The following is a 57,671-nucleotide window of genomic DNA, read 5'->3' on the forward strand; positions in this document are numbered from 1 at the left end:
AAGTATTTCAGGCATTGTAACGATGAACATGCACGCCCTTAACAACGAAGGCAGCGAAGGCAACACCATGATGACACGTATGGTTGAAATTGTGGATGCAACAGGCAAGAATCATACGGTAAACGCCGTCTCAGGCGACATGTTCAAGCATATTCAGGCAGAACATTTGTTTATGGAGGCAAAATTAATGCTAACCTTCCTTTATGCGAAGGCTGCGTAACATTTTCAATGCAAATAGGATTTATTGTGATGAAACATTTACGGAAAGATGTCATAACTTTAAATCAAGATACGGGCGCGAAGAAGGATAGCGAAGGATCCTTTTCTCTGAGGCAATCAAGACGTGCATCATTGACGATGCAGAAGGTATCTTAATTACCAGTGAAATAGGCGGAAAAAAACGGTCTATTTCCCGCAAGTCAGCCATTGAGTTTGGCTGGGTTGTGGGATGTCCTGATAACACACGGACAGAATCATACTTCCACGCCAAATATGTGCCTGAAGGCCGTGGAAAAGGCTCCGGCGCCGGAGAAAATCTTGGGCAGAATATCTTTCATCGCCCCGCATCTTCCGGCCAATATGCAGTAGTTGCAAATATAGACCTATACAAAGTTGGCCGGAATGATATTACCCTTGCTTATGTGGATGGTATTGATAGGCAGGCCAGGATAAAAGCCCTTTTGAAGAGTGTGCTCAATACCTTTATCAAACCAACCGGCGCGCACCGCAATACGCAACACCCGCATATCCTTGATTTCACTGGCATTATAGCCACATCTACAAGCACGTTGCCTGCCCCCGTTCTTAGCGGACTGAATTCAAATTATCGAGACGAGATAAAAAAGATTGCCGGTAATCTGAATAGGACCACAACCGGCGACCCGATAGCAGTTACACCATTTGACGGGCTTGGTGCATTTAGCGGGGTAATGGCAGATATAATATGCAAGGTTCAACCTTATGGAGGCTAACATGGTTGAGGAAAAATTAATTGACCGGGGAATAGGGAAATGGCTCATTCTAAGCTATTTACCGGTGAGCCTTTTTTCCCTTCGAATGACCCATGCTACAAGCAAGGGCGGAAAGACCCTTTTGATTCCAACTCCCTATGCTTTTAAGATGACCTTGATTGATGCTTGCTTTAGGGGCTTTGATGAAAATAATGCCGAAATCAAGGCACGGCAGGTATTTGATCTTATTAAAGGCTGCGAAATAAGATTTAGCCCACCGGCAGGTTGTATCGTGCAGAATACCTTTATAAAAATTCGTCAGGAAGAAAGGGATGCCCCGAAAGGCTTCTATGTTCCCACCATTGCTTATCGTGAGTTTTGCTTTTATACCGATGCTGAACTGAAAGTGGCGATAGGGATTAATGGTCTTTCAGGAGATGCAGTATCTTTGATAAGAAGGGTAGGTAGTCACATTAATTGCATAGGAAAGAGAGGCTCTTTCTGGCAATATATTAAGGATTCGATTTGCAAAGGTAATCTTCCCGAAGGATACACACTTCCACAGCCGGAGGAGCGATTGTTGACCGGTAAGTTTCAATGGGTTCAATACCTGGATGATTTTGGGGAAGTATTGTGTAAGGCCAAAGATGGTTTTGATCGTATAAGTACTTATGGCTCAGGGACAGTTAAGCTTGGTGAACATCGAATATTGGTAAAAACAGTTATTCCTTATAGTTTTGTCCAGAGCAGCAAACATTTCACACAATATAAGAAAATTGTTTGAGGGGTATTACAAATGAATTGGTACGTCTCACCGATGAGGAGGATTAAATGACAACGAACCAACGAATCTTCTCTATACAAAAGTTGAAGACGAGGGGTTTAGCCACGAATGGACACTAAGAAAAACGAATTTCACAAAACAGGGATGGACAGTATGAACATGATTAAAATATCCTGCTTATCCCGTGAATCCTGTCAAAAATAATTTTGAGACACTGAAATAGGAAGAAATATTGAACGAAGTATATTATGGTAGTACAATGTATATACATAATTTTACGTTAAGAAAATTCGAGGTTGCTATACAGTCACTAAGTCATCAGTATTTTCTTTGATGCCTGGTGTCTTAGTGGCATTAAAAATTTACAAAATGCTACATTTCAGGAGGTAATATGCTTAAAAATCTGGTCCCACACGGTAACAGCGCAGCATTAATTATTGATAAACCCATACTGGAAATCCTCAAGGTTGATATGAATACACCACTTGAAATCACCACTGACGGGAAAAATCTTATTATTTCTCCGGTTCATGACAAGGATAGAGATAAAAAGTTTAGAGCGGCTTTAGTGAAAATAAATAAAAAACACGAAAAAACACTTAAGAAGCTGGCTGAATGATGAAAGATATCCTTTTTCTGACCCTTGCCGAAGTCATTGATATACATAGCAATCAGATGAGATTGTATGGAGGATTGCCGGGGATAAGGGATATAAACCTCTTATCTTCAGCTATTGCAATGCCCCACGCATCTTTTCATGGTGAGTACTTGCATAACGATATTTGTGAAATGGCAGTGGCTTATGCATTTCACATCAGTAAAAACCATCCTTTTGTTGACGGTAATAAGCGAACCGCTCTGGTATCTGCGCTGGTTTTTCCCGAACTTAATGGAATCAGCATTTCAGATTCTCAGGGGAAACTCTACGATGCTATGCTGGACCTTTCAACGGGAAAGCTTAACAAAAGTGAGTTTGCCAGTATATTGAGAAAATTGAAAGAATGAATGGATATAAATAATGAACACTACAGAACAAACATCTATCCGCTTCACCGGCACCCAGATTAACTATTACTTCCTCTGCAGGAAGAAGCTCTGGTATTTTACCAAAAATATTGAAATGGAGCACAACAGCGATGCGGTCTACCTCGGTAAGCTGATCCACGAGACATCGTACGAACGGGAGAATAAGGAGATCGAGATTGACGGCACTATCAAGATTGATTTCATCGGGAAAGACAGGGTCATTCACGAGGTAAAGAAGTCGGACAAGGTGGAAGAGCCGCATATCTGGCAGTTGAAGTATTACCTCTGGTATCTGAAACAGAAGGGCGTAGAAGGCATTACGGGTAAAATTAATTATCCAAAGCTCAGAAAGACCCTGGACGTGTTTTTGGAACCGGGAGATGATGAGAAGATTCATGCAATAGTAAGCGAAATCAAAGTGCTTGTAGAAGCCGAATTACCTCCGCCGATACAAAGGATGAAGATGTGCAAGAATTGTAGTTATGGGGATATGTGCTGGGTGTAATAAAGAACAATCTACGCCGATTAAGCCGTTCAAACTGTTTAAACCGATATGGTTTTTCTGCTTGAACGGTTGAAACTGTTTGAACGGCTTAAACTATTTTTAAAACTATGAAACAGAACTATTACATCTTTAACAACGGCCGTTTGAAACGACAGGAAAATACCATCTTCTTTGAAAAGGAAGACGGTTCTAAGGCCGTAATACCCATTGAGAACACAGAAGCCCTCTATGCTTTCGGTGAGATTGACTTCAATACGAAACTCTTTAATTATCTTGCGCAGAAAGGCATACCGGTGCATGTATTCAACTACTATGGTTATTATTCCGGCAGCTATTATCCGCGGGAATACTTAAACTCCGGGCAACTCCTGGTGAAGCAGGTGAACCACTATACGAGCCGTCAGAAGAGAATTGTCCTGGCAAGGGCGTTTATCGAAGCAGCGAGTTTCAATATCCTGAAGAACCTGAGATATTATGGCAACAGGGGAAAAGGAGTGGATGAATATATCAGTACGATTGAAGGCTTCAGGTCACAGATCGAAAAAACAGAGGTCGTGGAGGAGTTGATGGGAATAGAAGGAAACATCCGAAATACGTATTACAAGGCGTGGCCCACCATTATTGACCAGGAGATAGCATTTGAACGCAGGGTAAAGCAGCCTCCGGACAATATGATTAATGCCTTGATCTCGTATCTAAACTCGATGGTCTATACGACATGTCTGGGTGAAATATACCATACGCAGTTAAATCCCCTGATCTCTTATCTCCATGAACCGGGTGAACGGAGGTTTTCCCTGAGTCTCGACATGGCGGAGGTTTTTAAGCCTATTTTCAGCGACAGAACCATATTTACCATACTTAACAGACATCAGATTACGGAGAAGGATTTTATGACAGATGTTAATTGCTGTTACCTTAATGAGAAGGGAAGAAAGACCGTTGTTAAAGAATATGATGAGAAACTGAAGACAATTATCAGCCATAAGAAACTTGAGAGGCAGGTCTCTTACCGGTATCTTATAAGACTGGAATGTTATAAATTGGTTAAACACCTGATTGGTGAGCAAGGGTATGAGGGATTTAAGATCTGGTGGTGAATTTTCATAACCGTTCGAACGGTTTAAGCGGTTTAAGCGGTTTAAGCGGTTTAAGCGGTTTAAGTGGTTTAAGCGGTTTAAGTGGTTTAAGCGGTTTAAACGGTTTAAACGGTTTAAGCGGTTTAAACGGCTTTAACCGGCTTGAACGGTTTCATCTGTTTGAACGGAGAGATTAACAATGTACGTTGTTGTTGTGTACGATGTGGACCAGAAACGATGCACGAAGATGCTAAAGCTTTGCAGGGGTTACCTCCATCATATACAAAATTCTGTGTTTGAGGGAGAAATTACCGAAGCCAGACTGGAAGAATTGAAGATAAAGGCAAAGAAGATCATGAACGAGGAGGATAAGGACTCACTCATTGTATTCAAATCAAGAAATGAAAAATGGCTGGATAAAGAGATTGTTGGATTTGACAAAAGACCGGTTGATAATATATTATGACTATTAGGTTTGCTTTGACTGTTGGAATACAATGATACGACAAAAGTATTTCATTGTTTGGATAAGTAAGTGTTTCGTGATGGCTAAATATTATAAAAAAACCTGTCGACCTTAGGGTAAATACCTGTTCGTACGTCTCTGCAGGTCTATTTAGATACATTGAAATGAAGGTTATCCCGTCATGAGATGACAGTTTAAGTACTACATGTCGACCTGCCGGGTTTTTTACATAATGAGAGGTAGACGAGCAAAATGGCCATTTTTCATACGAAAAAAAGTCATAAGTCTCTGTATTATTTGTACCCACAAAACTGGTCTCATTGCACCTATAAGGAATTGAAACACGATCCGTGATAAATGCCCTACACCCGATTCTCGAATGTCTCATTGCACCTATAAGGAATTGAAACTCAGTTCGGAACGCTGCAAGTTTAGTTGTCCACGTTGTCTCATTGCACCTATAAGGAATTGAAACTCTTTTCGTTTCCGCTCAAACCAAGCCGCCCCACGTCTCATTGCACCTATAAGGAATTGAAACCGGGAGTAGGGTTATATCTATTCATCGCAGATGGCGGTCTCATTGCACCTATAAGGAATTGAAACCCAGTAGACAAAGGCAAATTACTTGTTATATCCTCGTCTCATTGCACCTATAAGGAATTGAAACAAATCCTATTCCTGCCTGTATTGCTATCGCAGCCGCGTCTCATTGCACCTATAAGGAATTGAAACTTGTTATAAAGTGTTATATCAGTGTTATTGTTTTGTCTCATTGCACCTATAAGGAATTGAAACGTTAAAAAAATCAGAATGGCGCAGGTTCTAAAACGCGTCTCATTGCACCTATAAGGAATTGAAACCGAATTAAGCCGAGTGTAACTTCACGGACTGCATCCCGTCTCATTGCACCTATAAGGAATTGAAACTTGAATGGCTGGGGCTGGTAATTACATCGCGATGTGTCTCATTGCACCTATAAGGAATTGAAACTACTTCAAGAAGGTTAAAACTATGAATATTCCACGTGTCTCATTGCACCTATAAGGAATTGAAACTAGCCAACTTCTGTCGCATTCTGTTCTAATTCAACGTCTCATTGCACCTATAAGGAATTGAAACTTATTCCCTGCCTTGACAGTCCTCTTGTTATCATGTCTCATTGCACCTATAAGGAATTGAAACTAGGTAAAAACTTGTGTGTTGTCCACAGCCAAACAGTCTCATTGCACCTATAAGGAATTGAAACCCGCCAAAGCCGAAGCAGAACGGCAGAAATTGCTCGAGTCTCATTGCACCTATAAGGAATTGAAACCGTTTTTGGGCGGTTTACGAACATTAAGGAGGCGAAGTCTCATTGCACCTATAAGGAATTGAAACTGAATATGCGCGGATAAGGGAGACATTAGAACGCGTCTCATTGCACCTATAAGGAATTGAAACATTATGAGACTATTGCGGATGCAAAAAAACAGACGACGTCTCATTGCACCTATAAGGAATTGAAACTTGTGTTATCGTTTCGGCCTGCTTACGCGCAATAGTGGTCTCATTGCACCTATAAGGAATTGAAACTGTGTTATAACATTGATATAACACTGTTACAAAGTGGTCTCATTGCACCTATAAGGAATTGAAACTTGCCTCCCTACTGCATACGCACTATACCTGCTTGGTCTCATTGCACCTATAAGGAATTGAAACACTTTTCTAGTATAGTTGTGCCATCTGTACGCATGCGTCTCATTGCACCTATAAGGAATTGAAACTTTTACCTCACAGAAGCTGTAAAAATTTCTTCGAGTCTCATTGCACCTATAAGGAATTGAAACAAAATACACTAATCTTTTTTTTTTGTCAATGTGAATAGTCTCATTGCACCTATAAGGAATTGAAACAAAAAACTACCCATACCGCCATACGTTTTGGGCGCAGTCTCATTGCACCTATAAGGAATTGAAACGATTTTGTGTTCAAAATACTTCCACCTTTGTTCAGGTCTCATTGCACCTATAAGGAATTGAAACCAATAAAGCGAGGCGATATAGATCAGATGTCGTTCGTCTCATTGCACCTATAAGGAATTGAAACATATATATCTCCTGTAATGCCGGTAATTGATTGCGTGTCTCATTGCACCTATAAGGAATTGAAACAACAGATGCCCTTCGCTTGTTGTCGGCGTTCCGGTAGTCTCATTGCACCTATAAGGAATTGAAACAGCTATGGAGTATCAGTAAAGCCTGATGATCTGCGGCGTCTCATTGCACCTATAAGGAATTGAAACCTGTGATAGTAAACAGCCTTACCGTCTTTTGCGGCGTCTCATTGCACCTATAAGGAATTGAAACAAATTTTAGGAGGTAAAATAAAATGTTGGAATTAGGGGTCTCATTGCACCTATAAGGAATTGAAACTTGTCTGGTGGCGGTGATGCTGCTAGTTATACTGATGTCTCATTGCACCTATAAGGAATTGAAACGGTCTATAAGTAAAAATAGCCCCCGTATTACCGGTCTCATTGCACCTATAAGGAATTGAAACCCCTTTTAATTTCATCCATACTTACGAAATGTTCATCGTCTCATTGCACCTATAAGGAATTGAAACGTACTTGCTACAGGCAATTTAATAAAATCTGTTTCAAGTCTCATTGCACCTATAAGGAATTGAAACGAAATCCATACGCACGGGGGAATTCCAGTAATAAGTCGTCTCATTGCACCTATAAGGAATTGAAACTAGTTATGCTCAATACACTGTTCCCCGCCTTCGTCGTCTCATTGCACCTATAAGGAATTGAAACGTCGGTATCAACGCCCTTGACATGGGGACAATTTCGACGTCTCATTGCACCTATAAGGAATTGAAACGATCAAAAAGTTGATGTGTCGGTCGCGCTTAAACTCCGTCTCATTGCACCTATAAGGAATTGAAACGAAAAATAAGCCGGCTTAGAGCCTGAGTCTCTTTGCGTCTCATTGCACCTATAAGGAATTGAAACTTTAAAAACCATTCTAAATCTTGTTTCCCAGAAATGTCTCATTGCACCTATAAGGAATTGAAACCACAACACATTGTGTTCTAGGCACTGCCGCAATGAAAGTGTCTCATTGCACCTATAAGGAATTGAAACCACATACACGGGATTCAAAGTGTTCGTGATACGAGCCGCAATCGTCTCATTGCACCTATAAGGAATTGAAACTAACATCAATACAGTAATCTAAACGAGAAATATTCCCGTCTCATTATTGAAACATGGATGTCAAGAATAAGGGAAAAAACTAATGTCGCGTCTCATTGAACCAGTTGTTTAAGATGTCTATTTTCTCAACTTGACGGTGCCGCTATGTCTATAAACGTAATAATGGCAACGGCTGTAGTGCGCCAGAGTTCCTGTCCTGTGTTTTAATAATACCATTTATAGCCGTTGCCAACATTTTTTCCCCCTTTTTGTTGAAGGGTATGGTGCGGTAAAATGCAAAATTGTGTATTATGCATATGGTATTGTTTTATTTTCGTTTCAAACCAAAAGTTCATCACAAACAAAGCGAAACTGAATTATCAAAAGAGGCAAAAACGAGAATGCCTTGAAAAGCCTGAATGCGCTGTTAGAATAAAGATGTTTCGTAAGTATTTAAAAAATCTTAAGACACATTAAAAACCTTGAAAATAAATACGCACTATTTACAAATAATTGCCAAAATCCTTACTGAAAAGCTGAGGCGCTGGAAGAATTATTTACCGGTAATAAACCTCATATTGCTTGTCAGCTTTTTAGGCATGGTTGGCATAAGTGTGCTTTTGGTATATAAACCTCCTGAGGATACGATAAAAAGGAGTGATTTTATTGAAAAGGCTCCCGACAATAAAAAACAACTGACGTTTCTCGACAAGGATAAAAAAACGATTGATGATTATGAAACGCTATTGTCGAATAATCCATTTTCTCAGGACCGCAGTGATTGGAGGCCCTCAGAAAAAAAAATCAAAACCGCAACCGCAAAGAGAGATCCCTTGCCTAAAAAAGAAGAACCCATACCGAAAGTTGAAGAACAAAAACCAAAAGGCAACCCAAAACCGATTAAGCTGTTTGGTATTTTAATACTCGGTGATGTGAAAAAGGCACTGATACTCAATCCTGATCGTGAAAAAAATAAAAGTGCTTATATTTTTATAGAAGAAGGGGAGTCGATTGTTGACTACAAGGTAAAGAATATTGAGAAAGACAGGATTAAGCTCGATTGGTATGGACAGGAGCATGTTGTTGTCATGAGGGCAAACATTAGAAAATAAATAAAAATTTAGTTTTTTGAAAAATTCCAATAATAGAGATGCTTGCTGCATAGTGTAGGGGCGAAGCATTTGTTATAAATTGTCATAAATGCGTTCATACCTAAACTGGCAAATGTTTCGCCCCTACTTTTTAAAAAAACTAAATTGTTATGAAAATAAATAGTGATGAGTACATTCAGATATAAATTATTAACCAGCTCCAGCAATATAGTAGAAGGCGAAAAAGAGGCCGAAAACAAAACAAGCTTAATAAGCGACCTCCGTAAGTCAGGGCATATTATTTTAAATATACATCAGATAAACAAGGGAAAAAAATTTGAATTATTTTTTAAACGGGTAAGTAAAAAGGCTGTTTTACCGTTTACGCAGGAATTGGCAACGCTGCTTGAAGGCGGCATTCCAATTGATAAAAGCCTGTCTATTTTGTTGTCGGGACAGGGAAAAAATGCAATGAAGAGTGTTATTGAAGATTTGTTGAATGGGATTAAGTCGGGAAAGTCATTCACAGAGGCGCTCAAAAATCATGAAAAATTATTTTCCAGTATTTACATCAGCATGGTGCGTGCGGGAGAAGAAGGGGGCGTCTTGCCGCAGGTTTTGAAAAGATTGGGTGATTTTCAGGAAAAATTGCAGAAAACAAAAGGTGAAATTATCTCGGCAATGATTTACCCTTTGTTGTTAAGCAGTACAGGTCTCTTGTCGATTGGGGCTCTCATTGTTTATGTTATCCCTAAATTTTCTCAAATCTTCGAAGGGATGGGCATTTCACTGCCATTCTCAACAATGGTACTTATGGGAATGAGCCAATATGGTATAAAATATGGCTGGATTTTTATTGCGGTGATTATGGCGTTATTTTTCATATATAAAAGGGCGATGAAGGATAATACTACTGCTGCCAAAATAGATCAGAAAAAATTGAAATTGCCTCTCATGGGAAATCTGTTATGGAAAATGCAGATATCCAGGTTCGCGAGAACGATGGGTACATTGTTAGAAAACGGTGTTCCGTTGCTGAAGTCTTTAGATATTGTCAAAGATGTTTTGTCAAATAAGCATCTTTCTGAGATACTCGTCGGTGTTAAGACAAATGTAAAAGAAGGCGCAGGTATTACCGTTTCACTTGCGGAGAGAGGTTTTCTGCCGGAAATTGCAATCCATTTGCTCAAGGTAGGTGAAGAAACAGGGAAACTGGACCGGATGCTTCTTAAGGTTGCGGACAATTTTGATGCGGATGTAGAAGGCCGGATGAAACGTCTCGTGACGATGGTGGAGCCTGTGCTTATATTGCTCATGGGGGCAGTCATTGGTGTTATTGTTATCTCTATGCTTACCGCAATTCTTAGTGTAAATGATATGAAGTTCTAAGGTACCTTCTCAATAAGTTGCGGTAAACAACTCCCTTGCTCCCTTTATTAATGTGGAATACTGTACTTCCCGGTCCACAATCTGTAATCTGCAATCTGCCGACTGCCAAGTGCTACGGTATAATAAAAAATTCCAAGTCTCTTAACCCTCTCTGTGAATGGTTATAATGAAAGAATGCTTCCTGTCGATAATAATCCCCGCTTATAATGAAGAGGATAGAATCTTACCTACCCTGGAAAGTGTTTGTGCCTTCCTTTCTAAACAGGAGTATCATTCTGAACTTATTGTGGTGGATGATGGTTCTGTTGATAATACCATAAAAAAGATAAACGAATTTTCACATGCAAACAAGAGTGGCATAATCCTTTTGAAAAATAAGAAAAACAAGGGTAAAGGTTATTCTGTAAAAAGGGGTATGCTGGCGGCAAATGGCGAGTATGTTTTTTTTACCGATGCCGATCTCTCTACGCCAATAGAAGAGATTGATAAATGTTTGCCCTATCTTAAAACAGAAGGCTATGATGTGATTATCGGGTCGAGAAGCATTTTTGGAGCGGATATAATAATACATCAGCCATGGTACAGGGAAAAGATGGGCAAAATCTTTAATTGTATTATCCGGTGGCTATTAATGGGGGGGGTGGTAGATACGCAATGCGGATTTAAGGGGTTTAAAAGAGACGCAGTGAGAAAGGTCTTTGAAAAGTGCAGAATAACCGGGTTTGCATTTGATGTTGAGGCGCTCTATCTTTCCAACAAATTTCATTTTAAGATGAAAGAAATACCGATCAAATGGCGGAATTCCACGCTAAGCAAGGTAAGTCCTGTAAGGCATTCATTGCAAATGCTTAAGGATATTATAGTGATAAAAATAAATGATTTGAAAGGCTATTACGGCTAGTCTGCAACACTTTGTATTTTTGAAAAGGTAGAGGCGAAGCATTTGCCCGTTTGGGCGTGAACGCCTTTATGACAATTTACGGCAAATGCTTCGTCCCTACCTTGCGATTATTGAAATTTTTTAAAAATACAAAGTGTTACGCTAATCCGGTTTTTTGTGAAAGAATATATCGCCTGGAATCAACGTTTCTTGCCCGCCAGGCGGTTTCCATAATAACGCCATAATGGCCCCGCCTCCAATATCAAAATATTGAATCCTGATAGCATGATACCCTTCTTCGAGGAACGTCGTTCCCGAAATATACCGCACTGCATGCGGCTCTCCATTATCTACCACAAGGTTTTCATCAAGGTAGACAAAAGACCCGTCGTCTGACCTTGTGGCAAATTGATAAACCCCGCTTTTTTGAATATGCAGATAGCCTTCCCATGCTATTCCAAAAGGAGACCGGTAGGGTTTTTTGGTCTCATCATTATACGTGAAAGAAATAGAGTCTTTTTCAATGGACGAGGAAAAAGGTTTTCCAATGCATTCAATGTTATAGTAGTACAGAGCCTTTAATCCCGGATCAAGCTCCTCTGCGGAGACGTTCAAAGGCAATCGCGTAGATGTTTCTCTCCCGGTTTCATGAGCAAAGGCACTATCATACAATCCTTGTTGTATGTAGGCGGTGATCCATACGCCCGGACGTAAAACAAACCGTTCGTTTTTGTAATTTCCCTTTAGTTTTCCCTTTAAATCACTCTCTCCCTTTTTATCCGCTAAAATAACGGGTGCGTTGGGATTATCTATCACTTTTCCCCAGAAATTTGCGTGTTTGTACTCCCTGAGATACCAGGGTAGCGGCCAGTAATCCTTTGAAACGATGTTTATCTCCATGTCCTTCCCGCATATGCCTGAAAGCGTTTCTAACCGGTCTATTAAATTATAAACATCTCTTTTTGTCTGAACATACACAAGCTCGTATCGCTCATCATCATAATTTACAAAGTTTAGCATGATAGATTGATAGCAGAAGAAACAAAAAACACCGGTGTATAGCGCGAAGAAAATTGCGTAATGCCATTTGCGTGTGATAATTTTAAATAATCCATTTATAAAAATGCCGGATAAGATTGCAATCGGAAGGGTAAGATTTATGATCAACCAGGGAGTTTTGTATGGTATGCATGAGTAAATGACATAGATAAGTACCGCCCATACGGAGGTAAAAATGGCGAATCTGTTTCTGTATCTGAATGAATAGTACATCCCGGCAATTCCCATAACCAGCATGGGAAGCTCAAATTTATAGAGTAATTTAAAATAATAAAAGAAGGGTTTTGCATGGCCGCCTGCCGAATGAGTGCCGGTTTTTGTCCATATCTTTAACGTAGTCAAAATGCCTTTTACGCCGTCGTAGTAAGTGAAAAACGATGAATAAAATAAAAAATTAATGAACAGAAACAGGCCGATGCAGATACAGATTACGCGCCATTTTTGTCTGCAGGTATTCGCAAAAACACTAAAAATATGTTTTATACATTTGATTCTCGTACCTCGGTGAAAAAGCAATACTTCATAACCATATGCGCAGACTAATGATATGATAAATACGGTAAATGTGATTATGTAGGTTTCTTTTATGGTAATGATAAAAGCGATGCTTGATGCGGCGAAATAGATATATCTGGATTTTCTTGTTTCCGAATAGAGAAAGAATGAGACGACAGTTGTCAGTGTAAAAAATATAAAATATGTTTCGTGGATAGTATCTCTCGAGAAAAAAGAATTAGAGGGAGAGATGGCAATGAGTAACCCGGCAGTGAGCAGGCCAATGTTCCCCATTCTTTTTCGTAAAGGATAAAGTGAGGCCACAACCATAATCCCAAATAAAACTGGCATAAGCCGGAACGAGAAATCTGTTTGGCCTAATACATAAAAAGGGATCAGCCCAATGTAGTAGAGGAAAGGGCCATGATAGTTTGCTGGGTCGTAACGATATTGATTCCTCTCAAACAGATTCCGCAGGAAAAAACTATTCACTCCTTCGTCGGAATGTAGCGGACGAATATCCAAATCCCAAAAACGGAAGAGCGATGCGATAACGACAGGCACAAAAAAAGCAATGAGTAATGGTATGGTTTGTTTTTTCATGGATGTTTTATAGTAATTTAAAGAAACGATCTACCAAATTATAGCTGATAGCTGATTGCTGATAGCTGATAGCTGATAGCTGATTGCTGATAGCTGATTGCTGCCATGAGCTATGAGCCATGAGCCATGAGCCATGAGCCATGAACCATGAGATAAGGGAGAGCATGACATGACCAGAGCCAGAACCATGAGCCATAAGCAGAGCAAAGCCAGAATGAGATGAACCATGAGCCATGAACCATGAGCCATAAGCCATGAGCCATGAGCCATGAGCCATTAGCTAATTTATAAACAATTGTTACATTTCGTTCGCTTCGGATGATTCATTTTCATGAACTGAAAATCTTTCTACAGGTATTTTTACCACACTGCCGTCAGAATTCTTCCACAACAGTCTGAACACCGCTCCGCCTTTTTCATCGAAATACTTAATCTTAATTTTGTGTTTGCCTTTTTCGAGAAAAACAGAGCCGGATTTTTCCCGTACCATATGGGAACCGCCGTTGTCAATTATCAATGCATCGTTAATGTAAAGCCATGAGCCGTCATCTGAGAATAACACGAATGTATAAGTATCAGCAGTATCGATATCAATAAACCCTTCCCAGATAATACCAAATGGGCTGTTAAAAACCTTTACACTATTATTCGGCCAATCAAATTCAATTTCAGTGTCAATATCTTCGTAAATGGGTTCGCCGTGCCACTCTATAGTATCATAGTATTTAACTGACAGCCCATTTTGCCGGTTTTTTAGGGTGTTCAAAGGCTTTTGGGGAAGTAAAGCCCGTGCGGGGATAACGGATTCCCTCCCCCTGGAGAGAGGTTTCCATGTAAGTTTTAAAACCGCCCCGCCTCCTTTATCAAAATATTTTATGACCATTTTGTGGACGCCTTTTTTCAGTGTAATAGTTTCGGATTTTGATTGCACCCTATGGACGCCACCATTGTCAATAAGGAGATTTTCATTTATATAAAGCCATGAACCGTCGTCCGATGCCAATGTAAAGGTATATTGACCGGTATTTTTAATGATAATGTATCCTTCGTATACAATGCTAAAGGGGCTTGGCACAAATTTATCATCATCATTTGCCCAGTTGAAATTGATATCAGCAGTAATTTCTTCAAAAACAGGGGCGCCTCTCCAATCTTCGTTGTCATAATATCGCACCGACAAACCGTTTTTTTTGGCTGCTATATCAGAAGTAAGATCAGGGGTGATTTTCTTGTTAAGATCAAACACCTGATAGCTTCGTGTACTGATAATACAGGTATAATTCTTTTTGAAAAAATCCTTGTTTGCATATTTTCTTTTTTCATGATGACCAATAATCGCATAATCGGTTTTGTATTTGTTAATAAGTGAAATGGCATTGGGTTTTCCCCTCAACATTGCATTAATATCGACTTCCCGTTCCCTGCCACCGCTGTGTCCATGACTCCAAACATGGCCCGGAAACCCCATAAGGGACTTTCGTCCAGTTAAAAATACCGGGTGGTTATGCACCGTTGCGTTGAGAAAAATTGCGTCGGCAGGAGTTTCATTGACAATCTGTTTGGCAAGTTCTATTTCTTCCGTGCTGAATTCCTTCCAGCCATTTATAGGGGCTATGGCAAATTTAAAAACATCGATAAAACCGGCGGCAATGAGGGAAAACGCGGAAAGGAAAAAAACGGTTCTTGAAAGGATCTTCAAACGTTTGTTTTCATAGAGATACGTCAATGCTAGCGCCGCCAAAGGGGTAACACCAAGGTACCAGTAAATAAGCATTTTTATATTGTCCCATGCCCACGGGGCAAATAGGAGGATGTTTGGTATTAAAAAAAGTATCAGAAATGTGAGCGGAAAATATTTTAAACGGCTTAAAGCAGTAGTGTTTTGTTTTAAAAAGAAGAGGACGCCCCCGCCGATTACAAAAAACCAGAATAGGCTCGTGTTTTTGATCCAGAACCACAGGAAATTTTCATCCCCCGCCATCCATCCGAATTGAAATTTAAAGAAACGTTCACTGTCGACATGACTGGAAAAATACCATACCTGCGGAAGTGAGAGTATAAAAGCCGGAAAAAGAATAAAAACCATTTTCGCCAGTCCCAGTAAATTATTCCTAATGGTATTGTTACCATCAACATGGCAAGAAAACTATGGGTGTGGAAAAACGGCAATGCCCCGGCAACGACACCTGCAAATAAGAACTCCTTCCATTGCTTCTTTTGTATACCGGTGTAGAGGAATAAAAAAATGAGCATAGTAAATGGAAATCCGAAAAGGAAAGACCGCTGGGGTACATTGAGACAGGTCAACGGGGTAATCCAGTGATAATTTAATGGGGGGATTTTTGTGTAATTTTGCGGTAAATTAGAGAGAAATTCCCATAGGCTGCCAGAGGTGTTCGCAAGGTCCTGAAAGAAATAGTAGAAACCAAATCCGCCGGATAAAAAGAAAATAAAAGTGGAAAGGGTTGCGGCGAGTCTTTTTTTCGTTATGCGATATGTAAAATAGTAAAGAATGCCGTAAAAGGAAATGGTTAATAGAAAACCTGGTATGAATAGTATATTTCTGAAATTTAGGCCTGATTTTAGGAAAATAGCCGATAAGAAATCAGACAAAATGGGGTAGGTTAGTTTTTTGCCTGCAAAAACCGGATCGAGAGGCGGAACGTTATCCCCCCACGCAAAGGAGGTAATGTACGCAAGGTGTAAAGGCAGGTCGCCGTAATTATTAGATAAACCTACATATATGCCGGTTTCTTTCCATATAATGGTGCGGTAAAACAGACGGCAGAAGATCACGGTAAAAAAGGCAAAAACGGCAATATGTGCAAAATATGACGTTTTATTCAGTAGAAAATCTTTTTTAATGTCCGTTGCTTCATAGAGTATTTTTAGTTTTATATCGCTACGGTTTATTATGAAAAATAAGATGCAAAATAACAATGATAGTGCTATGGAAAAATAGATACATATAAATTGCAGCTTCCAGATTAAAGAGAATAGATAGACGAGCCATGTTTGCAAACCTAACCCTATGGCAATTCCATATGCGCCCCTTTCAAAAAGGGAATATTTTGCTGCCAGAAAGTAGGTAACCAGAAAACCCGTTATGACGGAGACAATTATAAAGATAACGGCAAGTATCATAAGGTCGTGTAGTGAAGAATGATAATTACTTAATTTACTATTCAATCAAAAGTAGAAACAGGTTAACATACAATAGAAATTCAGATTAAGCAATAAATTTTTAAAGGGGAGAACTACGGTGTTTTCCGGAAAGAGGCATTGCCGCAAAAGACGCTAACAAGTTAAGCATAAGCTGGCATAGCCGGAACCAAACAAGCAGGAAATAAAAAATACGAAATACGAAACAAATTCGAATAACAAAGCATAAAATCCAAAACAAATCCAAAACATCCCTCTGCGTGCGATCACGCACAGGCAGGCAACAATATGAAACATGAAATATGAAACATGAAACGCGAGATACGAAAGATGCACTTGTTTAGAATTTCAAATCATTTTGTCATTAGAATTTGTTTCGGATTTCGGATTTCGTGCTTCGGATTTTACCATTAATTATTTTGCCAAAAAATGCAAAAAAATTGTAACTATATCAGCGTAAACGATACACGGCTCGTTCCCAAACTCCAGTTTGGGAATGCATTTGTTCGAGAAACTCCGGTTTCTCGCCTGTTTGCTGATAGATAGGGAATAAAATCACAGAGTTAAGACAGTTTGTAATTTGTCAAGTCTGATCCTCTCTGGAAACAAAGTTTCCAGTGCAATTGCATTCCCAATTTTTTGTAAGTGTTCATGGAGTTGGGGCAAAACAACCCTGACAGGGTTTGAAACCCTGTCAGGGTTAACACTACTGTACGTTTTATTAAAACATGGCGGAAGTCACAAAAAATCGGGAATGCACCCGTTTGGGAACGAGTTGCGCTCTGATCTCCGGTAGTTTAATAAATTACGCTGAATAGTTACAAAAAATTACTGATAATGTACTATTGAGCCAATCGATTATGTCGCAGGAGTTTAATCCGCATTTCCCGCCACATTTACTGACTTAAAATAAAATGGTGGTACTTTTGTAGACCCATGCCATTCCGCCCTATCACCAATCGCAACGATATTGTTAAATAAATCAAATACGTTCCCTGCAATCATGCAATCCTTTACCCTGCCAATAATTTCTCCGTTTTCGATAAGGTATCCGAGATCTATGTTTACGGAAAATTCACCTGCCAGCACATTGCTTTGTCCTCCGCCAAGCACCTGGTCAACCAGAATGCCACATTTAATATCTTTCACCATTGAGTCAAACGGCATATCACCCGTTTCAACGATGATGTTGGAGTATCCAGGAGACGGTTGGGAAGAAAACCCCCGGTTGCCATTTCCGGTTGATTGCGTTTTCATAATGCCTGCGGTCTGCAGATCGAAAATATAGTTTATCAGCACACCCTTTTCAAATAATGGCGTGCGACGCGCAGGCACCCCTTCGGAGTCCACAGGATAGCTCATATCAGCAAAATCGATAGTTGCGTCATCATAAATACTTACTCTCGCGTCTATTATCTTCTCTCCCAGCCTGTTGGTGAGGGGCGAAGCGCCTTTTTGCAATAATTTCCCATTACATCCTGCTTCAAATGTGGAAAGAAAGATGTCCATGGCTTTTGCCGTAACAACAACAGGGTAGTCACCTGTTTTTAATTTCACTTCCTTCTTTGCTAGTTTTAAATCGTTGAGCGCTTTATCAACGTGTTTATTGAGATCTGTTGCAAGTCTCTTTGAACTCTCCCCTTCGCCGATTGAAAGCAGGCTTTGTCCTTTAATATGTAAGATTTCTATGCCAATGCCCAACGAGGTGGATTCAATGGTAATGTCCAGGCCTTTTGAATTGAGAAGACGCTGTTTTCCGTGTCCTTTCCCTATTCCTGCACTGCACTCATAGCTTGAATCTACTGCCAAAGCCCTTTCAATAGCCTCTTTGCCTATGCGCACACATTTTTCAATGGGAAAGTCAATAACATCCCTGTCAAAAACTGTCACCTGCGGATAATTATTTTGCGGGGGAAAATCAAACATGGCAATTTGTCCGAATTCAGCGCTCTCCAACGCATTTGCTACAAGTTTTTCAGGCTTTCTGAAATCGGTGGTGCAGGAAAACCCAATCCTTCCATCCTTTATTACCCGAAGGCCTACACCCCGGACGGATTTAGTATTAATGTATTTTAGTTTATTATTTTCGAAGCTTACCGAACGTGTTTCCCCTTCTTCATAAATAACTTCAACGTGTGCAGTATGCTTTAGCGCCTGTTCCAGAATCTTCTCTTCAATTTTGTCCATTTGAATAAAACCCCCCCGTTATTTTAAATTAATTGTTTGTGCATCTTACCGTATTGCATACAAATTTTTACCTGAAAATGAAAGAAGCAATCCTGACACGGTTTCGAATTTCGAAGGGAGCATTCCTGATTTTTTGTAACAGTTTAGATTTTTGGAAAAACAAAAATGCTCGTTCCCAAGCTTCGGCTTGGGAACGAGCGGTTTTTTTCATAGGACTAAAGTATTACAATTCTTTGTAAAAAAACAAAATGTGTGAAGATATACAAAAAATCGTGAATGCACCCGTTTCGAACCCCGTCAGGTTTAATATACTCAGTTTGCAAAGACTATGTTGATTCATATGAAAATACTTTGTTTGCATACTACATAATTAAGGTCAGTTCAGTCAAGTGCATAGGTAATTAAAATTATTCACATGAGCAATAATTTGAGAATTGAATATTGAACATTTGACCCTGTCAGCGGAACTTGTAAAAGAGTATTCTGTTTTTTTCAAAAAAATAAAATGTTTCAAAAAATCATCATGTTATTTTGTTTCGGATTTCACCATTAAATACTTTATCAAAAAATAAAAAAACTACTGATTTATAAAATGCTATGTCCTCGTTATCAGGCTTGATACAGGCAACCGGCAATCTGAAATACCTCGAAAGGGCTGTTTTAACAGCGTTTTTTATGGTTGACAAAAATTTACATGCTGGTTAGCATAAAAATACCGATCGACGAAACGTACCTATTTATCTTTTTATCGTATTAAAAATCTCCAGAGGAGGAATATCTATAAATTATGAAAATGAATACGAATACAAGTACAAAAAAGAACCACCAGGATTTCGGCAAAAATCCTCAATCTATCCGGCGAACCGATAATTACAAGGCTGAATACGTTCACAGTTTTGTGGAGAAATGGGACGAGTTGATCGACTGGGATGCCCGTGCCTCCAGTGAAGGAGAATTTTTTATTGAAGAACTCCGCCGCCGCGGCGCCCGTAAAATCCTCGACGTTGCGACCGGCACAGGCTTTCATTCTATCCGTCTGCTCAAAGCCGGTTTTGAAGTGGTCAGTGCTGATGGAAGCCCTGAAATGCTTGCCAAAGCCTTTGCTACCGGGCGTGAACACGGCTTTATTCTCCGCACGGTGCAGGCGGACTGGCGCTGGCTTAATCGGGATGTTCACGGCAAATTTGACGCCGTGATTTGCCTGGGAAATTCCTTTACCCATCTATTCAATGAACATGACCGGCGCAAAGCCCTCGCGGAATTTTACGCCGTCCTTCGCCATGATGGCATTCTTGTTCTCGACCAGCGGAATTATGACATTATTCTTGACGAAGGCTTCAAATCCAAACACACTTACTATTACTGCGGAGAAAACGTCAGAGCTGAACCCGAATATGTTGATGAAGGCCTGGCACGGTTTCGCTATGAATTCACCGACGGTTCCAATTTTCACCTGAATATGTTTCCCCTCCGAAAAGATTATACACGCAGACTCATGTTCGAAGTTGGTTTCCAGACAATTCGCACCGTCGGTGATTTCGAGGAAACTTACCATCAGGCAGATCCCGATTTCTTTATTCATCTCGCTGAGAAACGTTACGAAAATGAACCAGAGAAAATTGCCTTATGACTTATTCCCGGCCCGAAACAACCACCAGGGATTATTATAACGATCAAAGCGCAGACCGTTTTTATTACTCCGTATGGGGAGGTGAAGACATCCACATAGGGATCTATCGGTATCCTTCCGAGTCTATATTCGCGGCCAGCAGGCGCACAGTCGAAACCATGTGTGCCTTCCTTCCGCGGCTGAACGCCTCTACCCGGGTACTCGATATCGGTGCAGGTTACGGCGGCTCCGCACGGTATCTTGCCATGCAGTTCCAATGTGAGGTCACTTGCCTCAACCTCAGCGATGTCCAGAATCAAAAAAACCGCCAACAAACCGAAGAAGCCGGATTGGATTCACTCATCGAAGTTGTTGACGGCAGTTTTGAAAATATCCCGTTTTCCCCGAATAGCTTTGAGGTTGTCTGGTCACAGGATGCCATCCTTCACAGCGACGACCGCAAAAAAGTGCTGGAGGAAGTTCATCGTGTCCTCAAACCAGGCGGGGTCTTCATCTTCACAGACCCCATGCAAAGTGACGAATGCCCTAAGGAAGCTCTTGCCCCAGTGCTGGCGCGAATTCACCTCGAATCGCTTGGCTCGCCCGGTGTTTATCGCCAAATAGCCGCTCAACTTGGTTGGATTGAGCTAAAATTCGAAGATTTGTCTTCCCAACTCCCCATTCATTATAGACGTGTTTTAGAGGAAATTACCGGACGGGAAACAGAAATCGTCCGGCAGTGCACACCGGAATATATTGAGAGAATGAAAACAGGATTGGGTCACTGGATTAAGAACGGCGAGAAGGGGTATCTCAAATGGGGCATTTTCCTTTTTCAAAAACCGGATGTTTTCCAGGATAGTTTTGTAGGCTCCAGACCGGTTCAATGATAGGGGGGGCGCATTTTCGCCATCTCATGAAGCATCATACGCCGGTTTTTTATGTTTCTGTCGTTCTAACTGCACTGCTGGTATTCTGGGGTTATTTTGCCCATGAGCACCTGGCCGATACTGCCCAAAGTACTCTCACCCTTACCATCAACAATTTTGGCTGGTTTTATCTCTTATCCACCGCTGGGTTTGTCGGCTTTTGCCTCTATCTCATCTTCAGCCCTTATGCCTATATTAAACTCGGCAAACAGGATGATCCGCCTGAATATTCCTTTTCATCCTGGCTTGCGATGCTCTTCTCCGCCGGCATGGGTATCGGCCTCGTTTTCTTCGGCGTGGCTGAACCGATGAATCATTTCGCACACCCGCCTCACGGGCTGGCGGAACCACATTCGCCAGAAGCCGCCCGGATGGCGCTGCGCTATTCCTTCTTTCATTGGTGCCTCCATCCCTGGGCTATTTATGCGGTCATTGGCCTCTCCATGGCTTACGCCCAATTCCGGAGAGGAGAATCCGGATTGATCAGTACGGTCTTTCGCCCTCTTATCGGACGGAAAGTGGACGGTCCCATCGGCCAACTTATTGATATACTCGCCGTCCTTGCTACCGTTTGTGGAGTGGCTACTTCTCTTGGTCTAGGTACCCTACAAATAAACGGTGGTTTGCATCATATTTTTGGCGTTCCCAACACGGTTCCTATCCAAATGCTGATCATAGTTATTGTTACGGTTTTATATCTCATCTCGGCCAGCACAGGACTCAACAAAGGCATTCTCTATCTCAGCAACATTAATCTGCTTATCGCCGGACTCCTCCTCGCATTCGTCCTGGTTTGCGGTCCCACCGTGTTCATCCTGGATTCTTTTACCACCGTTCTCGGCAGCTATTTACACGAGTTCGTGAAGATGTCGTTCCGTCTCACTCCCTTCAGACAGGGTGATGAATGGGTTGGGTCGTGGACACTGTTTTACTGGTCATGGTGGATTGCATGGGCGCCCTTCGTCGGTACCTTTATCGCCCGCATCTCCAAAGGCCGGACTGTTCGCGAATTTGTGATAGGCGTTCTCTTCGTTCCGTCCGTTATCGGCGCCCTCTGGTTTGCCGCATTTGGAGGATCAGCCCTATATTTTGATCTTTTTCAGGATGGCAGTATTGCCGATGCCGTACAATCCGACATGACCTCTGCACTTTTCATTACCCTGGAGCAATTTCCCCTGGGCATCGTACTCGGCACCCTCGCTGCACTCCTTATCGTTACCTTTTTTGTTACTTCTGCCGACTCTGCCACATTCGTACTGGGCATGCTTACTACCAACGGCAGTGCAAACCCTCCCACTTCGACCAAGGTGATTTGGGGTATTCTCCTGTCTTCCATCGCGGCGGTACTGCTTTTCAGCGGCGGCCTGGCCGGATTACAAACAGCCTCCATCGTCACTGCCCTTCCCTTCGCAGTTATTATGGTTTTCATGTGCCTTGCCTTGTTTACCGCTCTTAGGAAGGACTGCCAAGTCACTCATCCGCGCACCCCTGAGTCTGAACCAAAAAACATTCTATGTCCGGTAGATTACTCCATATATTCAGAAAAGGCATTAAATTATGCAATAGAGATTGCCGGCAAATATGGATCAAAACTCTATTTGATACACGTACTTGATGCGCGTGTCCATGGTGTCAATGAGCCGGTGCTTTACCGCTTCAATATCGGGGATGAAAGTGCTATCAAAGAATTAAAGGAGAGACTGCTCAGATGCGTACAAGAAGACATCCGGAGCAAGATGCCCGTTGAGAGTATCATCGTACAGGGGGTTCCATTTGTTGAAATAGTTAAGGCGGCAAGGGAGTATGCTATCGACCTGATTGTAATGGGCACGCACGGCAGAACGGGTATATCCCATGCAATTATGGGCAGTGTTGCAGAAACGGTTGTACGCAAGGCGCACTGTCCGGTATTTACCGTTAGACAGGCGGAATATGATTCCGGTTAAATAAATCCAGATACAAGACAGTCGGCAATCGGCAATCCAATGTCATTAAGTTAAGGATATTTGATTAAAAGCAACCCCCTTTATCCTCTTTTTTAAAGGGGGACTTTTTGCTGCCGGCTGCTTAATTTAATGACATTGGTCTGCAATCTACAGTCGGTATATTGCCGATTGTAGATTGTAGATTGCAGACTGTAGAAGGTAGAAATTATGTAACACTTTAGTTCTATGAAAAAAAAACGCTCGTTCCCAAGCTCCGGCTTGGGAACGGGATTGTTTGAGAAGCTCCAGCTTCGAATGAAAAAGAGAATGGGCACATGTCAGCTTATACTTTTCAGTATATTATCAAGATATTTGGCGTCCTATTTTGAGCCGAATAATGCTTGCTGAGTGGAAGCGAGAGCTTCCAATACCATTGCGTTCCCAAGCCGGACAGACTGGGTCAAATGGACAATTTATCCTATTTTACGACAGGCATTCTCCACTTTAATGGGAAAAACAGCACTAAATAGGGTCGAAAACAGGCATAATGCGAGGAGTTGCCCCCACTTTTGAGGCAACAAAGTTCATTTGACCCAGTCTGCGGAGCTTGGGAACGAGCGTTTTTGTTTTTTCAAAAAACTAAAGTGTTACGAAATTATTATAAAAACCTAAACTTTTTGAGAAGTTATGAAGGAGGGCAAAAATGCTGAAAGATATGATTATAAAAAACAGAAGTTACCGGAGATTTTATCAGGAATTTCTGATAGAGAGGGAAGTATTGGAAACCCTTGTAGATTACGCACGACTTTCTGCATCTGCCGGCAACATGCAGCCGTTGAAATATATGCTTTCCTGTGACGTACAAAAGAATGCCTTAATATTCCCGCATCTTGCCTGGGCGGGTTACCTGCAGGACTGGCCCGGGCCTGTGGAAGGGGAGAGGCCTTCTGCATATATAGTAATGCTTGGGGATACCACTATCAGCAAAAACTTTTGGTGCGACCATGGCGTTGCGGCGCAGAGTATTCTCCTTGGGGCAACGGAAAATGGGCTTGGTGGATGTATTATTGGATCAATACAGAAAGAAGGATTGCGAAACGTATTGAACATTCCCGGTGAGTATGAAATCCTTCTTGTATTGGCGCTGGGAAAACCGAAGGAGAAGGTGCTTATTGAGCCGGTGGGCAGCGACGGGGACATAAAATACTGGAGGGACAAGGAAATGATACACCATGTACCGAAGCGGGCGTTAGTGGAAATTATTATTCCTTAGACAGGGCTTGTAACTTTTCAATCGGCAGTCCACAATCTACAGTCGGCAGTCCTCAATCTGCAATTTGATGACTGTAGACTGCCGACCGTGTCATATTCTCCATTAATAAGAAAGCAGGGGGCATTAACTTATCTGGAAGTAACAATGGCTTCAACCCTGTTTCCTCCATCGTTTTTCGCTTTGTAGAAGGCCTTATTTGCGAGCGTCACCAAAGGTTCCACTTCGGATGCGTGTTCCGGAAATGAGGAGATGCCGATGCTGATAGTAATGTTTACCTGATTGCCTGAAGCCGGATCATGAAAACCGGTATATTCTACGCGTTGTCTGATTCCGTCTGCTTTCACCAGCGCCCTTGTGGCAAAGGTTGCCGGCATAATAATGGCGAATTCCGCTTTATCATACCTTGCTATAATATCGGAATTACTGACCGAGTCGCTTAAGACTCCCGCTATCTGCTGCAGGAGGAGATTCCCCGCATTATTGGAGCCGTATGTTTCGGTTGTCGCTTTGTGATTGTCGGGACCCAATATAAGAAGGCTTAGGTTTTCGTCCCTTCTTTTTGCCACTGCGAGTTGCTTTGTCAATAGTTCTGTAAAATACCGTTTATTGTATATTCCTTGAAATTCGTCCATCACGTTTGTATGTTTTGCTATCTCAAGAAGTTCCAATTTGTGCAGAGCGAGCGCTGCCGTTTCTGTATAATTAGACATAAGCCTTTGGGTTTTTTTGTTTTTCCATGTGCTGAATTCTTTTTTCATCATGAGCACCATACCTGCTGTCTTGTTTCCAATAATGATGGGAAAACAAACATACCCGCCTCTTTTCCCGTGTGTTACAATACATTCACACGGAGATTCGGTGGTAATATCATTTACGATGGATTTTTTCCCGGTATTCATTACTTTGCACAGTGAAGGGTCAAGTATTGCTTCCTTATGTATTAATTCCCCGGCGTGCATTACAGGGTCAATGACCGGCAGGTAAAGCATGTTTTTTTCCTTGTCAAGCATGATTGCGGCAGCGATGTCCGGAGCAAAGTTTTTTTGCAGTGCAGAGACAAGATGTTTAAAAAGAGCTTCTTCCTGTACATCTTCTTCGTTGATGATTGTAGAAAAAGACATCAGGTCTTCCAATTCTTTAATGTGCCTGATCCGCTCTTCTTCCATCAGTTTACGTTCGGTGATATCCTCTTTTACAATGATAAAGTGGGTGATTTTGCCCTCATGGTTTCTGATTGGAGAGAGATATACATTTTCCCAATACATTTCACCGTTCTTCTTTTTGCAGCAAAATTCTCCATTAAGTTCTTTCCCCGAAAGAAGGGTCTTCCATAGTTCTGCAAACTCTTCGGAAGAAATGTTTTCCGGCTTGAGAACGCGGGGGTTTTTCCCGATAACCTCTTTGGCGGTGTAACCGCTTGATTCTGTGAACCGTGGATTAACGTATTCTATGATGCCCCTGGAATTGGTTATAATGGTGATGACGGGACTTTGTTCGATGGCGCGTGAAAATTTACTTAATTCTTCCTCAGCTTTTAAGCGTTCGGTGATGTCTTCTTTTACCGCGATAAAATGAGTGATGCTGTCTGATTGGTTTTTTACGGGAGATATATATGCATATTCCCAATACAAATCGCCGTTCTTTTTTTTGTTACGAAATTTTCCCTGCCATTCTTTTCCAGAAGTAATTGTCTTCCATAAATGGTCAAATTCCTCTGCCAGAATATTGTCTGGTTTTAAGATATTCGGGTTTTTCCCAACTACCTCTTCAGGCGCATAGCCGGTCAACTGAGTAAACTTGGGGTTGACGTATTCAATAATGCCTTTTGCGTTGGTGATTACTACGGTGCATGGACTTTGTTCTATTGCGCGTGATAATTTGCGCAGGTCTTCTTCTGCCCTTAAATGTCCGGACAATTCCTCTCTAAGCCTCTTGTTTTCTTTTGCAAGTGCTTCTGTTGTGGCGTTTTCATAGTCAACAAATGGTTTGTCCCTGCCGGAAATGCTTTGCTGTAAACCTCCCGAAGTATTAACTATAGCGGTTCTGTAAATGGTGCAACCATTCTCATCTTTGTTTTTTATGCTGATCAATTGGAGGGTTGTACGGTGGTGCCCTTTTGCTGAAATGATTATTTCAGAAATTACCTGTTCAATAGAATGTTCGCATTGTTTCAGATGATTTAAAAAAATATCAGAAGTTTCTGCCGTCACAAAATCAAGAAAAGAAGTATTTGTTAATTTATTTTGTTCTACTCCCAGCAGCTTTGCCCCGGTTTGGTTTATTTCCCGTATAAGACCATTGCTATCTAAAGAGACATAGCCAATGGGAGAAGTATTATAAAGGTTTTTATAATAATTGCATGACTCTTCTAATGTCTTAAGTGTTTTTTGCATAGTTGTTTTTAAATCTCCATTAATGGGAAGTTATTTTACGGTTCATGAGAAAGATGTATTCAATGTATTGTGTTTCTTTTTTGGTAACTATTCGGGGAATAGATCTTTTTAGTGAGATTACATGGTTTCGGCAGAATGGTTTTGTGCTCAGTTTTTTCCATAAACAACCTTAAGGGTTTCCATGTAATTTGAAAATTCTTTTAATTGTATTTGTATCTTTTCTGAATGTCTTTCCTTTGCGCATGCTTCTATAATCATTGCCAATTCAGATTCTTTAAGGTCGGGGATTACTGTAACTACGTTTCTCCCGCTTTGTTCTGCACCGGCATTTGCAAATCCATTAATAAGATATCATACTTTTTTAACTTAAATTTTTCTACACCGATCTTTCCATTCTCTGCAATATCAATGTTGGCGCTGTTTTTTAAATATGACTGAACGACAATGCGGTTATAAATATAATCTTCAACGAGAAGGATATTCAATAAATCAATATCTTCACGATTATTCGGCAAGTCTTCTCTTATTGGTTCCTTCGTGAGAGTTTGTGTTTTTCTCACGGCAAGACCGATGGTATTTAAAAGTTCACTACGTTTTACCGGCTTGACAATATACGATGGGATGCATTCCAGATTTTTTGCAAAAAAACAATCAGTAGGGGTTAACAGTAACGTAGAGACAGGTTTCAAGCCTGTCTTTTACCGCTTGAAAATGACAGAAACAACCCTGACAGGGTTCCAAACCCTGTCAGGGTTAATCAAACAAGATGTTTGCGATACAATACCTGTTAGCCAACATGTAGGTGCGAATATTTGCAAAAAATCGGGAATGCACCCCTAATTTTTTAGCCCTGTCAGAATCGCTGTTTCTGTTGTCAGAGTTAAGCATCATAACCGTTATTCCATCAAGTTTCGGATCGTTTTTAATATTTTCCGCAACCTGAAACCCATCCATGCCTGGCATGCGGCAGTCCGGCAGAAGTACCCAAAAGGGTGTGTCCGCAATAGTTGCATCCTTAAGCATCTCCAGCACTTATTCTCCGCATGACGCCTCCGATACAATAGCTCCCCAACCTGAAAGCATTTCCATCAAAATTAAGCGGTTCGTGTCATTGTCATCTAAAATAAGGACTTTGACTCCGTTTAAATTTCCGGGTTGGATTTCTTCACGCGACTTTTGTTCCGCATCCCAGACCGGAAGTCGGGTTTAGTTCATAGAAGAAAGCTGGTTATCCTTTAACTCCGCCATTTATGGCGGAGATCAGTATAACGAAAACATCGGCTTTAGCCGTGACTTCCAGTCAGCGATCAAACTCAAATCCATTATTTAATCTTGATGCAATCTTATTTTTGGAAAAGAAACCGGGCATTGCGTGAATCTCGCTGATAACGGAGTCTTCCATAAAATATTTTGCCTCTTCAAGGACAAGTAAATAATCTTCTTTTGGTATTATGTGGATTAATTCCCTTAAATCAAATGTCTTTAAAACAACTTTCAGCATGTCCCTGAGTTCCTTCTCTGCCATTTGTAACGCAAACATCTTTTCATAATAATATCAGGTCTACCCTGCCGAACCACCGCCGATAATAATCACATCATAATGCATCTTTTCTCCCATGCATATTAAAACCTATACTTCATGCCAAGAAACAACAAATATGCCTTTGCTTTCACAATGCTTTCGTCAAAGTCGCCTCCAACGATTTTGCCTGAGCTGAAGTCATCCTCGCCTGATATCATAAATTGGGAGGCTACGCCGAATTCTCACTTATCCCACCATTCGCGGGTTCACTCATTAGAAGGCTTTTGTCCTTGACAAAAGCCTTCTAATGAGTGAACCCGCCGGGAGTTGTGTAATGTTTTACGCTGAATAGTTACTAAAATTCAAAACAAATCCAAAACATACCTGTCTGCGTGCGATCACGCACAGACAGGCAGCAATATGAATCACTAAATGTTAGACACGAAAGATGTATTTGTTTAGAATTTCGAATCATTTTGTCATTAGAATTTGTTTCGTATTTCACAATTATCGGATTTCACCATTAAGTATTTTGCCTGAAAGTACAAAGAAGTAACTGATAAGATACTAAGTCTTCTCCGTATCGCTGCGCTGAAAAATTTTAACCCTGTTACGTCCTTCATTTTTAGCCTGGTATATGCCTTGTCCGCATAATCAATCAAAATGTCAGAGTTTAAGTCCGGATCGGAAATCGTCGTTGCAATCCCCATACTGACGGTAACCAGGCCGCAAACATGCGACTCCTGAAGGGCAATTTTTGGCGCATCAATGTTTATACGTAGTTTATACGTATGTTTTCCGCTATCTGGCATGCACCTTCTAACTCCATATCAGGCAAGACCGCGACAAATTCTTCTCCTCCGTATTTTTCTTGAGGTGTAACCGTTGGAATTCAGGAAAAATTTGAGTTGAAAATGTACGTCCGGAGAATCGTCAACCATGCGTATACTCATGGTAATCCCTTCCATTCTGATTGTGTTGTTTAGTTGCGGGAATTTATAAATATTTAGTATTTTGAAATAATACAATGGTAGCGAAATATAAATAACCAACATAGGCAATTTTTATACAGAAGCTCCGTAGGGGGCTAAAATAGCCTGAATAAGGGTGCTTGGTGAACCGCCCTAAAAGCGACGGGATTGTAATTATTTTTCAACATAAGTCAATGATTTTATGATGTCCCCAGAATGTTAGCTTCAAATTCTTTTCACATGTGCATAACATATTGCAAAAGGAAATACAGTTTTATAATTCATATTGTAAAAGGCGTATTCCGCAAGATCAGTGGTATAAGGGAAATAGGACTATTGATATGTACTTCTGAAAATAAGGAACAGAATGTGTTAATCATTATGGTATGCAAGTTTTCATCATTGAATTCGGGATATTACCGTAACCGAAGATTTGAACAACTTGTATATATAGATAGATTTTCACTTTTGATCTTCACAAATAATAACCAGCTAAGTGAAAACCCGGGACTGATGAAAAATATTATAAGTTGTCAGTAATTGGGCAAAAGCCGATGGTTCCTCTCTGATAGTCAATTGCTCCCTCCGCCTGATATATAGTCAAACAAATCTGATTTTAGAACCTTAGCGGTAATTTGGCTTTTTGGAAAATGGGGGCGAAGCATTTGCATGCGTACAGCATAATTCCTTCAACGTAGCGGGGTTGACGTATGTACAGCATTTTACGTCTCTCTCTTATATGCAGGCAAATGCTTCGCCCCTACCTGTAATGTTTTTCGAAAAATAGATTTATTTGACTATAGTACAGATTACTTCTCGGCCTTGGTAATACAAATCGCAGTCATATATTACCTTTAATTAAAGAAAAAGGGCTGTAATAAAGGTATCTGCAAGGCTTTTAAGCCCTGCACAAAGCACTTCGGTAAACGAAAGGAGGATGTATGAAGTTATGGTTGGTAATTGTGATATCCGTTTTCTCATTTGTGATTATGGGTACTGGCGTTGTTCAGAAGGCTGAGGCCGAGCTTTCGGAAGAAGGTCGTCAGGTGGCAAAACCTAATGCGGAGGCGCAGCTTTCAGGAGAAGAATATAAGAAGGCAAACGTTGTTCAGAAGGTTGAGGCTGAGCTTTCGGAAGAAGGTCGTCAGGTGGCAAAACCTAATGCGGAGGCACAGCTTTCAGGAGAAGAATATAAGAAGGCAAACGTTGTTCAGAAGGCTGAGGCTGAGCTTTCGGAAGAAGGTCGTCAGGTGGCAAAACCTAATGCGGAGGTGCAGCTTTCAGGAGAAGAATATAAGAAGGCAAACTGGGAGTATTTTAACAGATGCGGCGGATGTCATGGTATGCTAAGGAAAGGTGCAACGGGTAATGCCCTTACACCTGACAGGACGAAGCCTATGGGCACGGAGAGACTCAAAAATATAATCTTTAACGGAACGAAAGGCGGTATGCCAGGATGGGGCGCAGGTGTTAATATTTATACGATGGAAGATGCTGAGCTCCTTGCGAAGTATATCCAAATGGAGCCGGAGGTTCCGCCTGAGTTTAACATGAAAGACATCAGGGCGACATGGAAAGTTTATGTGCCGGTTGAAAAGAGACCTACAAAACCTGTGCACCATAGAAACTGGGAGAATTTCTTTGGAGTAATTTTGAGGGACGCCGGTAAGATTGCCATAATTGACGGCGATACCAAAGAGGTAGTATCTGTTCTGGATTCGGGGTTTGCCGTGCATACCCTCAGGTATTCAAAATCAGGCAGATACCTCTATACGATTGGCAGGGACGCCAAGGCGACACTCGTTGACCTCTGGATGGACCCTATACAGACTATTGCAGAGGTTAAGACCGGGCTTGATGCTAGGTCAATTGAGAGCAGTAAGTATAAAGGCAGAAAGGGGGACTTTGTTGATAAGCTTGCCGTGGTGGGAAATTACTGGCCTCCAAGCTACGTTATCCTTGATGGTCTTACGCTTGAGCCGCTGAAGATTGTAAGCACAAGGAGCTACACCTATGATACACAGGAATACCATGTTGAGCCAAGGGTGGCTTCTATCGTTGCATCGCATTTTGCCCCTGAATGGGTGTTAAATGTTAAAGAGACAGGACTCATCCTGCTTGTGGATTACTCTGACATAAAAAATCTCAAGGTCACTACAATTGAATCGGAGAGATTCCTCCATGACGGCGGATGGGACAAATCACACAGATATTTTCTCGTTGCAGCCAACATGAGGGATAAGCTTGTTGTTGTTGATACAAAGACAAAAAAGCTTGAGGCTATTGTAGAGACCGGTATTAAACCTCACCCCGGAAGGGGGACAAACTTTAAGGACCCCGAATACGGATGGGTTTATGCAACACCGCATCTCGGAGAAGCGGCAGTGGCCCTTGTATGCACAAAACCAAGACATGACAAGACTGAAAACAGATGGAAGGTAGTAAGAAAGCTCAAGGTTGCAGGGGACGGCGGATTGTTTATCAAGACCCATCCAAAGAGCCACCACCTGTGGGTAGACCATACACTCTCAAAAGATGTAGATGCACAAAGAAGCGTTACGGTTTACGATATCAGGCATCTTGACAAGGAACCAAAAGTATTGAAACTTACAGACAAGGGCAGGATTGTCCATATGGAATATAATAAAGGGGGCGATGAGTTATGGATATCTGTCTGGGATAGGGAAGGAGAGATTATTGTATTTGACGATGAAACGCTTACAGAGAAGGCAAGGATCACAGATCCAAGACTTGTAACTCCGACGGGCAAATTTAATGTCTATAACACAAGGCTTGATATTTACTAAAACTTAGGCCTGGATGCCGGAAGGGAAGCCTTCCGGCATCCAAAATTTAGATGTTAAGGAGGGTAGTAATATGGGTTTAATGGCAATCAAAACAGCGATTATTGCGTTTATATTGATAGTGCCGATGTCTGTCCATGCGGAGGATGTACAGACGGCTAAAAAAATTCCGGAAAAATACCTTGCTATCAAGAATCCGTATGCAGGAAGTAGTAAATTAGTAGCGCTTGAGAGGGGCCGGTCTGTTTATTCAAGGAAGTGTGCGAAGTGTCATGGGGAAAATGGCGATGGTGTAGGTGGTATATTGGAAGGATTCGCATTGCCCGTTTTTAATAAAGAGTTTTTTTCACAAAAAGAGGATGGATATATATTCTGGTTAATAGAGCAGGGTTTGTCTGGTACCCTGATGCCTTCTTTCGGGCCCGACAGCGGTGATAATCTCTCGGCAGATGATATATGGAAAGCGATAATCTTTGTGCGCGAGAGGTTTGGTAAATAATGCCTGTACACGGTAAAAGCTTATTCGTAACGGCAGGAGGCATACTGTTTATTGTTATCTGCACAAGCTTTATTACAGTGCCCGTCCTGAATGCTTCTACTAAAGATGAACTGCTTTATCAGGCATATTGCTCATCGTGTCATCATCCTCAAAGGATGGGAACAACTGCCTCTGCGCTTCTGCCTGCACTTTTAAAAAATCTTTCTGATAAAGACCTTGCAGACATTATTAAGAATGGGCTTCCAGCAACACAAATGCCTTCTTTCGACTACCTGAACGATGAAGAAATAAATATGATTGTGGCATTTATCAGAAAGCCTATGTCCGTGGAATGGAAAGAAGATGACATAAAAAAAAGCCTTGAAATCACAGGTGGGGATGCAGAGCCGTTAAAGATAAAAGACATAAAAAACCTCATTGTAGTTGTTGAGAGGGGCATTAACAGGGTATGGGTCATGGAAGGAGACAGCATACTAGATAAGTTTGATTTCAGCAATATTCACGGCGGTCTGAAGTTTACGCCTGATGCGAAGAAGTTTTTCATACCGGCAAGAGACGGCTGGGTCGGAATGTATGATACCGACAGGGGGTTTTATGGAAGGATAAGGGTATGTGTGAATTTAAGGAATATATCGCTTTCAAGAGACGGAAGTCGGTTGTTTGCTGCATGTATTCTTCCGGAAGCTATCGTTGCTATTGATGTTGAAAGCATAAAGAAGGGCAGCGACCCTGTATTAAAGGTTATCCCTGTTAAAGGAAAGATCAATGCTATATACGAGCTTCACTCGAGGGATGAGGCGATATTTACATTCAGGGATAAACCGCTTATTGGGATAATCAATACGAAAAGTCTTTCTATTGACTATATAAAGATCATGAATCCTTTTGATGATTTTTTTATAGATCCGCTTGATTCCTATGTAATAGGAAGCTCAAGAAACGGCAAGCTTCTTCAGGTATACAGCATTGAAGACAGAAAACAGATCTTTGAATATCCGATAGAAAGCATGCCACATCTTTTTTCTGCATCCTACTGGTATGATAAAGGCTCGTTTTATTTTGCCACTGCGCATATAGGAAAGACATACCTGACGATATGGCGGATGTATGACTGGGCGTTTTTGGGGAAGATAGACGTTGGCGGGAGCGGTTTTTTTGTGAGGACAAACTCCAATAATCCGTATTTATGGGTTGATAACGGCAGCGATGAACTCGTCTTAATAGACAAAAGGGAACTTTCACAGAAAAGAATAGTTCCTGTAAAAGGCAAAAAGATGATGCATACCGAAATAAGCGGAGACGGCGGCACTGCATATTTAAGTATCTATGAAAACGACGGAAGTCTTATCGTGTATGATGCGCTTACATTGAAGGAGCAAAAGAGATTTCCCGCAAGCCTGCCTGTTGGAAAATATAATTTTGTAAATAAAAACAGGCGCTATGACCCAATTCAACTTGGCGGGGAGGTCTTCAGGCAAAAGTGCTGGGGATGCCACCATCCCACGTATGAGGCGTTTGGCCCTTCTTTCAGATGGATATATGAAAACAGTAACGAAAATATGATAAGGGCATATATAACAAACCCCCAGACCGCATACAAGACCCTCGGCTATGCGAAGGCAACTATGCCGGAGATAAAGACAGGCGCAGAAGAGGTGGAGTTTCTTCTTAGTTTTATAAAGGAATCCGCAAATGCTAAGGATAACTGAATACGTAAAAGATTCTCTTTCCAAAAAAGGTTGCAGACCATTTAGCGGCGCTATTGTTATATGGAATATTACAAACAACTGCAATCTCACATGCAAACACTGCTACGCATATGCAAATCAGATAAAAGGTAAAGAACTTGGCAGTGAAGATACAATAAGTCTTATACAACAGTTTAAACAGTCAGCGGTAAAATTAGCAATACTTTCAGGCGGTGAACCGCTTATGAGGAAGGATATCTTCGATATAACCTGCGAACTGAAAAAGGCAGGGATAAAGACTTATCTCTCAACAAACGGTATTCTTATAGGGGAAGATAATATAAACAGAATAAAAGAGCAGCTTGACTACATAGGCATAAGTATAGACGGAGAGACGGGGATACATGACTCATTCAGGGGCAGAAAGGGTGCATTTGAGGATTCGCTGAGGGCGATAAGATTGTGCCTGAAAAACGGTCTGAAGGTCGGTGTGAGATTCACGCTTACTGAAAACACGCAGAAGAGCCTTCCGTTTATATTTGAGCTTGCCCGTAAGGAAGGCATACAGAAGATATATATATCACACTTGGTATATTCAGGCAGGGCCGGAGATTTGCATGATGTAGACCGCGATGGCTACAGGCGGGCGATAGGCTTTATACTTGAAAAGTCTTTTGAATATGTGGATAACAATATTCCGATAAATGTTGTGACGGGCAACAATGACGCAGATGCCGTGATGCTTCTTAATGCTGTTAAAAAGAGATACCCCTATATATATGACGGACTTTATGAAAGGTTAAGGACATGGGGAGGGAATCAGGCAGGAAAGCGGCTTGTGAATATTGACTCTGAAGGCAATGTAAAACCCGATCCGTTTTTTTCTGATGCAGTTGGAAATGTGAGGACAAGGAGTTTCTGTGAGATATGGAATTCAAACGGCATCCTTTCAAGGCTTAGAGAGAGCCCGCGGAGGCTCCATGGCAGATGCGGAAAATGCGCTTATATTGAGATATGCAACGGAAATTCAAGGGCAAGGGCGTATATCAGATACGGAGATTATTTTGAGGAGGATCCGGCATGTCATATATAAGGTTTAAATCCGGTAAGACCAGCCATTCCGGACAAAACGAAGCAATCCCGTGTTCTTATACAAAATTGTTTTATGCCATTTTTATGGTAGTTACAACAGGAATATTTATTCTTTACACTCTTACGTCTGCTTTTGCAGAGAAGATTTATGTTGTTGAAAGGGAGAGGGAAAGGCTTGCTGTAATAGAGAACGGTGTTCTTTCCGGGGAGATTGGAAATCTTGGAAACCTCAACCATGCAACTGTAAAATTTAATAAAAACTTTATGTATGTGATAAGCAGGGACGGCTACCTTTCGCAAATAGAGACAGTCTCTGACAGCCTCATAAAGCAGGTTAAGGTCGGTAAAAGCGGTATAGGCTTTATATTTACCGGAGATATGGTGGCGGTTGCAAACTATGACCCTCATGATGTGGTTATACTTGACGAGAGCCTTAGCACATTAAAAAAGATTGAGACAAACTCAAAAAACGTAGGTATAAAATCGTGGAAGCGGTTTCTGATATTTGCCCTCATGGATAAAGATGAGATATGGGTGCTTGATTCGGAAAAGAATTTTGAAGTGCATAAGATGATAAAAAATGCGGGCGGTATGCCTTTTGACGCACTTATGTCTGAGAATAAATATATAGTTGGACTTTTTAATAAGGGAAGCGTTGGTATGCTTGACGTAAATACCATGAACTATTCCAGAAGGAATTTGAGGAGGGGCGAAGGTGAGGCGATATTTAAGATACCTCATTTTGGCACGTGGGGAGTGTATAAGGACAGCGCATTTATCCCGGCAGTCGGAGAGAGGAGGCTTCATATTGTAGATATCAACAGCTTTAAGCACAGCGGCTATATTGATTTGACAGGGCTTCCCGTATTTGTTGCCGTCTCTCCTGACGGCAGGTATATTGCGGTAAACTACAGCGGTGATAAGGAAGATTTTCTGACGGTGGTAGACGCTAAAAGCAGAAAGGTCTTAAACGATATAAAGGCGGGAAAGAGGATAATGCATATAAGATTTTCTGAAGATAGCAGGAGGCTTTATCTCTCATCTTATTTTGATAATACTGTAAGAGTCCTTGATACAAATGAATGGAAGGTCTTAGACGAGATAACAGTTCCTACTCCATCCGGGATATTTATATTGCCGGATGAATCATAAATGTTAAATCTGAAACGGATATTTTTATGAAGGTAAAAAGGAAAATCATTCAGATTGTTGAAGAATTGTGTGATGGCTGTGGAAATTGTATACCCGCTTGTCCGGAGCAGGCAATTCAAATTGTTGAAACTAAAGATGGCATCAAAGCAAAGCTTGTAAAAGAATTTTACTGTGACGGTCTTGGGGCGTGTCTTGGCTCCTGCCCTACAGGTGCATTGACAATCAAAGAAAAAGAATCTGAAGCATACAGTGAGGAAGCAACTGTTGAACGAATAAAAGAAGTTGCACCGGAAATGTTAGAAACACATCTGATGCATATGAAGGAACACGCCGGGGCATTACATGACCTTCAGGTGAATGCTGCAAAGAAAATCAACTTAAATAAAACTGTTTATGAATTAACAGAGGGTAACTATTCAGCGTAATTTATTAAACTACCGGAGATCAGAGTACAACTGCGTTCCCAAACAGATACTTCACTATGTTCAGTACAAGGTTTGGGAACGAGCCGTGTATCGTTTACGCTGAATAGTTACAAGTCAAGCGTGATAAATATTTGTAAAATTAAAGAAAGGAGAAGTGGCATATGGGGGCAACTGTAGACAGTTTTAAAGCTACACACAAGGCAGCAATCGATTTATTGGGACAAATTGATTCTCAGAGTGGACAAAAAAGGTTGGATACACTTAACAGCTTAAAGGATGCTTTACTGGCACACGTAGCAGAAGAAAATAAGGTTATAACAGAATCAATGGGGAAGTCCGACAATGTATTTTTTAAATCAGCCGCACAGTCGTTTATAGACGAACTCGGGAAGATTGCCGAAAATGCATTATTGCCATTCTTCAATAAATATTCAACACCTGATGCTGTAGATAGCGGTGATTTTGTATCTGACTTCGATGGTATAAAAAGTGCGCTTGCAGGTAGGATAGCGTTTGAGGAAGGAACGTTTTATCCGGAGCTTGAAAAGATAGGTTATTGATGAGTTCGTTGATTTTCTCAGTTAAAACCGTGCGTATTTCATTTGTATTGATAGTGCCGGTAACGGTATTTGCGGGGGGTCACACCCGGTTAGAAAAGCTCCGGAGGAATACCTCGTAAAAAGGAATCCATTTGCCGCGAGCGATAAATCATCACTGGAGAGGGGTACGTATATTTTTTCAGGGAAGTGTGCAAGGTGTCATGGGAAAAATAGTGATGGAGTCGGTTCCATACTGGAAGGGTACACAATGCCGGTTTTTAACAAAGAGTTTTTTTTTCGAAAAGAGTAGATGGAGATATCTTCTGTATAGTAGAGTATGGAATACCGGATACCCCCATCCATGCTTATGGACCAGGCAGCGATCATAATCTTTCAGCAGCCGATGTATGGAAAACGATAACCTTTGTACGCATGCAGTTTAGCAAATAAGTTAGAAATCTCCTCTAAAAAGAGGGGATTTAAGGGGCGGGGGGGTGTTATACCTTATATACATCTCCACGACCTCACGCCGGAGGAGATTGCGATTGTTGAGGGAAAAAGATGGAGCAAATCGCATACAGGGAGTGGTCGTTCCATTGGCAGTCAAAGTTTTATAAAGAAAATGGAGCGGAAACTTGATAGGATATTTAAATTAAGGCCACGGGGAAGACTGATAAATGGGATGTGTCTCCAATAAAACCATGTATACAGAAAACATATTTTATAAAATTCTTAAAATGGCACTTGAGAACGATAAACTTACTAATCGCAGGAATTTTCTCAAAGGGTCTTTTGCAGTTGCCTTTGGTTTGAACTTTCCGGAAAGTATAAATACGATGTTCCCCGGAGAAAAAGTATCTTCTCCCTCAGAAGCTGGAAAAGGGGGAGGTGTGCCAAAACGCCGTTTGGGAAAAACCGAAGGAATGGTTTCCATGCTCTGTGTTGGTGGATATCACATCGGTCGGATGAAAGATGAACATTATGCCGTCCGAATGATTCATGCCGCACTGGATGAAGGCGTTAATTTCTTTGATTCTGCCTGGTCTTACAATAATGGTGACAGCGAGATAAGAATTGGAAAAGCGCTCAAAGATAGGCGTGACGGGGCATTTATCATGACAAAAACGCGAGCACGAGACAGAGTTGCCGCTTCAAAAGAATTGCACGAAAGCCTCCGGCGATTACAAACTGATTGCCTTGATTTATGGCAATTTCACGACGTGCAAACGATGGAGGATGTTGAATCCATTTTTAGCAAGGGCGGGGCTATTGAGGCGGCTATCAATGCCAAAAAAGAAGGAAAGATACGCCATGTGGGAGTTACCGGACATCGGAATTCGGAAGCGCTGGTGAATGTCATTCAAAAATACCACCATCTCCTGGAAACTGTGCAGATGCCGATAAATCTTGTAGATCCGCATTATTTGAGTTTTATTAAACTGGTCATTCCGGAAGCCGTAAAGTATGACATTGGAATCCTCGCAATGAAAACAACGGCAAATGGAGTATTACTGGAAGATAAAGTGGCAACCATAAAAGAATGCTTATATTATGCATGGAGTCAGTCGGTAAGCACGTTGGTTTCTGGTATGGACAGCATTGAACAGCTTAAAGAAAATGTTTCATATGCGCAACAGTTTGAAAAACTCTCGGGAAAAGACCAATCCATGCTGCTTGCACGGACAGAACCGTTTTGTGGTATCAAAACGGAGTTTTACAAACACCCCTCCCAAAAATGGCGTATTTATCCGGCGAAGCCACGGTATTAGCATAAGATATAGCCAACAAGAAGGATCGACTGGAGCAATTGCAATTGTTTTGTTAGCCGGTATTTTTTTTATACTCCGGAAGGAACTGAAAATCTTTTTTAAAACACTGTGTCCAACGTATATTATTTGCCATGGAATATAAGAACGCTATTCCTTTAGCGTGTCTTCAATAGTATCATACAGCCCCGGAAACACGTTCTGCCGTAATGTCTTTTTCGGCCTCTCTTTCGCCCTTCTGCCAATTCTTGTGCCACCAGTACGCTTGTATCATGGTCAATAAGACCAGCCTTAACGGCCATCCGTATTTCTGCGGTGTTTAATCCTCGGCTGTTGTAGCTAGGATATTTTGTTCGTGTTCAGTAAGTTTTTGTACCGGTGCACTGTTAACGAGGGTTTTTGGTATTAATATGATTTTTCCACCCTCTTGCTGTGCCTCTAACATAGCCCCTTACCGCAGGTATTCTCCTTTATTTTACCTCTTTGAAGCCTCCAATACGGTTATTCCAACCAATTAAGTTGGGAGCATTCCCGATTTTTTGTAAATTTTGGCAGCAATTTTTCATGGCCATAAGCGGACTCATTACCCACCCTTTAGTCTTCCCAAGAGGGGAATACTTGGAGTCCCCTCTTGGGAGGGGTAAGGGGGTGGGTTCACGTTATAATGAATAATTTTGAATGCTCTCTCCATGAATTTACACACATTCAAGTAAAATATCAGTCAACGGCTTTCTTTTTTACAAAAAATCGGGAATACACCCGTTACATCTCTTCTTACATAGATAATTTTAAACTTATACTTAAGTGTGCCAACTCGATGATGTTTATTGATCCACATCTTGACCCTACGAAACCCCGGTATCAAGATTTACAAAGGGTTTTTTCGTCTATGGCAGGACGCTCTCCTGCTCCACCTATCGAAATTCACAGGGTTTGTTATGTAAGGTCAGGTCGTTCTCGACAAGTTTTACCTGAAAGCGATTGGAAAAGTTGTTTTCACGCACTTTCAAGTTCATTGCTATCTGCAGGATTATTCGCTGATGTCTTCATATGGGATAACTTTCACGATAGATTTATAATCAGCGATCTCGTGGGTATAAGCGCACAGAACGGGTTTGATACGACTACTCATCCGGGAAGTAAAACCACTTGGAACAGACTTGGCCGTCAGGAAAGAGATGATGTCCAGCGGGAATTTGACCCGGCAAGTGGACGGCATAATCTAAAGTAAAGGTTCAGGGCGCCATAAAAATAGTGATAATAATGTAGCGGCAGCACAACTAACCCCGGATCACCTTGCCTGGGTTCGACACGGGTACACTCCAGGTTTTTTGTAACCCTTTACATCTGCCAGTAACGAAAATGAAAGCGATATACGAAAGACAATGCAGATACATCGGCTTGCCTGATGATGAAGATGATTTTAATTTTACTGAAAGGTTTATTGCCTTAAAAACAGATTGATGAGGAAATTACACTTAATGCTTTGATAAAAAACAACTTATCCCAAATAAAACTACCGGAAGGAAAGTAAACTTAAATATTGATAAGTTTACTTTTTCAAGTTAAAGTAAACTTATTTGAAAATAAATTTACTTTCCTAAGGTGATAATGAAAAAGACACTCGATATAGAATCCTTCAGAGCGGGTCATTTTGAGAAAGGTACCGGCTACAGCTATTTTGTGCCAGAGCCTATCAATAATCAATGGCAGTGGAAGGATGCCCAACTCAGCACTTTACTGGAAAAAGCATCTATCAGCTTAGGCGAACTTAACTCCTTTGCACGGCTGGTGCCCAATATTGACCTGTTTATTCAATTACACGTCACCAAAGAGGCCGTTATTTCAAGCCGGATTGAAGGTACGCAAACCAACATTGACGAAGCTTTATTGCCGGAAGAGGAAATAAACCCTGAAAGGCGGAACGATTGGCTGGAAGTACGCAACTATTCGGAGGCCATGAAACATGCAATAAAAGACTTGGAAAAACTCCCGCTTTCATCCAGGCTGCTCTGTAAAACCCATGAGAGACTCCTCCCAGGAGTGAGAGGAAAACATAAAATGCCAGGTGCATTTCGCAAAAGTCAAAACTGGATTGGCGGAGCAAGTTTGAATGATGCAGTATTTATTCCGCCGGCGTATACTTAGGCGCTGTAAATAAATTAACGTCTCACTTTGAAGCCTTGATTGCATGTTTCCAGAGCATGAAATTGATCTACTTGATACCTTTATTTATTTACAGTGCCTTACGTCAATGAATTAATGGGTGACCTCGAAAATTTTTTACACAACGAAGACATACACGTACCCGCACTTATCCGTATCGGTATTGCTCATTATCAATTTGAAACCATACACCCTTTTTTGGATGGCAACGGACGAATAGGCCGGTTGCTGATCACACTCTATTTGGTAAGCAAAAAAATATTGCAACAGCCCCTTCTTTATCTCTCGGTATTTTTTGAGAAAAATAAAAGTCTGTATTACGACAACCTGACCCGTGTGCGGGAAAAAAATGACCTGATACACTGGTTAAAGTATTTTTTGACAGGTGTGGATGAAACAGCCCGGCAGGCATCCAACACACTTTCGGAAATATTAAAATTAAAAGAAAATGTAGAAAACACCTTACGTAATACAGCAGGCAGACGCGCCCATACAGCGCTCGTTTTGCTCTCATATCTGTTCAAAGAGCCTTTTATCCATGTAAAGCAGGCAGAGGAAATATGCAACCTAAGCACAAAAGCCGCTAATGGACTGGTTAACCTGTTTGTGCAACAAGGCATTTTGAAAGAGGTAAGCGGCAAGACCCGCTATCGCCTTTTCCTCTTTGAGCCATATTTGAATTTATTTAAGTAGGGTGATTAAATTCAGGGGACACCATACTTAATTACTGCGTCAATAATTAAATATGGTGTCCCCTGAATTCTGCTGTCGTCTCGGTTGGTATTTCAACATATCGTTCTCGAGTCAGTAATGTTTTACCTCTTATAAGCATCCCTTCTATGTCGAACATGATAAATAATTACCCTCTTATTATCAGTATCGACTTGATAAATTATACGATAATCTCCAACTCGTAAACGATAGCTTGACTCAGAGCCTTTCATTTTTCCGGATTGAACTGGAAAAGGATTCTCCGCGAGACTTTCAATAACATTAAGAACCTTTGGAATAAATTGTCTATCAACTTTTCCCGGATCATGTTCTAACGAACTCCTCGGCTCAATCTTATAAGAGCCCATCGGCTTTTAACCTTTTTTTAAGTTCTTCAAGACTAATGGATGGTTCATCTTTGCGCTCGGCTATAATTGTCAGGTCGTGAATATCTTCTAACAGTTCTTCATAATCCTCAAGCGGCAAAATAACAGATGTTTTATTACCTGATTCATCTACTATAAATCGAGTAGTCACCATTTCACTCCTTTCGTATGATTATTTAAATCAGATCTGTGAAAATTAATGAACTGAATGTATCAAGATATTTTACGGTGGGTCGTGGGGGGCAAACCTAATCTATTGACAATTTGATGTTTCTTCCCAAAACGATTATACATTTAACCGTTTTAATTACAAGGATATGTTGGAATTGATTAATATTCAGGTAAATCCATTTACCTCTATTATAAATCCCTGTTTAATCTCCCGAACAAGTCCTCTCTATTTTGGCTGCTCTATTCTATCTGGCTTGGTATTCTTTAACACTTTTTCATAGTAATCTTGACAGGGTTTAAGAGGCTATAACGCGAAAACGTTAAAAGATAGGAATATTTTTCACTGTTATCCGCTGGTTTTAAGGGTAATAGTCACCCACCACGTTTTTCCATATCAAATCTTTTCTATTTTAATATCAGCCACCTTAATTCAAAATACAGTTCTGGAAATTCATAATCCTCCTCTGAATTATTCCAGCATTCCCGGAATGCATATAACTGCTTTGTCTGATTCTGAGTATGCCAAAGATACAGTAAAATAATGTGCTGGGTTATTATACGTAGATGTAATAGGTAATTGTCTTTCATAACTACCATAACCACCACCAATATCTGCAAATCCCATAACACCTTTAATTTCAGACTCTATGTTACCAATTATAAATATTTGTGAGTCAAAACTACCTGCTCCAACCTCAATCGGTTCAAACTCAACATCTGCAATACCTTTATCATTAATTTTAACCCTATCGGCAAAAAGAGTTGTCGTGCTAACAAAAAGTACTACTAAACAAATAAATATCTTATACATTTCTCATTCTCCTGTTAAATTGTTCTTAAAAATAATCACTTTTCTTCCAGCACAATCTCAATTTCCTTTTCCTCTCCTTCTTCAAGATTCACGTTATATTTTGATTTATTAAAACCCTTTTTCTTAGCGGTAATTTTGTAAGAATCTGCGCTAAGATTGTTAAATTCAAAATAGCCCTGCTTGGTTGTAGTCGCATTTGCTTTTACTTTTGTGTTTTTCCCCTTACATCTTACTTTTGCTTTTTTGACAGGGTTATCTATTTCATCCATAACATACCCGAATATTTTGCCTGTTAAGGTACTCGGCGTGGGTGTTGTTGATGGTACCGGGCTAAATGAAGGTGAAAGCGAAGGAACAGGCGTTGGAGGTGTTATCGCACGTAATAGTGTAAAATCAGCTTGCGTTGTTTCTCCTGCCTTAACTGTTACTGTCTGCGATACTGACCCGTAGCCTTCCGCCAGTGCGGTCAGTAAATAGCTCCCTTCCGCAACATCGTTCAATTGATAGATGCCATTAGAACCGTTTTTTGCCGAATATCCACCTTTATCAGTAAATACAGTTGCATTTGCAACAGGCTTTCCATCCGTATCAACCACACTTCCAAATATAGTGCCTAATTCGGCGGGGGTTGGTACAGGTGTCGTGCTTGTTGCAGCCGTCCATGTACCAACAAGGACATATACATCTTCCGTATTATATGATCCACTGTAACCTGATACCTGTATATAATACATACCGGCTTCGAGGTCGTTGTGTGAAATCGTTTCCGTGCCTTTAGGATTTGCGGAGTTGCTTATTTCACTTTTCGAGGAATCATACAGGTAAAGGTCATAATCATTATCAGTTGGCACAGTAAGCATCAACTGTACATCTGGATTTTTCAACTCAAACTTAAAATAATCCCTGTCTGAAGAACTGCACAATTTCCCCTCATAACTTTTCCCCGACTCCAAGGGTCCGTATGCCACGTCGAAGTCATCATTAGGTTCGAAATCATCAATGCAGGACGATTCAGTCGTAAAATTCTTTTCATCTCCATAGCTGGTACCTGCGCTGTTTTGTCCTGCAATACGATAATAATACATTGTGCCTTCTGACAGGCCGCTGATGCTAATGCTTATTGACGTATCAGCCGTACCGTTAACGGATTGTGTTGATGACAAAAAGGAATAAACACCATTTGTTGTTCCGTATTCAAACCATACGATAGTAGATGAGTTATTGGCGTTTACCGTACCGTTTAATGTGGCAGAGCCGGTTGAAACATTTGTTGCCGAATCAGTTTCCACTGTTGGAGGATTTATTATAGGTATTGGCGAAGGAGTGGGTTGCGGTTCGGAATAGGTAACAGTAATTGAATCCGTTGCCGTATTTCCCGCATTATCAGTTGCCGTTACCATTATGGAGTTGCTCCCTTCAGAAAGATTTATATTTGAAACAGACCAGCTTGTTGTGCCGCTTGCAGTTCCGCTGCTGCCTGTAGAGCTATTTGACCATACAACGCTGCTTACCCCGCTGGTGCTGTCAGATGCGCTTCCGCCTAGGCTTATGGTACTGCTTGTGGTTGAATAGGTAGCATCGGGTGTTGGGCTGGTTATTGATACCGTTGGGGCAGTGGTATCTAAAGTGATGGAATCACTGGCAGTACTTGAAACATTCCCTGCGGCGTCTTTGTACCACACATACAACGTCTTTGAACCATCTCCGTTGCTTAATGTGTACGAGACGTTTGCGCTGTAGCTGGTGGTCGATGATACTGATATCCAACTTGAATCAGAAGATGACGGAGTCGTTGAGCTTGCTGACAAATAATAGCCAGTAACTCCCGTGTTGTCTGTTGCAGAAAGATTCAGGGTTACAGAAGTGGTTTTTGTATATATATCGCCATCGTTTATAGCTATCGAACCAGAGGGTGCGCTAGAATCAATCGTTCCCGCCTCAACAACCTCTGCGGTATCGGAAACTATGCTAATAGCACCATCCGCATCAGGATTGTCGGTAAATGAAACCGTTATAGTATCGCCAACCGCTGATTTAATACGGGTATTTACCAATGTATCGCTGGCACTTACGGCAATCGTTCCAAGGAATGACCCCGTATCGTTACCCGTTTCAGTCAACCTCAATGTAGTGCCCGTTGAATCCGTAGTGGATTTAACGTTTACATTGGCAACATTTGCATAAGATATCGAGGCATTTGTTTCCGGGTCATACAAGGATACAACGGCATTTCCGCCAATCGCTACATGATCTGCCGTAATATCAAGTACAGCACCAAAATTTTTGGTGCTTACATTTGCCGTAACGTCAGCCGCAGGACTTGCATCCTGATACACTACCGCAATAGTCCCGTTGGCAATAGCTTTTACTTGAACAGGAGAAATGTTCTGATTTGTGGAGGAAGCTGTAATAAATGTTCCTAAGAACGTACTTGAATTGGAGTTGTTCTCTGTCATTGTAAGATTTATGCCACTACTCCCTGTATCTGATGATATTAATTTCACAGTACCAGTATCTGCGGAGCTTGATACATTTAGATCGCTATCAATTAAGGTTATTATTATAGTATCACCATTAAGAAAGGCTTCGCTCTTGCTAAGGCTTAGAGCACCAGTTCCTCCGCTTATTATTTCTATCCCCAACGCTATTCTTACCTGCAAAATGTTTACTAAAAACATAAATGAAAGCAAAATTACTGTAATAATGCCCTCTCTTAAATAGCTTTTGTTTTTATCTCTCATGTTTAATGTCTCCTAAATTTATAATTTCCATTTTTTTAATATAGAATTAAAAGGAAAAGCAAAACAAAATAGCAATGAAAGCACTATCGAAAAGGTAAAAATATGGCTCCTTTTTTTCATAAGTATTGCCCTTATTAAATATGTAAAGGTTTATAGGGTAAAATAGTGCGTGCATTATAGACAACGCAATTCCATTGTCAATATTTAAAAAAGGCCAACCACGCACGGGACAAGCAATGTGGGGCCGCCCATAAGAAGGCTTTCCCTGCGGGTTCAGGTTGGCCTGCCAGTACGGTATACGCAGACAGGCAAATTGTCTTTTGTAAATTTTCACACATTGTATCACAAGCAAGATGCTTGTGCTATTTAACACTCAAGCTGCCTGCCTGTGCGTTGCACGCAGATAGGGAAGTTTGGGTTACTATTAGCCCCTACTAATTGTTTTTTTGCAAAAAATGAGGAATGCCCCCATCACGAGGGGCGAGAGACGAGGGAAACAACCTCCGGCCTTCAGTCTGAGGTTGGGATGTAGGGAGTGTCCGATGAACCAACCACAATCTTGGGGCTGTGGACAGAAAGAATCCAATGACCTAACCCCAGCCTTTAGGCTGGGGACAGAAGGAACCCAAAACAAAAGGGCTTTAGCCCTGAATGAATGGAATATGTCATTCGTCAAAATATGGATACATGCAGTTTGGAGAACAAAGAATCGTGAACTAATTCTTTGCAAAAATCATGGCTAAAGCCAATGTTTAACCATGCGAATCTCCGCCATAAATGGCGGAGTTAAAGGGATAATTAGGGGACACTTCCCATATTACTTGCTTGATCTTGTTGGAAAAATAAGGGAAGTGTCCCTATATTTCCCTGATTTTTTGTAACCGTTAATGGGTTCAGGACGAAACAACCCTGTCAGGGTTAACACTATTGTAACGTATCATTAAAATATGGCGGAAGTTATAAAAAATCAGGAATGCACCCCTTCGTAATGGAATACCAACCGTGTTGCTGGTAAAGTCTTTGGTATTTGTTCGTTTTCGCTGCCGTTATTTTGATGGATTCGCTTGTCGCTTAATCCACCCTACGCTTCTTATATACGAATTTGTTTAAGCACGCGGGTGAAATTTTTGGTGGATGGCTTTAAGATGTTGTTTGTTAACATGCGTGTATATTTGCGTAGTAGAGATGCTTACATGGCCTAACATTTCCTGGACAGCCCGTAAGTCTGCCCCGTTTTCCAGCAAATGTGTCGCAAATGAATGCCTTAACTTATGTGGAGAAATAGCTTCGGTAATTCCCGCTTTTAATGCACAATTTTTTACAATAAGCCAGATGTTTTCTCTCCGTAATGGCCGTCCCGTCCTCGATAAGAATAAATAATGACTGTTCTGGCTGTTTTTGATTTGCGGCCTTACGGTCGTCAAATATTCCTGTATGGCGATGGACGCTTTTTTCCCAAGAGGTACGATTCGTTCCTTGGAACCTTTGCCCTTGCATTTTATATATCCATATTCCAGGTTTATTCCGTTCAGCGATATTGTGGCTACTTCGGATACCCTTGCGCCGGTAGCATAGAGTAGTTCGAGAATGGCTTTATTCCGGATGCCTAGTTTTGTTTTGACGTCTGCGGCGGAAAGGAGGTCTTCGATTTTGTGTATCGGCAATACATAAGGTAATTTTTTCCATAGTTTTGGACTGTCGAGGGATACAAGGGGATTTTTTTGCAGTTTTCCTTCAAGGATAAGGAATTTATAAAACATGCGGATGGAAACAATTGCACGGTTAATAGAATTTACCGATTGTCCCCGTTGTTTTTCAGAAATAATGAAGCTTGTTATGATATTCGGACGGATAGTGTTGAAATCATGAATATTTTTGCTTAATAAGAATTTTATAAAAAGCTGCAGGTCGCTTTGGTAGCCATGAATGGTGTTCATGGCTGAACCACATTCAACAAGAAGATAGTTTATAAAGGAATCAATAAGTTCATCCACGGCACTAAAAATCCTTCTGAAAAATACTACAGTATTTACAAACGGCCTGATTTCAGGATGCCTACTGCCAACCCCATTCCCAGGATACCCGCAAATACAAACCCCAATATACCCAGTGCCGGAAAACCATACACCAACGGTCCTTTATCGGCCATGATAATGAGGGAAGAGCCTATAATAAGGGCGGAAATAACGAGACTGAATGAAACCCGGTTGCTTGATTTGTCCATTTCGGAGATAAATTTTGAAAGGCCCTGATGTTCAAATTCTATTTTTAAAGTTCCCTTTTTAATCTTCCTTAAGATTTCAAAGGCGTCTTTTGGAATATACTTTAAAATGTCGAACAATTCATTGGAATACATCTCTATATCTTTGAATATGCGCCTTGGATCATAGCGTTCATGCACAAGTTTTTCTACGAATGGTTTTGTATGAAGTATGGAATTGAATTCAGGGTCTAATTGTCTGGCAACTCCGTCTATGGTGGCAAATGTTTTAAAGAGAAGATGAAATTGGGGGGGATTTTTAGTTTGTGCCGTGTCATTAAATCGAGGGTCTGGTGTAACATTGCAGGGACTTCTATTTGTTTTAACGGGATATCGTAATATCGTTCTAAAAATTCGCTGATATCATTCTTTAGATCGCGGATAGGATTTTCTTCATCAATTGCCCCTAACAGCTCTAAAGCCTTGATAATGCCGGGTATATTTTTTTTAGATACTGCAATGAGCAGCGTAATGATAGCATCGCGCGTCTCTTCATCAAGCCTGCCCACAATCCCGAAATCGATAAAGGCGGAAACATTATTGGGAAGAACAAAAATATTGCCAGGATGGGGGTCTGCATGAAAGAAACCGTCTATGAATATTTGCTGAAGCACTGCATTTGCCCCGTTTACCGCTACGGTTTTTTTTTCTTCAGTAGTGTGCGGCTGAAGCAGATACTCATTCAGCCGTATCCCATGTATTTCTTCAGTAGTCATCACCATTGGCCTTGTGTAATCCCAATATACTTTCGGGATATGTACGGTTTTGTTGTCCTTAAAATTCTTCCGGAATTTATCCATATTGTGCGCTTCGTAGGTAAAATCTATTTCTTTTGTGATAACCTTCGAAAATTCATCGACAATGGTGATCGGGTTGAGAATCCTTATATCTTGCATATACCGGTCTGCGAGCTGGGCAAACGTGTTAAGGATATCCATATCTGTGGTAATTATTTTGTTGAGGTTTGGCCTTTGTACCTTTATTACCACATTTTCACCGGTGTGAAGCCGCGCTTTATGTGCCTGTCCCAAAGATGCAGCAGCGAACGGCACGGGATCAAATGAAGAAAATAACTCTTCGGGTAATTTCCCAAAAGAGTCCTTTATCTGTTTTTTGACGTCTTCATAAGGAAATGGCGGCACCCGGTCCTGCAATTTGCTCAGTTCTTCGCAAAGATCCAAGGGGATTAAATCAGGTCTGACACTTAAGATTTGTCCAAATTTTATAAAAGTAGGGCCAAGTTCTTCCAGCACCTTTCTAAGACGAACAGCGCGGGGTTCCTGTGTTTCCGCAAAATATCTGAAGAAACGGTTTTTGATAACGCCCTTGCCGAAGGCATAGTTTTCCAGATGGAGTCGTTGAATAACAAAGCCGAACCCGTGCTTGCCCAGAATCCTCATGATTTTGTTCAGGCGGTGAATGTCTCTGATTTTTTGGCGGATTTTTCTGATTGGCATGAAGTTATACTCAAAAGGTTTACAGTTTGTGATTTGTCAAATTGATACAAAGCAATTATTCCGTAATGGGTGGCACAGAAAAGCCTTGCTTGTCTGTGGTTTCGTAATATTTGCTCAATGCTTTGTAATTGCAAAAGCAGGGGCGAAGCATTTGCTACAAATTGTCATAGATGCGTTCATAGCCAAACTGGCAAATGCTTCGCCCCTGCCGTCGTTGCATATCCACATTTCAAAATGGATGCTTCATAGACAACGGAGTGAGAGTTCAACACTGAAAAACAGGGTTTGTCCTTGCCACCCTAGTCCACAGTCCTAAATCTGCCGACTGCTACTATAGAATAGAAAATTCCAAGTCCCTTACTTCTTTTCCTTGATGTCTAATTCTTTCAAAATAGCTTCAAGTTTTTTTTGCATTTCCTGGAGTTCGTGCCGTGTCGGTATGTCAAGCTTGTGGAGTATTTTTTCTACTAATTCTTCCGTCCGTGTTTCAATCTCTTCTTTGCTGGGAAGGATTTTCTTCAGTATTTCTTTTACTTGCGCGAGGGTTTCATCCTTTTGGATTTCGCCTTTTCGCACCATTTCTTCAATGAGTTCGTTTGCATTTTCTTTCGTTACAAGCATTGCGCCAAAACCAAGGTTTACTGCTTTTTTCATAATTTCTGACAGCATAGTAATCTCCCTTCCCTATAATTTATTCTAACAAAACCAGGCCATATATATTCACTTCGTCGGTTTTACTCGTGAGTGTTTCTATTTTAAGATTAAGGTTTCTTACAGTCTGATATACATCAATGCCGCATGCTTCCATTGATGGCCTGGCTTCCTCCGTGCGAATGCATGTTGAAGCAGCATCGCATTGTTCGCATAATTGGCATGGGCCTGCTCCTAGTCCAAAAGCTTTGTAAAATCCCAGGGAGAAAGCCTTTTCTTCAATTTTTGTTATCATATATCTCATTTGCCAGCTCAGGTGGCCATGCAAGAGCAATGCATTGCTGTATTCTTTCAGAATTTCTTTCATTTCATCATAAGCAGGGGAATGTGGGGGGCATGTTAGTTTTTTATTGTATTCGCTGCAGCCGTATTTACATTTTAATTGAACCCATCGTGCAATGCTTATCACATCGGGGTGTATAAAAAAGGCTTGTTCGCAGCCGAGGGACAAGGCTTCTTTTATTAAAACATTGTGCCGTTCGTCATTATGTTGCCGGTGGGCAATGGCGGTAAATGTTGTGTTACTATGCATAGGAACTCCTGAAAAATAGTTCTTGCGAAGCGTGATGGTTGTTGTTATATACAAACAACAAGACTGATTTTACTATAAACCGTCATTGTTTTGTAATTAAATATTTTTTCGCTTAGAATTACGTAACACTTTAGTTTTTTTGAAAAAGTAGAGGCGAAGCATTTGCCCATTTGGGTGTGAACGCATTTAAGATAATACGATTGTTGGAGTTTTTCAAAAAACTAAAGTGTTGCTAAAATACATGTCCATTCATTTTTGCCGGCCGGAATAATTGAAAAGTTATCGTCTACAAAAAAATGCAGGAAAAAAGTAAACGCCCTACAATAAAACAATTGCCTCTCAACGAACGCCCACGTGAAAGGCTAATCCAGGGCAGTGAAGAACATTTAACCGATGCGGAGCTTTTAGGCATCATAATCCGCGATGGAACGCAGGAATATAGCGCCATTGATTTAGCGAAGAAACTTCTTTCTGACTATGGTGATTTTCGAGCATTAAGTGCTATTTCAATAGGTGAACTATGCAAGGTGAAAGGCATAGGCCCTGCCCGTGCAGCGCAAATCAAGGCCTCGCTTGCCATTGCGAGACGATTTTCTACCATTCCGGTAAAAACGGCGCAACAATTTAAAAAGAGCAGCGATATTTTCCATCATTTTCACGAAAGGTTGAGGGAAAAGAAGCAGGAATATTTTCTTATTACATTACTAGACAATAAAAACCGGATCATAAAAGAATTGACTATTTCCATAGGGAGTTTAACACTCAGCATTGTGCATCCGCGGGAGGTATTTAGCCCTGCTATTAAAGAATCTGCCGCATCGGTAGTTTTTGTGCATAACCACCCTTCCGGTGACCCTGAACCAAGCAAGGAAGATATACAAATAACACAGAGGCTTCAGGAAGTGGGCAATATTGTAGGTATAAAAGTCCTGGATCATATTATTGTAGGGAATGGATGTTATGTAAGTTTGAGGGATAAAGGGGTTGTGTCATAAGACTTCTTTTGTCGGCAATCTATAATCGGCGGTTAACGAGAGACGAGAGACTAATGACAAATGACTAATTATAGATGAGAAAGAAGAGGGAATGATAGATATTGTTTTTTATATAAGCTTATTTATAAATTTTTGTCTGATCTGCGAATACATGCGATCGTCCTTAATTATCCAGGAATTGCAAAAAGAGCTAGAAAAAGAAAAGGAACTTGGAAAAATGCTTGAAAGAGAACTTGAAAAGGCGAGAGCAAGAAAAAGCGAGCGGGAAAAAGAAAAAAAGGATGAAGATAGCATATTGAAAATAAATATGAGGCCTGTATTTAGAGATTAAGTAACAATTTTCGTTTGCCCGAAATACATGTAGAATTACAACCCACTTAAAAGTTATTTCCTTGCACTTTTTGTCAAAATATTTAATTGTAAAATATGATAATTGGGTAACATTTTAGTTTTTGAAAAACTAAACTAATTCGACAATTGTGAAAAATGAATAATTACAGAAAAACAAAAATAGTATGTACCATTGGGCCGGCGAGTAATTCTCCGGCTATGATTGAACAGTTAATATGTGCCGGGATGAATGTGGCACGTCTTAATTTTTCGCATGGCGAACTATCCCAACACAAAGAGTGTATTTCCCATATTCGCGCCATTTCGGAAAAATTAATGCAACCCGTTGCCGTGCTCCAGGATTTGTCAGGGCCAAAGATAAGAATCGGGATGCTTTCCGGCGATGCGGTTACCTTGAAGACAAACGATACATTTACCCTTACCACCAGGAATATAGTGGGGAATGAGCGTGTTATATCAATCAATTATTCAGATTTACCCATGAATGTATCTATAGGCGATACCCTTCTGTTAAGTGACGGAGAAATAGAAGTAGAAGTCATACAAAAGGATGATAGAAATATTCATTGCAAGGTAATTGTGGGAGGGGTACTGACCTCTCGAAAGGGAATTAATATTCCTGCACGAAGTTTGCCGGTATCCTCATTAACGGAAAAGGATAAAAAGGATCTGGAATTTGGAATAGAGCAAGGGGTTGATTACGTAGCGATGTCTTTTGTAAAAACCGCTGAGGATATAACGGAATTGCGGGACCTTATACAGAAGAAAGGCAAAACTATCCCAATTATCGCGAAAATTGAAAAGCACGAGGCAGTAGATAATATAGAAAAAATTGTGAATACTGCGGATGCAATTATGGTTGCACGGGGAGATCTTGGGGTTGAAATACCACTGGAGAGAGTTCCTTCCGTTCAGAAAATGATTATCCGGCTTGCAAACAGATACGGCAAACCAGTGATTACCGCAACGCAAATGCTGGCTTCAATGGTAAATAACTATCGCCCCACACGGGCAGAGGTGACCGATGTCGCAAATGCGATTCTTGACGGAAGCGATGCGGTAATGCTCTCAGAAGAGTCGGCAATAGGGCGCTATCCTGCCGATGCGGTGCTAATGCTAACGAAGATTGCGAAACAAATTGAGCCTGATTTAACGCAAAGCAATACATTCGAAAAATTTCGCATACCGGAAAACCGTACCACTATTCCTGACGCCATAAGCATAGCAACGTGTCAGGTCGCAAATGAATTAAACATGAATACGATTATCACCTGTACCCAATCGGGAAGTACGGCTCGTTTTATTTCAAAGTATCGCCCGCGGCAGAAGATCCTTGCTGTAACTCCTTCGGTATGCACCTACAGAAGGCTTGCATTGGTGTGGGGTGTTATACCGATTCTTACCGAATCAATGGAAAATACCGATGATATGATGAAAAAGGGCATAGAGGCGGCAAAACAAGCAGGATACATTGGCGAAAATGAAACCATTGCGATTACCGGAGGTGTACCGGTAGGGATACCTGGTTCAACGAATTTGTTGAGGGTGTATTAAGATGAAGAAATCATTGACCCGTGAAGAAATGAGAGAACTTGACCGGAAAGCTATTGAGGAATATCAGATTCCCGGGATGCTCCTGATGGAAAATGCAGGCAGAACTGTGGCAGAGGAGGTGGTGAGAGAAACCGGTGACCTGCAGAGAGAAAAAATTGCTATTGTATGCGGCAAGGGCAACAACGGAGGGGATGGTTTTGTTGCAGCAAGACACCTTTCTAATAAAGGCATTCCGGTTGAAGTATTTATTTTTGCAAAAACAACGGATATTCCAAAGAAAAGCGACGCCGGTATAAACCTGCGAATACTTCTGAATATGAAGATACCGGTAAAAGAATATATTGATCTTCAGGCGGTAAATGATGCCATTGATAATCTGAAACGCTTTACAATGCTCATTGATGCGCTCTTTGGCACAGGATTGTCCGGAGAGGTGCGTGAACCGTTTACAACATTGATTCGTGGGATAAATACACTGAAGAAAAAAATCATAGCTGTGGATATACCATCCGGCTTAGATTGTGATACCGGCAATGTATTGGGAGCTGCAATAAAGGCAGGAAAAACGGTAACTTTTGCCGCGTGCAAAAAGGGATTTTATCTGGGAGAAGGGCCAAATCATACGGGAGAGGTTGTCGTTACCGATATAAGCATTCCCGGGGAATTGCTTAGGCAAATGTGTTAATCATGAATTAATAAAAAGGAAACCACAGATTTCACAGACTTCGTCGAGAGCTCAGTCGAACGATTACACAGATTAAAAAAATCCCAAATCCCAAAATTCAAATCGTAAATCGTAAATCTCCAACGTATCTGTTTAAACCGGCAGAGTAGTAATCATATTTTTTTAAAGGATTTATCATGGTGAAGTCAGCATACACGGAAGAACATATAAAATCGCTGGACTGGAAGGAACATATCCGTCTTCGTCCCGGGATGTATATTGGTAAACTTGGCGATGGGTCGTCTATGGATGACGGCATCTATGTGCTGGTGAAGGAAGTGGTTGATAACTCTATTGATGAATATGTGATGGGTTTCGGAAAGACAATAGAGATTAAAATCAGTGAACATGAGGTGACGGTGCGCGATTATGGGCGCGGCATCCCGCTGGGGAAAGTATTCGACTGTGTCGCCAAAATTAACACCGGTGGTAAATACGATTCTGAGGCATTTCAGAAATCAGTAGGGTTGAATGGCATTGGTACGAAAGCGGTGAATGCATTATCAGGTTATTTCATGGTGCAATCTATACGTGACGGCAATGCGAAATCCGTTGAGTTTTCCCGTGGCAATATGACGAAAGATTTCCCGGTTGAAAAGACCAGCCATCGAAACGGGACATTAATACAATTTATTCCTGATGAGAAGATATTTAAAAATTACCGTTTTATTCCCGATTTTCTTGAGAATCAAATCTGGAATTATGCCTACCTCAATGCCGGATTGACCATTGACTTTAACGGAAGGAAAATTCATTCCGAAAATGGTCTTTTTGATTTACTTACCCGGAAAACTGACCCGGAGACCCTGCGGTATCCGATTATCCATTCCCGCGACAGGGATATTGAATTTGCTTTTACCCATGCCGACCAGTATGGCGAAGAGTACTATTCCTTTGTAAACGGACAGCACACAACCCAGGGGGGTACTCACCTGGCCGCTTTCCGTGAAGCAATAGTCAGGACGGTACGCGAGTTTTATAAAAAGGATTTCGACGCCGCTGACATCAGGGCTTCCATTGTTGGCGCTATTAGTGTGCGCATACAGGAGCCGGTGTTTGAATCGCAGACGAAAACAAAACTAGGCTCGATTAATATCAGCCCGGACGGCATTTCCATTCGTGCATTTGTTAACGATTATGTGAAAAAAGAACTGGACGATTATCTGCATAAGCATAATGATGTTGCAGAAAAGCTTTTGAAGCGTATCCTGCAGTCTGAGCGGGAACGCAAAGAAATCGCCGGCATAAAGAAACTGGCAAATCAGAGGGCAAAGAAGGCCAATCTCCATAACAAAAAATTGCGGGATTGCCGTATACACTACAATAGCGAAAAGAATGAACAACGTTACGAAAGTTCTATCTTTATTACAGAAGGGGATTCTGCGAGCGGTTCAATTACGAAAGCGCGCAATGTGGAGACTCAGGCCATCTTCAGTTTGCGGGGCAAACCGCTTAATTGCTTTGGATTAACCAAAAAAGTGGTCTACGAAAACGAAGAATTTAATCTGCTCCAGCACGCTTTGAATATTGAAGACGGTATTGAAAATCTGCGCTACAATAACGTGATTATTGCCACCGATGCAGATGTTGACGGGATGCACATCCGCCTGCTATTGATGACGTTCTTTTTACAGTTTTTCTCCGATTTAGTGAAGAACGGGCACGTGTATATACTTGAAACACCGCTGTTTCGTGTTCGCAATAAGAATGAGACAATGTATTGTTATAACGAGGAAGAGAAACTCGCAGCGATGAATAAGATGGGTAAAAATCCTGAAATAACGCGTTTTAAAGGCTTGGGAGAGATATCGCCAAATGAATTTGGACAATTTATTGGCGAAAATATTCGTCTGCAGCCTTTAGTGCTTGGACAAAAAGATTCAATTGTTCAGACGCTGAGCTACTATATGGGGAAAAATACCCCTGACCGGCAAACATTTATTATCGAGAACCTGTCCGTTGAGAAGAATGTAGCTTAAGAGTATGGTTAATAATAAAATGTTTAAAAGTTCTTCTGAAGCAAATGGCGTCATCCATGAGGCGCTTCATGTTTCGGAAATGTACAGCAACTGGTTTCTTGAATACGCATCGTATGTAATCCTGGAAAGGGCAGTTCCTGCGTTGCTTGACGGATTAAAGCCCGTTCAGCGCCGTATTTTACATTCGATGAAACAGATGGACGACGGACGCTTTAATAAAGCAGCCAATATTATTGGCCATACCATGCAGTACCATCCACATGGAGACGCCGCTATTGGTGAAGCGCTGGTTAATTTGGGACAAAAAGACCTTCTGATTGAGACGCAGGGGAACTGGGGCGATATTTCGACGGGTGACTCCGCAGCCGCTCCTCGTTATATCGAAGCGCGTCTTTCAAAATTCGCCCTTGAAGTGGCTTTTAACAATCAAACCACCGAATGGCAGCTTTCATATGATGGCAGAAAGAAAGAGCCTGTGCTTTTGCCCATGAAATTTCCGTTGCTGCTGGCACAAGGCGCTGAAGGTATTGCCGTAGGTCTTGCTACAAGGATTATGCCCCACAATTTTATTGAATTGCTTGAAGCATCAATAGACACACTGCGCGGGAAAGAAGTAAATCTCCTGCCGGACTTTCCCACGGGAGGTATGGCGGACTTCAGCAATTATAACGAAGG

At 41.1% G+C, this 57,671-nt stretch carries 51 protein-coding genes and 1 CRISPR repeat array (1 of these 52 running past the window's edge); of the genes, 33 read left to right on the forward strand and 18 right to left on the reverse strand.

What is annotated here, in order from left to right:
• From M5U24_RS01775 to M5U24_RS01830, 12 genes are all read left to right on the forward strand, one after another.
• Positions 1–220 (forward strand): hypothetical protein (locus tag M5U24_RS01775; protein ID WP_298201394.1); only part of this gene is annotated, 220 nt, incomplete at its 5' end.
• Positions 221–335: 115 nt separating this feature from the next.
• Positions 336–971: a hypothetical protein gene (locus M5U24_RS01780; RefSeq protein ID WP_298201456.1), complete on the forward strand. Its 636-nt coding sequence runs from the start codon at positions 336–338 to the stop codon at positions 969–971.
• A gap of 1 nt (position 972) precedes the next feature.
• Entirely contained in the window at positions 973–1,734 is a 762-nt protein-coding gene (locus tag M5U24_RS01785; protein WP_157820324.1) for a hypothetical protein, read from the forward strand.
• A 391-nt stretch (positions 1,735–2,125) separates the two neighbouring features.
• Positions 2,126–2,353, forward strand: coding sequence for an AbrB family transcriptional regulator (locus M5U24_RS01790; RefSeq protein WP_099323892.1), 228 nt, complete (start codon positions 2,126–2,128; stop codon positions 2,351–2,353).
• On the forward strand, positions 2,350–2,739 hold the full coding sequence (locus M5U24_RS01795; RefSeq protein WP_197705310.1) for a type II toxin-antitoxin system death-on-curing family toxin: 390 nt from the start codon (positions 2,350–2,352) through the stop codon (positions 2,737–2,739). Before M5U24_RS01790 ends, M5U24_RS01795 begins: the two co-directional genes overlap by 4 nt.
• Positions 2,740–2,752: 13 nt before the next feature.
• A complete protein-coding gene (cas4, locus tag M5U24_RS01800) occupies positions 2,753–3,265 on the forward strand; it encodes a CRISPR-associated protein Cas4 (protein WP_169702847.1) in 513 nt (170 codons plus the stop codon).
• 107 nt (positions 3,266–3,372) lie between these two features.
• On the forward strand, positions 3,373–4,365 hold the full coding sequence (gene cas1b / locus M5U24_RS01805) for a type I-B CRISPR-associated endonuclease Cas1b (protein WP_099323891.1): 993 nt from the start codon (positions 3,373–3,375) through the stop codon (positions 4,363–4,365).
• Positions 4,359–4,541, forward strand: a complete 183-nt coding sequence (locus M5U24_RS01810) for a hypothetical protein (protein WP_157820323.1) — start codon at positions 4,359–4,361, stop codon at positions 4,539–4,541. Before cas1b ends, M5U24_RS01810 begins: the two co-directional genes overlap by 7 nt.
• Positions 4,542–4,543: 2 nt before the next feature.
• Positions 4,544–4,810 carry a CRISPR-associated endonuclease Cas2 gene (gene cas2, locus M5U24_RS01815; RefSeq protein ID WP_099323890.1) on the forward strand — a complete coding sequence of 89 codons (267 nt, stop codon included), beginning with the start codon at positions 4,544–4,546 and terminating at the stop codon, positions 4,808–4,810.
• A gap of 314 nt (positions 4,811–5,124) precedes the next feature.
• Positions 5,125–8,015: a CRISPR direct-repeat array (repeat unit 29 nt; unit sequence GTCTCATTGCACCTATAAGGAATTGAAAC).
• A 461-nt stretch (positions 8,016–8,476) separates the two neighbouring features.
• Positions 8,477–9,106, forward strand: a complete 630-nt coding sequence (locus M5U24_RS01820) for a hypothetical protein (RefSeq protein ID WP_099323886.1) — start codon at positions 8,477–8,479, stop codon at positions 9,104–9,106.
• 165 nt (positions 9,107–9,271) lie between these two features.
• Positions 9,272–10,474, forward strand: coding sequence for a type II secretion system F family protein (locus M5U24_RS01825; protein WP_099323885.1), 1,203 nt, complete (start codon positions 9,272–9,274; stop codon positions 10,472–10,474).
• A 166-nt stretch (positions 10,475–10,640) separates the two neighbouring features.
• Positions 10,641–11,375, forward strand: a complete 735-nt coding sequence (locus M5U24_RS01830) for a dolichyl-phosphate beta-glucosyltransferase (protein ID WP_157820322.1) — start codon at positions 10,641–10,643, stop codon at positions 11,373–11,375.
• 141 nt (positions 11,376–11,516) lie between these two features.
• Here M5U24_RS01830 and M5U24_RS01835 read toward each other — a convergent pair whose 3' ends face one another.
• The 5 genes from M5U24_RS01835 to M5U24_RS01855 all read right to left on the reverse strand — a co-directional run bounded on the left by M5U24_RS01835 (position 11,517) and on the right by M5U24_RS01855 (position 18,860).
• Positions 11,517–13,511 carry a flippase activity-associated protein Agl23 gene (locus M5U24_RS01835; RefSeq protein ID WP_099323883.1) on the reverse strand — a complete coding sequence of 665 codons (1,995 nt, stop codon included), beginning with the start codon at positions 13,509–13,511 and terminating at the stop codon, positions 11,517–11,519.
• Positions 13,512–13,518: 7 nt separating this feature from the next.
• Positions 13,519–13,767 (reverse strand): hypothetical protein, encoded by a 249-nt coding sequence (locus tag M5U24_RS01840; protein ID WP_298201397.1) that lies wholly within the window; start codon positions 13,765–13,767, stop codon positions 13,519–13,521.
• A gap of 42 nt (positions 13,768–13,809) precedes the next feature.
• The gene (locus M5U24_RS01845) at positions 13,810–15,285 is read right to left on the reverse strand and encodes a PA14 domain-containing protein (protein ID WP_298201399.1); all 1,476 of its coding nucleotides are present in this window, start codon (positions 15,283–15,285) and stop codon (positions 13,810–13,812) included.
• Positions 15,286–15,425: 140 nt separating this feature from the next.
• Positions 15,426–16,700, reverse strand: a complete 1,275-nt coding sequence (locus tag M5U24_RS01850; RefSeq protein ID WP_298201401.1) for a hypothetical protein — start codon at positions 16,698–16,700, stop codon at positions 15,426–15,428.
• A gap of 846 nt (positions 16,701–17,546) precedes the next feature.
• On the reverse strand, positions 17,547–18,860 hold the full coding sequence (locus M5U24_RS01855) for a TldD/PmbA family protein (RefSeq protein WP_099323880.1): 1,314 nt from the start codon (positions 18,858–18,860) through the stop codon (positions 17,547–17,549).
• A gap of 787 nt (positions 18,861–19,647) precedes the next feature.
• Here M5U24_RS01855 and M5U24_RS01860 point away from each other — a divergent pair.
• The 4 genes from M5U24_RS01860 (at position 19,648) to M5U24_RS01875 (ending at position 24,596) form a co-directional block, all read left to right on the forward strand.
• Positions 19,648–20,490: a class I SAM-dependent methyltransferase gene (locus M5U24_RS01860; RefSeq protein WP_197705309.1), complete on the forward strand. Its 843-nt coding sequence runs from the start codon at positions 19,648–19,650 to the stop codon at positions 20,488–20,490.
• Positions 20,487–21,359, forward strand: a complete 873-nt coding sequence (locus M5U24_RS01865) for a class I SAM-dependent methyltransferase (RefSeq protein ID WP_298201404.1) — start codon at positions 20,487–20,489, stop codon at positions 21,357–21,359. Before M5U24_RS01860 ends, M5U24_RS01865 begins: the two co-directional genes overlap by 4 nt.
• A 26-nt stretch (positions 21,360–21,385) precedes the next feature.
• A complete protein-coding gene (locus M5U24_RS01870; protein ID WP_298201406.1) occupies positions 21,386–23,344 on the forward strand; it encodes a BCCT family transporter in 1,959 nt (652 codons plus the stop codon).
• A gap of 682 nt (positions 23,345–24,026) precedes the next feature.
• Positions 24,027–24,596, forward strand: a complete 570-nt coding sequence (locus M5U24_RS01875) for a nitroreductase family protein (RefSeq protein ID WP_099323877.1) — start codon at positions 24,027–24,029, stop codon at positions 24,594–24,596.
• A gap of 128 nt (positions 24,597–24,724) precedes the next feature.
• Here M5U24_RS01875 and M5U24_RS01880 read toward each other — a convergent pair whose 3' ends face one another.
• The 5 genes from M5U24_RS01880 to M5U24_RS01900 all read right to left on the reverse strand — a co-directional run bounded on the left by M5U24_RS01880 (position 24,725) and on the right by M5U24_RS01900 (position 29,323).
• Positions 24,725–26,989, reverse strand: a complete 2,265-nt coding sequence (locus M5U24_RS01880; RefSeq protein WP_099323876.1) for a PAS domain S-box protein — start codon at positions 26,987–26,989, stop codon at positions 24,725–24,727.
• A gap of 296 nt (positions 26,990–27,285) precedes the next feature.
• The gene (locus M5U24_RS01885; RefSeq protein ID WP_099323875.1) at positions 27,286–27,678 is read right to left on the reverse strand and encodes a response regulator; all 393 of its coding nucleotides are present in this window, start codon (positions 27,676–27,678) and stop codon (positions 27,286–27,288) included.
• 64 nt (positions 27,679–27,742) lie between these two features.
• Entirely contained in the window at positions 27,743–28,012 is a 270-nt protein-coding gene (locus M5U24_RS01890; protein WP_099323874.1) for a response regulator, read from the reverse strand.
• Positions 28,013–28,289: 277 nt separating this feature from the next.
• Positions 28,290–28,514 (reverse strand): hypothetical protein, encoded by a 225-nt coding sequence (locus M5U24_RS01895; protein WP_164995173.1) that lies wholly within the window; start codon positions 28,512–28,514, stop codon positions 28,290–28,292.
• Between the two features lie 479 nt (positions 28,515–28,993).
• Positions 28,994–29,323, reverse strand: coding sequence for a hypothetical protein (locus M5U24_RS01900; protein ID WP_099323872.1), 330 nt, complete (start codon positions 29,321–29,323; stop codon positions 28,994–28,996).
• 1,100 nt (positions 29,324–30,423) lie between these two features.
• On the opposite strand from M5U24_RS01900, the gene M5U24_RS01905 reads away from it, so the two are divergent.
• The 11 genes from M5U24_RS01905 (at position 30,424) to M5U24_RS01955 (ending at position 42,306) form a co-directional block, all read left to right on the forward strand.
• Positions 30,424–32,289 carry a nitrite reductase gene (locus M5U24_RS01905; protein WP_197705308.1) on the forward strand — a complete coding sequence of 622 codons (1,866 nt, stop codon included), beginning with the start codon at positions 30,424–30,426 and terminating at the stop codon, positions 32,287–32,289.
• 70 nt (positions 32,290–32,359) lie between these two features.
• Positions 32,360–32,785, forward strand: coding sequence for a c-type cytochrome (locus M5U24_RS01910; RefSeq protein ID WP_157820320.1), 426 nt, complete (start codon positions 32,360–32,362; stop codon positions 32,783–32,785).
• On the forward strand, positions 32,785–34,494 hold the full coding sequence (locus M5U24_RS01915) for a nitrite reductase (RefSeq protein ID WP_099323869.1): 1,710 nt from the start codon (positions 32,785–32,787) through the stop codon (positions 34,492–34,494). The genes M5U24_RS01910 and M5U24_RS01915 overlap by 1 nt, the downstream gene beginning before the upstream one ends.
• Positions 34,478–35,566: a radical SAM protein gene (locus M5U24_RS01920; protein WP_099323868.1), complete on the forward strand. Its 1,089-nt coding sequence runs from the start codon at positions 34,478–34,480 to the stop codon at positions 35,564–35,566. The genes M5U24_RS01915 and M5U24_RS01920 overlap by 17 nt, the downstream gene beginning before the upstream one ends.
• The gene (locus tag M5U24_RS01925; RefSeq protein WP_197705307.1) at positions 35,554–36,717 is read left to right on the forward strand and encodes a cytochrome D1 domain-containing protein; all 1,164 of its coding nucleotides are present in this window, start codon (positions 35,554–35,556) and stop codon (positions 36,715–36,717) included. Before M5U24_RS01920 ends, M5U24_RS01925 begins: the two co-directional genes overlap by 13 nt.
• A 26-nt stretch (positions 36,718–36,743) precedes the next feature.
• Complete coding sequence (locus M5U24_RS01930; protein ID WP_099323867.1) at positions 36,744–37,142, forward strand: 4Fe-4S dicluster domain-containing protein; 399 nt, start codon at positions 36,744–36,746, stop codon at positions 37,140–37,142.
• Positions 37,143–37,303: 161 nt separating this feature from the next.
• Positions 37,304–37,702, forward strand: coding sequence for a hemerythrin domain-containing protein (locus M5U24_RS01935; protein ID WP_099323866.1), 399 nt, complete (start codon positions 37,304–37,306; stop codon positions 37,700–37,702).
• 716 nt (positions 37,703–38,418) lie between these two features.
• The gene (locus tag M5U24_RS01940; protein ID WP_164995171.1) at positions 38,419–39,450 is read left to right on the forward strand and encodes an aldo/keto reductase; all 1,032 of its coding nucleotides are present in this window, start codon (positions 38,419–38,421) and stop codon (positions 39,448–39,450) included.
• 661 nt (positions 39,451–40,111) lie between these two features.
• The gene (locus M5U24_RS01945; protein ID WP_099323863.1) at positions 40,112–40,678 is read left to right on the forward strand and encodes a hypothetical protein; all 567 of its coding nucleotides are present in this window, start codon (positions 40,112–40,114) and stop codon (positions 40,676–40,678) included.
• Between the two features lie 380 nt (positions 40,679–41,058).
• Entirely contained in the window at positions 41,059–41,595 is a 537-nt protein-coding gene (locus M5U24_RS01950; protein ID WP_099323862.1) for a Fic/DOC family N-terminal domain-containing protein, read from the forward strand.
• 114 nt (positions 41,596–41,709) lie between these two features.
• A complete protein-coding gene (locus M5U24_RS01955) occupies positions 41,710–42,306 on the forward strand; it encodes a Fic family protein (protein WP_099323861.1) in 597 nt (198 codons plus the stop codon).
• A gap of 372 nt (positions 42,307–42,678) precedes the next feature.
• Here M5U24_RS01955 and M5U24_RS01960 read toward each other — a convergent pair whose 3' ends face one another.
• From M5U24_RS01960 to M5U24_RS01995, 8 genes are all read right to left on the reverse strand, one after another.
• Positions 42,679–42,864 (reverse strand): hypothetical protein, encoded by a 186-nt coding sequence (locus M5U24_RS01960; protein ID WP_099323859.1) that lies wholly within the window; start codon positions 42,862–42,864, stop codon positions 42,679–42,681.
• Between the two features lie 486 nt (positions 42,865–43,350).
• Positions 43,351–43,692, reverse strand: coding sequence for a hypothetical protein (locus tag M5U24_RS01965; protein WP_298201411.1), 342 nt, complete (start codon positions 43,690–43,692; stop codon positions 43,351–43,353).
• Between the two features lie 35 nt (positions 43,693–43,727).
• A complete protein-coding gene (locus M5U24_RS01970) occupies positions 43,728–46,433 on the reverse strand; it encodes a carboxypeptidase-like regulatory domain-containing protein (RefSeq protein ID WP_298201413.1) in 2,706 nt (901 codons plus the stop codon).
• Positions 46,434–47,539: 1,106 nt separating this feature from the next.
• Positions 47,540–48,427, reverse strand: a complete 888-nt coding sequence (gene xerD / locus M5U24_RS01975) for a site-specific tyrosine recombinase XerD (RefSeq protein WP_157820318.1) — start codon at positions 48,425–48,427, stop codon at positions 47,540–47,542.
• A gap of 35 nt (positions 48,428–48,462) precedes the next feature.
• The gene (locus M5U24_RS01980; protein WP_298201416.1) at positions 48,463–48,834 is read right to left on the reverse strand and encodes a hypothetical protein; all 372 of its coding nucleotides are present in this window, start codon (positions 48,832–48,834) and stop codon (positions 48,463–48,465) included.
• 71 nt (positions 48,835–48,905) lie between these two features.
• Entirely contained in the window at positions 48,906–50,150 is a 1,245-nt protein-coding gene (locus tag M5U24_RS01985; protein WP_298201419.1) for an AarF/ABC1/UbiB kinase family protein, read from the reverse strand.
• Positions 50,151–50,507: 357 nt separating this feature from the next.
• Entirely contained in the window at positions 50,508–50,819 is a 312-nt protein-coding gene (locus M5U24_RS01990) for a phasin family protein (RefSeq protein ID WP_099323846.1), read from the reverse strand.
• Between the two features lie 22 nt (positions 50,820–50,841).
• Complete coding sequence (locus M5U24_RS01995) at positions 50,842–51,393, reverse strand: DUF2284 domain-containing protein (protein WP_099323845.1); 552 nt, start codon at positions 51,391–51,393, stop codon at positions 50,842–50,844.
• Between the two features lie 296 nt (positions 51,394–51,689).
• Between M5U24_RS01995 and radC the strand changes: the two genes are divergently transcribed.
• The 6 genes from radC to M5U24_RS02025 form a co-directional block, all read left to right on the forward strand.
• Positions 51,690–52,388 carry a DNA repair protein RadC gene (gene radC / locus M5U24_RS02000; RefSeq protein WP_099323844.1) on the forward strand — a complete coding sequence of 233 codons (699 nt, stop codon included), beginning with the start codon at positions 51,690–51,692 and terminating at the stop codon, positions 52,386–52,388.
• A 91-nt stretch (positions 52,389–52,479) separates the two neighbouring features.
• Complete coding sequence (locus M5U24_RS02005; protein ID WP_099323843.1) at positions 52,480–52,719, forward strand: hypothetical protein; 240 nt, start codon at positions 52,480–52,482, stop codon at positions 52,717–52,719.
• 155 nt (positions 52,720–52,874) lie between these two features.
• Positions 52,875–54,293, forward strand: a complete 1,419-nt coding sequence (gene pyk, locus M5U24_RS02010; protein WP_099323842.1) for a pyruvate kinase — start codon at positions 52,875–52,877, stop codon at positions 54,291–54,293.
• Position 54,294: 1 nt separating this feature from the next.
• Positions 54,295–54,978, forward strand: a complete 684-nt coding sequence (locus M5U24_RS02015) for an NAD(P)H-hydrate epimerase (RefSeq protein WP_298201423.1) — start codon at positions 54,295–54,297, stop codon at positions 54,976–54,978.
• A 176-nt stretch (positions 54,979–55,154) separates the two neighbouring features.
• The gene (locus M5U24_RS02020; RefSeq protein WP_099323840.1) at positions 55,155–56,996 is read left to right on the forward strand and encodes a DNA topoisomerase IV subunit B; all 1,842 of its coding nucleotides are present in this window, start codon (positions 55,155–55,157) and stop codon (positions 56,994–56,996) included.
• Positions 56,997–57,000: 4 nt separating this feature from the next.
• Positions 57,001–57,671 carry the 5' portion of a DNA gyrase/topoisomerase IV subunit A gene (locus M5U24_RS02025; protein ID WP_099323839.1) on the forward strand. Its footprint extends 1,906 nt past the window's final position, so 671 of the gene's 2,577 nt are visible here — the first part of the coding sequence; it begins with the start codon at positions 57,001–57,003; its stop codon lies beyond the right edge, outside the window.

Origin of the sequence: Candidatus Kuenenia sp. (genome assembly GCF_027493735.1) — a bacterium.
Lineage (GTDB): Bacteria > Planctomycetota > Brocadiia > Brocadiales > Brocadiaceae > Kuenenia > Kuenenia stuttgartiensis_A.

Bases quoted from the DNA above. Each gene is read 5' to 3' on its own strand.
- M5U24_RS01840 (WP_298201397.1), bottom strand. From the start codon at position 13,767: ATGGCTTATGGCTCATGGTTCATGGCTCATGGTTCATCTCATTCTGGC.
- M5U24_RS01855 (WP_099323880.1), bottom strand. From the start codon at position 18,860: ATGGACAAAATTGAAGAGAAGATTCTGGAACAGGCGCTAAAGCATACT.
- M5U24_RS01900 (WP_099323872.1), bottom strand. From the start codon at position 29,323: ATGCCAGATAGCGGAAAACATACGTATAAACTACGTATAAACATTGAT.
- M5U24_RS02020 (WP_099323840.1), top strand. From the start codon at position 55,155: ATGGTGAAGTCAGCATACACGGAAGAACATATAAAATCGCTGGACTGG.
- pyk (WP_099323842.1), top strand. From the start codon at position 52,875: ATGAATAATTACAGAAAAACAAAAATAGTATGTACCATTGGGCCGGCG.
- M5U24_RS01925 (WP_197705307.1), top strand. From the start codon at position 35,554: ATGTCATATATAAGGTTTAAATCCGGTAAGACCAGCCATTCCGGACAA.
- M5U24_RS01835 (WP_099323883.1), bottom strand. From the start codon at position 13,511: ATGAAAAAACAAACCATACCATTACTCATTGCTTTTTTTGTGCCTGTC.
- M5U24_RS01950 (WP_099323862.1), top strand. From the start codon at position 41,059: ATGAAAAAGACACTCGATATAGAATCCTTCAGAGCGGGTCATTTTGAG.
- M5U24_RS01955 (WP_099323861.1), top strand. From the start codon at position 41,710: ATGGGTGACCTCGAAAATTTTTTACACAACGAAGACATACACGTACCC.
- M5U24_RS01905 (WP_197705308.1), top strand. From the start codon at position 30,424: ATGAAGTTATGGTTGGTAATTGTGATATCCGTTTTCTCATTTGTGATT.
- M5U24_RS01860 (WP_197705309.1), top strand. From the start codon at position 19,648: ATGAAAATGAATACGAATACAAGTACAAAAAAGAACCACCAGGATTTC.
- M5U24_RS01935 (WP_099323866.1), top strand. From the start codon at position 37,304: ATGGGGGCAACTGTAGACAGTTTTAAAGCTACACACAAGGCAGCAATC.
- M5U24_RS01795 (WP_197705310.1), top strand. From the start codon at position 2,350: ATGATGAAAGATATCCTTTTTCTGACCCTTGCCGAAGTCATTGATATA.
- radC (WP_099323844.1), top strand. From the start codon at position 51,690: ATGCAGGAAAAAAGTAAACGCCCTACAATAAAACAATTGCCTCTCAAC.
- M5U24_RS01965 (WP_298201411.1), bottom strand. From the start codon at position 43,692: ATGTATAAGATATTTATTTGTTTAGTAGTACTTTTTGTTAGCACGACA.
- M5U24_RS01945 (WP_099323863.1), top strand. From the start codon at position 40,112: ATGAATAATTTTGAATGCTCTCTCCATGAATTTACACACATTCAAGTA.
- M5U24_RS01870 (WP_298201406.1), top strand. From the start codon at position 21,386: ATGAAGCATCATACGCCGGTTTTTTATGTTTCTGTCGTTCTAACTGCA.
- M5U24_RS01985 (WP_298201419.1), bottom strand. From the start codon at position 50,150: ATGCCAATCAGAAAAATCCGCCAAAAAATCAGAGACATTCACCGCCTG.
- M5U24_RS01895 (WP_164995173.1), bottom strand. From the start codon at position 28,514: ATGGCAGAGAAGGAACTCAGGGACATGCTGAAAGTTGTTTTAAAGACA.
- M5U24_RS01940 (WP_164995171.1), top strand. From the start codon at position 38,419: ATGGCACTTGAGAACGATAAACTTACTAATCGCAGGAATTTTCTCAAA.
- M5U24_RS01825 (WP_099323885.1), top strand. From the start codon at position 9,272: ATGAGTACATTCAGATATAAATTATTAACCAGCTCCAGCAATATAGTA.
- M5U24_RS01960 (WP_099323859.1), bottom strand. From the start codon at position 42,864: ATGGTGACTACTCGATTTATAGTAGATGAATCAGGTAATAAAACATCT.
- M5U24_RS01990 (WP_099323846.1), bottom strand. From the start codon at position 50,819: ATGCTGTCAGAAATTATGAAAAAAGCAGTAAACCTTGGTTTTGGCGCA.
- M5U24_RS02015 (WP_298201423.1), top strand. From the start codon at position 54,295: ATGAAGAAATCATTGACCCGTGAAGAAATGAGAGAACTTGACCGGAAA.
- M5U24_RS02005 (WP_099323843.1), top strand. From the start codon at position 52,480: ATGATAGATATTGTTTTTTATATAAGCTTATTTATAAATTTTTGTCTG.
- M5U24_RS01875 (WP_099323877.1), top strand. From the start codon at position 24,027: ATGCTGAAAGATATGATTATAAAAAACAGAAGTTACCGGAGATTTTAT.
- M5U24_RS01970 (WP_298201413.1), bottom strand. From the start codon at position 46,433: ATGAGAGATAAAAACAAAAGCTATTTAAGAGAGGGCATTATTACAGTA.
- cas1b (WP_099323891.1), top strand. From the start codon at position 3,373: ATGAAACAGAACTATTACATCTTTAACAACGGCCGTTTGAAACGACAG.
- M5U24_RS01890 (WP_099323874.1), bottom strand. From the start codon at position 28,012: ATGCTTAAGGATGCAACTATTGCGGACACACCCTTTTGGGTACTTCTG.
- M5U24_RS01910 (WP_157820320.1), top strand. From the start codon at position 32,360: ATGGGTTTAATGGCAATCAAAACAGCGATTATTGCGTTTATATTGATA.
- M5U24_RS01880 (WP_099323876.1), bottom strand. From the start codon at position 26,989: ATGCAAAAAACACTTAAGACATTAGAAGAGTCATGCAATTATTATAAA.
- M5U24_RS01865 (WP_298201404.1), top strand. From the start codon at position 20,487: ATGACTTATTCCCGGCCCGAAACAACCACCAGGGATTATTATAACGAT.
- M5U24_RS01785 (WP_157820324.1), top strand. From the start codon at position 973: ATGGTTGAGGAAAAATTAATTGACCGGGGAATAGGGAAATGGCTCATT.
- M5U24_RS01790 (WP_099323892.1), top strand. From the start codon at position 2,126: ATGCTTAAAAATCTGGTCCCACACGGTAACAGCGCAGCATTAATTATT.
- M5U24_RS01845 (WP_298201399.1), bottom strand. From the start codon at position 15,285: ATGCTTATTTACTGGTACCTTGGTGTTACCCCTTTGGCGGCGCTAGCA.
- M5U24_RS01995 (WP_099323845.1), bottom strand. From the start codon at position 51,393: ATGCATAGTAACACAACATTTACCGCCATTGCCCACCGGCAACATAAT.
- cas4 (WP_169702847.1), top strand. From the start codon at position 2,753: ATGAACACTACAGAACAAACATCTATCCGCTTCACCGGCACCCAGATT.
- M5U24_RS01830 (WP_157820322.1), top strand. From the start codon at position 10,641: ATGAAAGAATGCTTCCTGTCGATAATAATCCCCGCTTATAATGAAGAG.
- cas2 (WP_099323890.1), top strand. From the start codon at position 4,544: ATGTACGTTGTTGTTGTGTACGATGTGGACCAGAAACGATGCACGAAG.
- M5U24_RS01930 (WP_099323867.1), top strand. From the start codon at position 36,744: ATGAAGGTAAAAAGGAAAATCATTCAGATTGTTGAAGAATTGTGTGAT.
- M5U24_RS01920 (WP_099323868.1), top strand. From the start codon at position 34,478: ATGCTAAGGATAACTGAATACGTAAAAGATTCTCTTTCCAAAAAAGGT.
- M5U24_RS01915 (WP_099323869.1), top strand. From the start codon at position 32,785: ATGCCTGTACACGGTAAAAGCTTATTCGTAACGGCAGGAGGCATACTG.